The organism is Streptococcus sp. FSL R7-0212, assembly GCF_038007985.1.
In the GTDB taxonomy this organism is placed as follows: domain Bacteria; phylum Bacillota; class Bacilli; order Lactobacillales; family Streptococcaceae; genus Streptococcus; species Streptococcus parauberis.
On record NZ_JBBOYF010000001.1, the window covers coordinates 378,357 to 436,027 of the forward strand.

62 protein-coding genes and 1 riboswitch (1 of these 63 only partly in view) are annotated in these 57,671 nt (G+C 35.4%); of the genes, 52 read left to right on the forward strand and 10 right to left on the reverse strand.

The genetic code is table 11. The features are described 5' to 3' along the window. The 8 genes from MKY69_RS02055 to MKY69_RS02090 all read left to right on the forward strand — a co-directional run. A protein-coding gene (locus tag MKY69_RS02055) for a MerR family transcriptional regulator (RefSeq protein ID WP_003106193.1) crosses the window boundary here: on the forward strand, positions 1–461 show its 3' portion. Its footprint begins 232 nt before the window's first position; the window shows 461 of its 693 coding nt (coding positions 233–693); its start codon lies off the left edge, out of view; it ends in the stop codon at positions 459–461. Positions 462–542: 81 nt separating this feature from the next. Beyond that, on the forward strand, positions 543–1,379 hold the full coding sequence (locus MKY69_RS02060) for an SDR family oxidoreductase (protein ID WP_003106194.1): 837 nt from the start codon (positions 543–545) through the stop codon (positions 1,377–1,379). A 173-nt stretch (positions 1,380–1,552) separates the two neighbouring features. Next, a complete protein-coding gene (locus tag MKY69_RS02065; protein ID WP_003106197.1) occupies positions 1,553–2,269 on the forward strand; it encodes a YebC/PmpR family DNA-binding transcriptional regulator in 717 nt (238 codons plus the stop codon). Between the two features lie 150 nt (positions 2,270–2,419). Further along, positions 2,420–3,247, forward strand: coding sequence for an amino acid ABC transporter substrate-binding protein (locus MKY69_RS02070; RefSeq protein ID WP_003105553.1), 828 nt, complete (start codon positions 2,420–2,422; stop codon positions 3,245–3,247). Between the two features lie 158 nt (positions 3,248–3,405). After that, on the forward strand, positions 3,406–4,251 hold the full coding sequence (locus MKY69_RS02075; protein ID WP_003103284.1) for a MetQ/NlpA family ABC transporter substrate-binding protein: 846 nt from the start codon (positions 3,406–3,408) through the stop codon (positions 4,249–4,251). Between the two features lie 70 nt (positions 4,252–4,321). Beyond that, entirely contained in the window at positions 4,322–5,695 is a 1,374-nt protein-coding gene (locus MKY69_RS02080) for a M20/M25/M40 family metallo-hydrolase (protein WP_003104141.1), read from the forward strand. Then, the gene (locus MKY69_RS02085) at positions 5,688–6,752 is read left to right on the forward strand and encodes a methionine ABC transporter ATP-binding protein (protein WP_041828587.1); all 1,065 of its coding nucleotides are present in this window, start codon (positions 5,688–5,690) and stop codon (positions 6,750–6,752) included. The genes MKY69_RS02080 and MKY69_RS02085 overlap by 8 nt, the downstream gene beginning before the upstream one ends. Further along, positions 6,753–7,445, forward strand: coding sequence for a methionine ABC transporter permease (locus MKY69_RS02090; protein WP_003105022.1), 693 nt, complete (start codon positions 6,753–6,755; stop codon positions 7,443–7,445). A 98-nt stretch (positions 7,446–7,543) separates the two neighbouring features. Here the strand turns inward: MKY69_RS02090 and ktrA are convergent, their stop codons facing one another. The 3 genes from ktrA to rsmG all read right to left on the reverse strand — a co-directional run bounded on the left by ktrA (position 7,544) and on the right by rsmG (position 10,403). Then, complete coding sequence (gene ktrA / locus MKY69_RS02095) at positions 7,544–8,218, reverse strand: potassium uptake transporter gating subunit KtrA (RefSeq protein WP_003106201.1); 675 nt, start codon at positions 8,216–8,218, stop codon at positions 7,544–7,546. A gap of 10 nt (positions 8,219–8,228) precedes the next feature. Beyond that, positions 8,229–9,605: a TrkH family potassium uptake protein gene (locus tag MKY69_RS02100; RefSeq protein WP_311981491.1), complete on the reverse strand. Its 1,377-nt coding sequence runs from the start codon at positions 9,603–9,605 to the stop codon at positions 8,229–8,231. Positions 9,606–9,689: 84 nt separating this feature from the next. Continuing rightward, on the reverse strand, positions 9,690–10,403 hold the full coding sequence (gene rsmG / locus MKY69_RS02105; protein WP_340790906.1) for a 16S rRNA (guanine(527)-N(7))-methyltransferase RsmG: 714 nt from the start codon (positions 10,401–10,403) through the stop codon (positions 9,690–9,692). Positions 10,404–10,546: 143 nt separating this feature from the next. Here rsmG and MKY69_RS02110 point away from each other — a divergent pair, with 143 nt between their 5' ends. The 15 genes from MKY69_RS02110 (at position 10,547) to greA (ending at position 27,677) form a co-directional block, all read left to right on the forward strand. Then, positions 10,547–11,104 carry a LemA family protein gene (locus MKY69_RS02110; RefSeq protein ID WP_003103300.1) on the forward strand — a complete coding sequence of 186 codons (558 nt, stop codon included), beginning with the start codon at positions 10,547–10,549 and terminating at the stop codon, positions 11,102–11,104. Positions 11,105–11,135: 31 nt separating this feature from the next. Next, positions 11,136–12,032 (forward strand): zinc metalloprotease HtpX, encoded by an 897-nt coding sequence (gene htpX / locus MKY69_RS02115; protein ID WP_103347178.1) that lies wholly within the window; start codon positions 11,136–11,138, stop codon positions 12,030–12,032. Between the two features lie 125 nt (positions 12,033–12,157). Beyond that, positions 12,158–12,691 carry a YceD family protein gene (locus MKY69_RS02120; RefSeq protein ID WP_003102943.1) on the forward strand — a complete coding sequence of 178 codons (534 nt, stop codon included), beginning with the start codon at positions 12,158–12,160 and terminating at the stop codon, positions 12,689–12,691. Between the two features lie 255 nt (positions 12,692–12,946). Beyond that, a complete protein-coding gene (covR, locus tag MKY69_RS02125; RefSeq protein WP_003104116.1) occupies positions 12,947–13,633 on the forward strand; it encodes a two-component system response regulator CovR/CsrR in 687 nt (228 codons plus the stop codon). A 1-nt stretch (position 13,634) separates the two neighbouring features. Further along, the gene (locus MKY69_RS02130; RefSeq protein ID WP_340790908.1) at positions 13,635–15,143 is read left to right on the forward strand and encodes a HAMP domain-containing sensor histidine kinase; all 1,509 of its coding nucleotides are present in this window, start codon (positions 13,635–13,637) and stop codon (positions 15,141–15,143) included. A 138-nt stretch (positions 15,144–15,281) separates the two neighbouring features. Further along, complete coding sequence (gene nrdR / locus MKY69_RS02135) at positions 15,282–15,776, forward strand: transcriptional regulator NrdR (RefSeq protein WP_003105627.1); 495 nt, start codon at positions 15,282–15,284, stop codon at positions 15,774–15,776. Further along, positions 15,760–16,944 carry a DnaD domain protein gene (locus MKY69_RS02140; RefSeq protein WP_311981494.1) on the forward strand — a complete coding sequence of 395 codons (1,185 nt, stop codon included), beginning with the start codon at positions 15,760–15,762 and terminating at the stop codon, positions 16,942–16,944. The genes nrdR and MKY69_RS02140 overlap by 17 nt, the downstream gene beginning before the upstream one ends. After that, positions 16,945–17,847: a primosomal protein DnaI gene (gene dnaI, locus MKY69_RS02145; RefSeq protein ID WP_003103419.1), complete on the forward strand. Its 903-nt coding sequence runs from the start codon at positions 16,945–16,947 to the stop codon at positions 17,845–17,847. Between the two features lie 38 nt (positions 17,848–17,885). Next, positions 17,886–19,196: a ribosome biogenesis GTPase Der gene (gene der / locus MKY69_RS02150; protein WP_003103613.1), complete on the forward strand. Its 1,311-nt coding sequence runs from the start codon at positions 17,886–17,888 to the stop codon at positions 19,194–19,196. Positions 19,197–19,436: 240 nt separating this feature from the next. After that, complete coding sequence (locus MKY69_RS02155) at positions 19,437–22,532, forward strand: DEAD/DEAH box helicase (RefSeq protein ID WP_311981495.1); 3,096 nt, start codon at positions 19,437–19,439, stop codon at positions 22,530–22,532. A gap of 105 nt (positions 22,533–22,637) precedes the next feature. Continuing rightward, positions 22,638–23,249 carry a hypothetical protein gene (locus MKY69_RS02160; protein ID WP_003106089.1) on the forward strand — a complete coding sequence of 204 codons (612 nt, stop codon included), beginning with the start codon at positions 22,638–22,640 and terminating at the stop codon, positions 23,247–23,249. A gap of 26 nt (positions 23,250–23,275) precedes the next feature. Further along, on the forward strand, positions 23,276–24,607 hold the full coding sequence (murC, locus tag MKY69_RS02165) for a UDP-N-acetylmuramate--L-alanine ligase (RefSeq protein ID WP_003106215.1): 1,332 nt from the start codon (positions 23,276–23,278) through the stop codon (positions 24,605–24,607). A gap of 44 nt (positions 24,608–24,651) precedes the next feature. Next, entirely contained in the window at positions 24,652–25,134 is a 483-nt protein-coding gene (locus MKY69_RS02170) for a GNAT family N-acetyltransferase (protein ID WP_003106217.1), read from the forward strand. Between the two features lie 114 nt (positions 25,135–25,248). Further along, positions 25,249–27,126 (forward strand): endolytic transglycosylase MltG, encoded by a 1,878-nt coding sequence (gene mltG, locus MKY69_RS02175; protein WP_003106218.1) that lies wholly within the window; start codon positions 25,249–25,251, stop codon positions 27,124–27,126. Positions 27,127–27,194: 68 nt separating this feature from the next. Beyond that, positions 27,195–27,677: a transcription elongation factor GreA gene (gene greA, locus MKY69_RS02180; RefSeq protein WP_003105138.1), complete on the forward strand. Its 483-nt coding sequence runs from the start codon at positions 27,195–27,197 to the stop codon at positions 27,675–27,677. A 77-nt stretch (positions 27,678–27,754) separates the two neighbouring features. Here the strand turns inward: greA and yidC are convergent, their stop codons facing one another. Together yidC and MKY69_RS02190 are read right to left on the reverse strand one after the other, a co-directional pair. Next, the gene (gene yidC / locus MKY69_RS02185) at positions 27,755–28,687 is read right to left on the reverse strand and encodes a membrane protein insertase YidC (RefSeq protein ID WP_071519624.1); all 933 of its coding nucleotides are present in this window, start codon (positions 28,685–28,687) and stop codon (positions 27,755–27,757) included. Positions 28,688–28,769: 82 nt separating this feature from the next. Continuing rightward, on the reverse strand, positions 28,770–29,048 hold the full coding sequence (locus MKY69_RS02190; protein ID WP_003102554.1) for an acylphosphatase: 279 nt from the start codon (positions 29,046–29,048) through the stop codon (positions 28,770–28,772). A 118-nt stretch (positions 29,049–29,166) separates the two neighbouring features. Here MKY69_RS02190 and MKY69_RS02195 point away from each other — a divergent pair, with 118 nt between their 5' ends. From MKY69_RS02195 to MKY69_RS02320, 26 genes are all read left to right on the forward strand, one after another. Next, on the forward strand, positions 29,167–29,904 hold the full coding sequence (locus MKY69_RS02195) for a TrmH family RNA methyltransferase (RefSeq protein WP_037619739.1): 738 nt from the start codon (positions 29,167–29,169) through the stop codon (positions 29,902–29,904). 39 nt (positions 29,905–29,943) lie between these two features. Continuing rightward, entirely contained in the window at positions 29,944–30,459 is a 516-nt protein-coding gene (locus MKY69_RS02200) for an HD domain-containing protein (RefSeq protein WP_003106219.1), read from the forward strand. Between the two features lie 8 nt (positions 30,460–30,467). Continuing rightward, positions 30,468–31,157 carry a Bax inhibitor-1/YccA family protein gene (locus MKY69_RS02205; protein WP_003105583.1) on the forward strand — a complete coding sequence of 230 codons (690 nt, stop codon included), beginning with the start codon at positions 30,468–30,470 and terminating at the stop codon, positions 31,155–31,157. Positions 31,158–31,260: 103 nt separating this feature from the next. Then, entirely contained in the window at positions 31,261–32,499 is a 1,239-nt protein-coding gene (locus tag MKY69_RS02210) for a diaminopimelate decarboxylase (protein ID WP_340790910.1), read from the forward strand. Between the two features lie 104 nt (positions 32,500–32,603). Continuing rightward, entirely contained in the window at positions 32,604–32,846 is a 243-nt protein-coding gene (locus tag MKY69_RS02215) for a YneF family protein (RefSeq protein ID WP_003105388.1), read from the forward strand. Positions 32,847–33,027: 181 nt separating this feature from the next. Further along, on the forward strand, positions 33,028–33,822 hold the full coding sequence (gene racE, locus MKY69_RS02220; RefSeq protein WP_003106222.1) for a glutamate racemase: 795 nt from the start codon (positions 33,028–33,030) through the stop codon (positions 33,820–33,822). Then, positions 33,819–34,817, forward strand: a complete 999-nt coding sequence (locus tag MKY69_RS02225; RefSeq protein ID WP_003105157.1) for a nucleoside-triphosphate diphosphatase — start codon at positions 33,819–33,821, stop codon at positions 34,815–34,817. The genes racE and MKY69_RS02225 overlap by 4 nt, the downstream gene beginning before the upstream one ends. Next, positions 34,796–35,317 carry a metallophosphoesterase gene (locus MKY69_RS02230; protein WP_003106223.1) on the forward strand — a complete coding sequence of 174 codons (522 nt, stop codon included), beginning with the start codon at positions 34,796–34,798 and terminating at the stop codon, positions 35,315–35,317. Before MKY69_RS02225 ends, MKY69_RS02230 begins: the two co-directional genes overlap by 22 nt. Next, the gene (gene cbpB, locus MKY69_RS02235) at positions 35,314–35,781 is read left to right on the forward strand and encodes a cyclic-di-AMP-binding protein CbpB (protein WP_003105902.1); all 468 of its coding nucleotides are present in this window, start codon (positions 35,314–35,316) and stop codon (positions 35,779–35,781) included. The genes MKY69_RS02230 and cbpB overlap by 4 nt, the downstream gene beginning before the upstream one ends. Beyond that, complete coding sequence (gene xerD / locus MKY69_RS02240; protein ID WP_003106224.1) at positions 35,762–36,520, forward strand: site-specific tyrosine recombinase XerD; 759 nt, start codon at positions 35,762–35,764, stop codon at positions 36,518–36,520. Before cbpB ends, xerD begins: the two co-directional genes overlap by 20 nt. Further along, positions 36,520–37,224, forward strand: a complete 705-nt coding sequence (locus tag MKY69_RS02245; RefSeq protein WP_003103887.1) for a segregation/condensation protein A — start codon at positions 36,520–36,522, stop codon at positions 37,222–37,224. Before xerD ends, MKY69_RS02245 begins: the two co-directional genes overlap by 1 nt. Further along, entirely contained in the window at positions 37,224–37,775 is a 552-nt protein-coding gene (gene scpB / locus MKY69_RS02250) for an SMC-Scp complex subunit ScpB (RefSeq protein ID WP_003103138.1), read from the forward strand. The genes MKY69_RS02245 and scpB overlap by 1 nt, the downstream gene beginning before the upstream one ends. A gap of 34 nt (positions 37,776–37,809) precedes the next feature. Continuing rightward, positions 37,810–38,535 carry a pseudouridine synthase gene (locus MKY69_RS02255; protein WP_003102482.1) on the forward strand — a complete coding sequence of 242 codons (726 nt, stop codon included), beginning with the start codon at positions 37,810–37,812 and terminating at the stop codon, positions 38,533–38,535. Continuing rightward, positions 38,532–38,771 (forward strand): membrane protein insertion efficiency factor YidD, encoded by a 240-nt coding sequence (gene yidD / locus MKY69_RS02260; protein WP_037621206.1) that lies wholly within the window; start codon positions 38,532–38,534, stop codon positions 38,769–38,771. Before MKY69_RS02255 ends, yidD begins: the two co-directional genes overlap by 4 nt. Positions 38,772–38,959: 188 nt before the next feature. After that, a complete protein-coding gene (locus MKY69_RS02265; protein WP_004234788.1) occupies positions 38,960–39,505 on the forward strand; it encodes a tRNA (cytidine(34)-2'-O)-methyltransferase in 546 nt (181 codons plus the stop codon). 135 nt (positions 39,506–39,640) lie between these two features. Continuing rightward, a riboswitch (FMN riboswitch) is annotated at positions 39,641–39,765 on the forward strand. 77 nt (positions 39,766–39,842) lie between these two features. Beyond that, on the forward strand, positions 39,843–40,406 hold the full coding sequence (locus tag MKY69_RS02270; RefSeq protein ID WP_003106230.1) for an ECF transporter S component: 564 nt from the start codon (positions 39,843–39,845) through the stop codon (positions 40,404–40,406). Further along, positions 40,407–41,057, forward strand: a complete 651-nt coding sequence (locus MKY69_RS02275; RefSeq protein ID WP_003106231.1) for a phosphatase PAP2 family protein — start codon at positions 40,407–40,409, stop codon at positions 41,055–41,057. Between the two features lie 58 nt (positions 41,058–41,115). Further along, complete coding sequence (locus MKY69_RS02280) at positions 41,116–42,069, forward strand: TIGR01212 family radical SAM protein (RefSeq protein ID WP_037619743.1); 954 nt, start codon at positions 41,116–41,118, stop codon at positions 42,067–42,069. Beyond that, on the forward strand, positions 42,062–42,895 hold the full coding sequence (locus MKY69_RS02285) for an ABC transporter ATP-binding protein (RefSeq protein ID WP_003104290.1): 834 nt from the start codon (positions 42,062–42,064) through the stop codon (positions 42,893–42,895). Before MKY69_RS02280 ends, MKY69_RS02285 begins: the two co-directional genes overlap by 8 nt. Next, positions 42,892–43,677, forward strand: coding sequence for an ABC transporter permease subunit (locus MKY69_RS02290; protein ID WP_003105061.1), 786 nt, complete (start codon positions 42,892–42,894; stop codon positions 43,675–43,677). The genes MKY69_RS02285 and MKY69_RS02290 overlap by 4 nt, the downstream gene beginning before the upstream one ends. Positions 43,678–43,683: 6 nt before the next feature. Continuing rightward, positions 43,684–44,229, forward strand: coding sequence for a tRNA (mnm(5)s(2)U34)-methyltransferase (locus MKY69_RS02295; RefSeq protein ID WP_175282154.1), 546 nt, complete (start codon positions 43,684–43,686; stop codon positions 44,227–44,229). Positions 44,230–44,391: 162 nt separating this feature from the next. Beyond that, positions 44,392–45,726 carry a hemolysin family protein gene (locus MKY69_RS02300; protein ID WP_003106235.1) on the forward strand — a complete coding sequence of 445 codons (1,335 nt, stop codon included), beginning with the start codon at positions 44,392–44,394 and terminating at the stop codon, positions 45,724–45,726. Between the two features lie 72 nt (positions 45,727–45,798). Then, on the forward strand, positions 45,799–46,590 hold the full coding sequence (gene pflA, locus MKY69_RS02305; protein WP_003103661.1) for a pyruvate formate-lyase-activating protein: 792 nt from the start codon (positions 45,799–45,801) through the stop codon (positions 46,588–46,590). Positions 46,591–46,707: 117 nt separating this feature from the next. Further along, positions 46,708–47,643, forward strand: coding sequence for a manganese-dependent inorganic pyrophosphatase (locus MKY69_RS02310; RefSeq protein WP_003106236.1), 936 nt, complete (start codon positions 46,708–46,710; stop codon positions 47,641–47,643). Further along, positions 47,643–48,107, forward strand: coding sequence for a hypothetical protein (locus MKY69_RS02315; protein ID WP_003104139.1), 465 nt, complete (start codon positions 47,643–47,645; stop codon positions 48,105–48,107). Before MKY69_RS02310 ends, MKY69_RS02315 begins: the two co-directional genes overlap by 1 nt. Positions 48,108–48,147: 40 nt before the next feature. Beyond that, positions 48,148–48,807: a DUF1803 domain-containing protein gene (locus MKY69_RS02320; RefSeq protein WP_003106237.1), complete on the forward strand. Its 660-nt coding sequence runs from the start codon at positions 48,148–48,150 to the stop codon at positions 48,805–48,807. Between the two features lie 18 nt (positions 48,808–48,825). Here MKY69_RS02320 and MKY69_RS02325 read toward each other — a convergent pair whose 3' ends face one another. From MKY69_RS02325 to MKY69_RS02345, 5 genes are all read right to left on the reverse strand, one after another. Beyond that, on the reverse strand, positions 48,826–49,821 hold the full coding sequence (locus MKY69_RS02325) for a FecCD family ABC transporter permease (RefSeq protein WP_003106238.1): 996 nt from the start codon (positions 49,819–49,821) through the stop codon (positions 48,826–48,828). After that, positions 49,821–50,840, reverse strand: a complete 1,020-nt coding sequence (locus MKY69_RS02330) for a FecCD family ABC transporter permease (RefSeq protein WP_003104560.1) — start codon at positions 50,838–50,840, stop codon at positions 49,821–49,823. Before MKY69_RS02330 ends, MKY69_RS02325 begins: the two co-directional genes overlap by 1 nt. Before the next feature lie 16 nt (positions 50,841–50,856). Then, positions 50,857–51,777, reverse strand: a complete 921-nt coding sequence (locus tag MKY69_RS02335; RefSeq protein ID WP_003106240.1) for an iron-hydroxamate ABC transporter substrate-binding protein — start codon at positions 51,775–51,777, stop codon at positions 50,857–50,859. A gap of 24 nt (positions 51,778–51,801) precedes the next feature. After that, a complete protein-coding gene (locus MKY69_RS02340; RefSeq protein WP_003105857.1) occupies positions 51,802–52,584 on the reverse strand; it encodes an ABC transporter ATP-binding protein in 783 nt (260 codons plus the stop codon). Between the two features lie 220 nt (positions 52,585–52,804). Then, a complete protein-coding gene (locus MKY69_RS02345; RefSeq protein WP_003104981.1) occupies positions 52,805–54,256 on the reverse strand; it encodes a UDP-N-acetylmuramoyl-L-alanyl-D-glutamate--L-lysine ligase in 1,452 nt (483 codons plus the stop codon). An 87-nt stretch (positions 54,257–54,343) separates the two neighbouring features. On the opposite strand from MKY69_RS02345, the gene MKY69_RS02350 reads away from it, so the two are divergent. From MKY69_RS02350 to MKY69_RS02360, 3 genes are all read left to right on the forward strand, one after another. Then, positions 54,344–55,981, forward strand: a complete 1,638-nt coding sequence (locus MKY69_RS02350) for a putative polysaccharide biosynthesis protein (RefSeq protein ID WP_003106241.1) — start codon at positions 54,344–54,346, stop codon at positions 55,979–55,981. Between the two features lie 167 nt (positions 55,982–56,148). Further along, a complete protein-coding gene (gene upp / locus MKY69_RS02355; protein ID WP_003106242.1) occupies positions 56,149–56,778 on the forward strand; it encodes a uracil phosphoribosyltransferase in 630 nt (209 codons plus the stop codon). A gap of 286 nt (positions 56,779–57,064) precedes the next feature. Next, positions 57,065–57,655 carry an ATP-dependent Clp protease proteolytic subunit gene (locus MKY69_RS02360; protein ID WP_003104338.1) on the forward strand — a complete coding sequence of 197 codons (591 nt, stop codon included), beginning with the start codon at positions 57,065–57,067 and terminating at the stop codon, positions 57,653–57,655. Positions 57,656–57,671: the final 16 nt, after the last annotated feature.

The window sequence follows — 57,671 nt, forward strand, 5'->3', positions numbered from 1 at the left end:
CGCTGCTAGAACAAATTAAGCTTCTAGAAAACAAACGACTACATTTGAAAAAATTAATTTTACATGCAACAGCTATCCATGGGGGAAAAAATATGTCAGAATTTGATGTATATGACCAAGAAGTAAAAGAACGTTGGGGTGATTCAGAAGCTTTTCAAGAGTATCAAAGCAAGGCAGGAAAAATTAATCATGAACAAGTTGCTGAGCAGATGCAAGTTATTTTTGCAGAGTTTGGGAACTTGCAAAACGAAGCATTTGATAGTCCACTTGTTCAAGGGCAAGTTAAAAAATTGAAAGACTACATTACTGCTAACTTTTATACTTGTACAAATGAGATTTTAGCTGGTCTTGGGCAGATGTATACTGTAGATGACCTTTTTAAAACCAATATTGATCAAATGGGTGGTCAAGGCACAGCAGCATTTGCTAGTCAGGCCATTATCTATTATACAAATCAATAAAGCCTCCATGAGGCTTTTTTGCTAGCCGATTTCTGACAGATTAATTATGATCGTGCTATAATGTGGCAAAGGAGTTATTACATGAAAAAATTAGCAATTACAGGTGTAACTGGTAAATTAGGAGGCTTTTTAGCCAAGGGCTTGTCTGATCAAGGCTTAGAAGTTCGTCATTTGGCTAGACGACCTGAGGTGGCACCACAATTGATGGGAGCGAGCATCATGAAAACTACTTATGATAAGAGTCCAGAAACACTTGAAGCACTTGAAGGGATTGATGTTCTATTTATGGTTTCTGGTCATGAAAGTCTAACTCGCCTACAAGAGCACAAAGACTTTATTAAAACGGCCCAAAAGGCTGGTGTCCGTCATATTATTTACACCTCTTTTATGAACCCGACTCCCCAAGCGACCTTCACCTTGGCTCATGACCACGGGCATACGGAAAGCTTTATCAAGGAACTTGGCATGACCTACACTTTCCTCCGTGATAATTTTTATAGTGATTTGTTTTTGGAAATTGCTGAGCAGTCAGGTCAATTACGAGGCCCAGCTGGCAACGGCCGTGTATCATCAGTCACGCGCACTGACGTTGCTGAGGTAGCCCTCACTATCCTAGAGAATCCCCAAGCATGGGAAAACCAGGTCTTAGAATTAACGGGCCCAGAAGCCCTGTCGATGGAACAAATGGCTAAAATCTTATCTAAACATTTTGAAAAAGAGATTAGTTATTATCCAGAGGAACTAAGTGAAGCTTATGAATGGCGTAAACAATGGCCAGCAGAAGATTGGCAATATGATGCCTGGGTCACAACCTATACAGCTATAGCTAAGGATGAACTGAGTAAAGTTTCTGGTGATGTTGAACGTGTCTTAGGAAGGCCTGCTAAATCCTTTGAGGATTTACTCAAATCTAGATAAGGTCTTCAGTCTTCTGTGCGTACTTGTCGTCATTAGTTGTCCACAAGCGAAAGACTTAATTTTCATTTTACCAAATGCTCGCAAAGTGCTATAATAATAGAGTTAAATGATAAGATAGCTCTGCAATTCAACAGAGACTACATAAAAAAATTGTTAATTTAGAGGAGATTCCAATGGGACGTAAATGGGCCAATATTGTTGCCAAGAAAACTGCTAAAGACGGTGCTACTTCAAAAGTTTATGCTAAATTCGGTGTAGAAATCTATGTAGCTGCAAAACAAGGGGATCCAGACCCAGAAACTAACGCAGCCCTTCGATTCGTTGTTGATCGTGCTAAACAAGCGCAAGTTCCAAAACACGTTATTGATAAAGCAATTGATAAGGCTAAAGGGAATACTGATGAAACTTTCGTTGAAGGCCGTTACGAAGGATTTGGTCCTAATGGTTCAATGATTATTGTTGATACTTTGACGTCAAATGTTAACCGTACTGCAGCCAACGTTCGTACTGCTTATGGTAAAAATGGCGGAAACATGGGAGCTTCTGGTTCAGTGTCTTACATGTTTGATAAAAAAGGTGTTATTGTTTTTGCAGGTGATGATTCAGATACTGTTTTTGAACAATTATTAGAAGCTGATGTAGATGTAGATGATGTAGAAGCAGAAGAAGGAACAATTACCGTTTACACTGCCCCAACAGGTCTTCACAAAGGGATTCAAGTGCTTCGTGATAATGGCATTGAAGAGTTCCAAGTGACTGAACTTGAAATGATTCCACAGTCAGAAGTGACACTTGAAGGCGAAGATCTTGAAAAATTCGAAAAATTAGTTGAGGCACTTGAAGCAGATGACGATGTGCAAAAGGTTTACCATAACGTTTCAGATTTTTAATGAAACCTTCTCTATTAGAGGATGAGCCAAATGGCTTGTCCACTTTTTTGTTGTGATAAGGAAAGCATATCACAGTGATACCTTATTGGTATTAGTGCTAGTTAGTGAATCATGCTAAAATACTACTATTATAACTAAGGAGATTATTTAATGGCTTTAAAAAAAATAGTAGCAGTCAGTGCTTTAGGTTTGGCAACAGTCAGTCTATTAGCAGCATGTGCTAATGATAAAAATGCTAATTCAGATAAAAAAGAAAAAGTGAACTTTGCGACAGTTGGAACAACAGCTCCCTTTTCTTATCAAAAAGATGGGAAATTGACAGGCTATGATATTGAGGTTGCTAAAGCTGTTTTTAAAGATTCTGAAGACTATAAAGTTAACTTTAAGAAAACAGAATGGTCATCTATTTTTACTGGTTTAGATGCTAGCAAATTCCAAATGGGTGCCAACAATATTTCTTATACCAAAGAACGTGCCAATAAGTATCTTTTCTCTTATCCAACAGGAACTACACCTTCAGTTTTAGTCGTTCCTAAAGATAGTAATATTAAATCATATGCTGATATTAAGGGACATTCAACTCAAGTCGTCCAAGGGACTACAACAGCTGCTCAGTTAGAAGACTACAAGAAAAAAGAAGGCGATAAAAGCTTAAACTTGAAATACACTAACGAAAATATTACACAAATTTTAAGTAACTTAAGTCAAGGAAAAGCTGACTTCAAAATTTTTGATGCCCCAACTGTAAATTCAATTATCAAAGAGCAAGGCTTGGATAATTTAAAAACAATTCCCTTGGAAAGTAAGGACCAACCATATATTTACTTCATTTTTGGTCAAGACCAAGAAGAATTGCAAAGCTTTGTTAATAAACGTCTAAAAACTTTAGAAAAAGACGGAACCTTGACTAAGTTAGCAAAAGAATATCTCGGTGGATCATATGCACCTCAGCAAGATCAAATGAAATTACCAAAATAATAATAAATTTCAATTGTGAAGACGATATCAATGTCTTCACATTTTTTTAAAATTTAATATAGTTTTAAACTATATTAAATACTATGTTTTATCTATTTGAAAACTATAACAAAAAAAGGTAGAATAATAACATGCTTAAGAAATGAGGAATAATATAGATGAAATTACATAAAATTATAGGAATTACTGGTATTGCATTACTTTCAACAGTTTTAGTTGCATGTGGCAGTCCCAAAAACGACAAAAATACTATTACAGTTGGCGTAATGACAAAGACTGAATCTGATCAGGCTCGTTGGGATAAGATTGAAGAGCTCTTGAAAAAAGAAAATGTTACGCTCAAGTATAAAGAGTTTACTGATTACAATCAACCTAATAAAGCTGTTGATAATGGTGAGGTAGATATTAATGCTTTCCAACATTATAATTTCTTGTCTAACTGGAATAAAGAAAACAAAGGTGATTTAGTTGCTATTGCCGATACTTATATTAGTCCAATTCATTTATTCTCAGGAACCAATCAAAAAGGTAAAGCTAAGTATTCAAGTATCAAAGATTTACCAAATGGGGCACAAATTGCCATTCCAAATGATGCGACAAATGAATCACGTGCTCTTTATCTCTTAGAATCTGCTGGTTTGATTAAATTAGATGTTTCAGGTGAAAAATTAGCAACAATTGCTAATGTCACAAGTAACAGCAAAAAATTAGATATTAAAGAACTAGATGCTAGTCAAACAGCTCGTTCATTAACATCCGCAGATGCAGCAATTGTTAATAATAGTTTCGCCGTACCTGCTAAAATTGACTTCAAGACATCTCTTTACAAAGAGAAAGTTGATAAAAATACTAAACAGTGGGTTAATATCTTAACTGCTAAAAAAGATTGGAAGAAATCTGATAAAGCAGTAGCTATTAAAAAATTAATCAAAGCTTATCATACAGATGAGGTTAAAAAAGTTGTTGATAAAACATCTGATGGTGTTGATATTACAGTTTGGTAATGGTCAGAAATAAGTGATATTGAAAGGTTGATGACAAAAGTCCCAACCTTTTCTTGATAGGAGGATAGTGATGACAAGTTTAAATAACAATGATATTATTGATCGCTTTTGGCAAGACCAATTAACCCAGTCATATTTTGAAGATTTAAAGAGCCTAATAGCTAGAAAGTCGATATTCGCTCAAGATATAGGTCTTATGGAAGTCGCAACCTTTCTAGAATTACTATTTCAAAAGGCTGGTGCTCAGGTTATTTTAGACACAACCTACAAAGCTCCCTTTGTACTAGCAACTTTTACTAGTCCTAAGAAGGATGCCAAAACACTTATTTTTTATAATCACTATGATACTGTCCCAGCTGATGCTGATCAAGAATGGCAAAGTGACCCTTTTGAATTGACTATTCGAGATAATTTTATTTATGGAAGAGGTGTTGATGATGACAAAGGTCACATTATCGCCCGTTTGACGGCTGTTCAAAAGTATTTAGCAGAATATGGGTCGCTGCCAATTAACATAATTTTTATGATGGAAGGTGCTGAGGAATCAGCATCAGTCGACTTAGAGCATTATCTAAAAAAATACCAGTCACAATTGCAAGATTCAGAGCTTTTGATATGGGAGCAGGGAATTCGTAATGAACTCAATCAGCTGGAGGTAACTGGTGGTAATAAAGGAATTGTTACCTTTAATGCAGAGATTAAAAGTGCTAAGTTGGATAGCCACTCCAAATTAGGTGGCAGTATTGAATCTGCTACTTGGTATTTGATTAATGCCTTGACTAGTTTAAGAGGAAATAATGGTCAGATATTAATTGATGGTTTGACTGATACCATTCAAGCACCAAGTCAAAAAGAATTAGAACTTGTTGCACAATATGCATTAGAAGATGAAGATAAGATCAAAGACCTTTACGGCCTACAATTACCTATGTTACAATCAGATAGATTAGAATTTCTGAAGACCTATTATTTTCAGCCTGCCTTAACGATTCAAGGCATTTGGTCTGGCTATTTAGGCCAAGGTGTCAAAACGATTATTCCATCCCAGGCACAAGCTAAATTAGAAATAAGATTGGTGCCTGGCATGGACCCCAAAGTTGTCTTTAAACAAGTTCAGCATCAACTACAAAAAAATGGTTTCGGTCATGTTGAATTAACTTATACGCTTGGGGAAAAAGGCTACCGCAGTGATTTAAGTCATCCAGCTATTCAACACTTGATTTCTGTTTTAGATAAGCACTATCCAGGAGGGCTAAGCCTTTTGCCAACATCGGCCGGAACTGGACCAATGCATACAGTCTTCGAAGAATTAGCTGTACCTATGGCTTCCTTTGGATTAGGAAGCAAAGATAGTCGAGATCATGCTGGAGATGAAAATATTAGTATTGCAGATTATTATACCCATATAATATTGGTAGAGGAGTTAATTAAAAGTTATGAGTGAAACAATGATTCAACTAGATCATATTGATATTACTTTTGAACAAAAGAATCGAAGAATTGAAGCTGTTAAAGATGTTTCAATTGATATCCAAAAAGGTGATATCTATGGGATTGTTGGTTATTCTGGTGCTGGGAAATCAACACTGGTCCGTGTGATCAACCTCTTACAAAAGCCTACTGCAGGAAGAATTACTATTGATCAGGACCTGACTTTCGATCAGGGCAAAATCCAATTATCATCTCAAGCCTTGCGTGAAAAACGTCGTGAGATTGGAATGATCTTCCAACACTTTAATTTGATGGCTCAAAAAACGGCTAAGGAGAATGTGGCATTTGCACTACGTCATTCAGGCTTAGCCAAAACGGACATTGACAAAAAAGTTGAGGACTTACTGGAATTAGTTGGGTTGGCTGATCGTGCCAACAATTACCCATCACAATTATCAGGTGGGCAAAAACAAAGGGTGGCAATTGCACGTGCTTTGGCTAATGATCCGAAAATTTTAATTTCCGATGAAGCAACTTCAGCACTGGATCCGAAGACGACGAAACAGATTTTGAGTCTCTTACAGGATTTAAATAAGAAGCTGGGCTTAACGATTGTCATGATTACCCACGAGATGCAAATTGTCAAAGATATCTGTAATCGAGTGGCGGTTATGCAAAATGGGCATTTGATTGAAGAAGGAACTGTTCTGGAGATTTTTTCTAATCCCAAAGAGGCCTTAACTCAGGAATTTATCTTAACAGCAACTGGTATTGACGAAGCCTTATTGAAAATAAATCAGCAAGACATCGTCCAAAATCTGCCCCAAAATGCACTCTTGGTCCAGTTAAATTATGTCGGTAGTTCGACTGATGAACCAATTCTCAATCAAATTTACCGTGACTTTGAAGTAACGGCCAACATTTTATATGGGAATATTGAAATTCTTGACCAAACGCCAGTTGGTGAAATGATTCTCGTCTTGGAAGGCAATCAAGACAATATCTTAGCTGCTGAGAAAGCACTCAATGCAGCAGACGTTCAAGTTCAAATTTTAAAAAGGGGAGAATAAATGACTGATCTTTTACAAAATTATTTACCTAATGTTGTTCAATTGGGTTGGTCAGGTGATGCCGGCTGGGGCATGGGTATTTGGAATACCTTATTTATGACCATTATTCCTTTTATTATAGGTGGGACAATTGGACTTTTCCTTGGCCTAATGCTTGTTCTAATGGGGCCTGGTGGGGTTATTGAGAATAAACAAGTGTCTTGGTTTTTGGACAAAGTAACTTCAATTTTCAGAGCAATTCCCTTCATCATTTTAATTGCTATTCTTGCAAGTCTGACTTATTTATTAATGGGGACTATCTTGGGTGCTAAGGCTGCTTTGGTTCCTCTAACCTTTGCGACTTTTCCTTTTTTTGCTCGCCAAGTTCAAGTTGTCTTTTCTGAACTGGACAAAGGGGTTATAGAAGCCGCCCAAGCATCAGGAGCGACTTTCTGGGACATTATTATGGTTTACCTAACTGAAGGCCTACCAGACTTAATCAGAGTCTCTACGGTGACCCTTATCTCACTTGTTGGTGAAACGGCGATGGCCGGGGCAATTGGTGCTGGTGGTCTTGGGAATATAGCTATTTCTTATGGTTATAACCGTTTTAACAATGATGTTACCTGGGTAGCCACTTTGTTAATTTTATTACTGATCTTTTTGATTCAATTCTTAGGCGACAGCTTAACACGTCGTGTCAGCCACAAGTAAAAAAAGTTGACCTTAGTCAACTTTTTTTTACTTGTCTTAAATTTTCTGTTTGTAAGAATTAACTGACAGCAGAGCTATTCATCAAAAATCTAAGAGATTTAGTTAAAATAGCCTAGGTAGTCAAACTTTTCAATGGAATTATCATTTGCGATGGCGACAATGATTGTATCTTTTGATAATGATTTGTTTGGATCAACATTGGGAATTAATTTTTTATCTGGTAAGTGACGGACCCCAATAACATTTAGGTCATAATTTTGACGGACATCGAGTTCTGTAAGGCTTTTCCCAACCCATTTTTTAGGTATATGGAAATTGATCATTGATACCCCCTGTTCTAGATAAATGATATTCTCAATATGATTTTTCATTATATTGGAAGCTAATTGCTTACCAGAGTCGCGTTCTGGTGTAATAACTTTGGTAGCCCCAATGCCTAATAGAACCTCTTCAAAGACTCTATTTTTTGCTTTAGCAATAATCACAGGAACACCTAATTTTTTACAGTTCATAATGGCCAGAACGGATGATTCTAAGTTCTTTCCTGAGGCGATAACTACTGTATCACAGTTATCTATACCCACGCCTAATAAGAATTCTTGGTCTGTCATATCGCCAACGGCAGCTTTTGTCACCAAATCAGCAACCTGATTAACCAGTAATTCATTGCTATCTATGGCAATGACATCTTGATCAAATTCACTTAAGCGTCTAGCCACAGTTCGACCAAATATTCCGAGTCCTAGTACTCCAACGGTTTTTCGTTTATACATAATAATCTCCTTATCCAATTAGAATTTTTGCTTCTGCAAAGTTTACTTTCTTTTCATGACCTTTAATCAAGCTGAGAAGGAAGGTTATTGGGCCAACTCGTCCCATAAACATTAATATCATAATAATGATTTTACCCATTGATGATAATTTTGGTGTGACGTCCATTGATACACCGACTGTACCTATTGCAGAAACTGACTCAAACATTAATGCGATTGGCTCTATTTCTGGTTCAACCCAAATTAATAATAAGAAGCCAATAAATAATACAGTGAAGAAGAAAATAGCAACAGTTGTTGTTTGTTTAATCGTTTTAGTTGAAATAGTCCTAAAATGGTAGGTGACTTTTGAGAGCCCTGAAAATTCAGCTTTGAAAAGTAAAAAAATGATTGCTGCTGTTGTTACCTTGATACCACCAGCAGTACCGCCTGGTGCCCCGCCAATGATCATTTGAAACATGTATAAGAAGTTGGTTGGGGCAAGTGTATCTGTATAGGAAATGGTAGCAAAACCGGCAGTACGCATGGTTACAGTTTGGAAAAATGAAATCATAATTTGCTGCAGAAAGTGATAGTTTCCGATTGTTTTAGGATTATCTTTTTCTAAAAACCAAGTAATCAGTGTACCTGCAACAAGGATAATTGTAGTTGTTTGTAATACAAGACGGGTGTGATGTGAGATCTTTCTAAAAAAAGATTTAAAATGGCGTGGACGGTCAGTAAGTGTATTACGAATGATGGTATAGATATCATTCCATACAGTAAAGCCAATCCCACCAGAAATAATTAAGGTGCAGATAACTAAATTTATGGTGGGATTAACAATAAATGCCTTCAAACTACTTGATGAAAAATTATCAAATCCCGCATTACAAAACGCAGAAACGGCTAAAAAAATGCTATTAAAAATGCCGTTCTTCCAACCAAAACGAGGCACAAAGTCGCTAGCTATAATGCAAGCAGCTGTAGTTTCAATAAAAAATGTAAGCTTATAAGCAAAGAAAAGATAGCTTTTCAAACCTATGTTATCTTCTCGGTTTAAGGCGGATTGTAACAGACTACTATTGGCAACATCTAACTTTTTATTGATAAAAAAAGTACTAATTGCAATTAAGGTAACAAGTCCCAAACCACCAATTTGCATTAAAAAGATGGAGATTGTTTGTCCAATCCCATTATAGGCGTCAGCTACAGGGACAACAGAAAGACCTGTCACACAGACCATTGACACTGCTGTAAATAGATGATTAATATATGCAACATCAGGACTGTTAGCATAATGTGAAAAAGGCATTGCTAAAAGAATACTACCAACTAAAATAACAATAGCAAAACTTAATGTTAATCGTTGTGTAATAGACCATGATCTTGGCTTCGTAATTTTCATCATTTCTCCTTTACCAATCAAAACTATCATATCAAAAAAAAGACAAAACTGCATGGAAACTGTCAAGTTTTTGTCTTTCAATTGTTATAATGGTTTTTTGTTTGGTAAACCTGCTTTTCGGGGGTATTTATTTGGAGTTTCTTTTTTCTTCTCTACAATTGTTATATATCTAGAGTCACCATTTGGCAATTGGTAATGTAGGTTTAAGTCGACTTGTGAAAAAAGAGTAGCTAATGCTTTTTTTGCATCACTTAATTCTTGATCAGCTGCTTGTGCTTTCAAAGCAATCAGTTGACCTTTAATTCTTAAGAAGGGAATAGTCAATTCTGATAAGACTTGCATGCGAGCAACTGCTCTGGCCGTTACAATGTCAAACTGTCCTCGAAAATTTTTATCTTGTCCAAAATCTTCTGCTCTGCCATGATAAAAATGAACATTGGTCAAGTTAAGTTTGTCAGCTAACAAATTCAAGAAATTAATTCGTTTATTTAAGGAGTCAATAATCGTCACATCAAGTTCTGGGCAGATGATTTTCATTGGAATACTGGGGAACCCGGCTCCAGCCCCAATATCTAAGAGTTTAATCGGCTGATTAGTGATATGGCCTTGTAAGATTGGAGCAATTGAATCATAAAAGTGTTTTAAATAGACTTCATCAAGATCTGTAATTGCAGTTAAGTTAATTTTTTGATTCCACTCGATAAGTGTTTCAAGATAGGTTTTAAATTGGTCTTTTTGATAATCAGTCAAAAATATTTGATGGCTTTCTAGAGCCAGGTAAAATTCTTCAGGGGTCATGGTAATCCTCAATATCTCATTTTTACCATTTTACCACAAATTGATTAATAAAAAAATCAAGTAGAATAGCATATCTTGCCTAATTAGTATCAAAATGATATAAAAGTTGTTATAATAAAATTAAACAATAAAGGAGAATTCAGATGCCAACATTTTTAATAATACTTATCATCGTGGGACTTGTAGCCCTATGGTTAATGACAACATATAATAGTTTAGTGAAAGCTAGAATGCATACAAAAGAAGCTTGGAGTCAAATTGATGTTCAACTAAAGCGTCGTAATGATTTAATTCCAAACTTAATCGAGACAGTAAAAGGTTATGCAAACTATGAAGAAAAAACCTTTGAAAAAATTACTAATCTTCGTGCTAAAGTAAATCAAGCCTCAACACCAGCTGAAACAATGGAGGCATCAAATGAATTAACTAAACAAGTTACACAGTTGATTGCCGTTGCTGAAAACTATCCAGATTTAAAAGCAAATCAAAATTTCCTAAAATTACAGGATGAATTGACAAATACTGAAAATAAAATTTCTTATTCACGTCAATTATTCAACAGTACAACAGCAAACTATAATACAAAATTAGAAACATTCCCAAGCAGTTTTGTTGGAAAAATGTTTGGTTTTAAACCAAGTGAATTTTTACAAGTTCCAGAAGCTGAAAAGGAAGTTCCAAAAGTTAATTTTGAATTTTAATATTCGTTACGAATTCAAGAAGGGAGGCTAAATGTTATATCAACAAATTTCACAAAATAAACGACGGACTGTCATTTTAGTTATTGCATTTTTTATCCTCCTGACAGTAATTGGTGCCGCGGCCGGTTATATGTTGTTTGAAAACTATCAGCTAGGAATAGCAATTGCTGTGATTATTGGTTCAATTTATGCTTTTAGTATGATTTTTCAATCAACTGCCGTCGTTATGAGTATGAATAATGCGCGTGAAATAACAGTTGACCAAGCTCCTGAATTTTTTCATATCGTCGAGGATATGGCAATGGTTGCACAGATACCAATGCCAAAGGTTTATATTATTGATGACCCTTCCTTAAATGCATTTGCAACTGGCTCCAGCCCTAAAAACGCTGCAGTAGCAGCGACAAGTGGTTTATTGCAAATTATGAATCGGGAAGAATTAGAAGGGGTTATTGGTCACGAAGTAAGTCATATCCGTAACTATGACATACGAATCTCAACTATAGCAGTTGCATTAGCTTCTGCTATTACCTTAATCTCGTCAATTGGTGGGAGAATGATGTGGTATGGTGGTGGTCGTCGAAGTAGTAATGACCGCGACAGTAACAGCGGATTAGGAATAGTGATGCTTGTTGTTTCGATTTTGTCACTCATACTAGCACCGCTTTTAGCGACCTTAGTCCAACTAGCTATTTCTCGGCAACGAGAATTCTTAGCAGATGCTAGTTCAGTTGAACTAACTCGTAATCCGGAAGGTATGATTAAAGCTCTAGAAAAATTGGATAATTCACAAGCCATGGATAATCCTGTTGATGATGCCAGTGCTGCTTTATATATTAATGAGCCTAGAGATAGAGAAAAAATCTCGTCATTATTTAGTACTCATCCACCAATTGAGGAAAGAATCAATCGATTAAGACACATGTAAAAAAATTGAAATATTTTATTTTTTTAACAAGTGTTTAATTATTGATTATTCTATTTTTTAGTATTCTATTGACAAGGACTAAAATTAATAGTAAAAAAATAATTAGATATTTATTAGGAGAAACAATGTTACAAGTTTCAGAACTCAAAAAAAGACAAGAACCGAAACACTTTGCTGTCAATTTAGAAATTGGTTCAATTTTAAAAGATCGCAACCCAGAAATTATTGATATCAAGGATGTCCTTGCTGAAGGCACAGTTGTTTATGAACAGGGATTGTTTATCTTAGACTATAGTTTAGATTATACAATTATCTTACCTTCTAGCCGTTCAATGAAAGAAGTTAGCTTGACTGAACATCAATTAATTCAGGAGTTGTTCATTGAGGAATCTGAAGTATCAAATAAGAAGGATTTGGTTGAAGAAAATCTTGTTCTTGTACTAAATGAACCGGTTATTAATCTGGAAGAAAGTGTAATTGATAACATATTATTAAACATTCCTTTACAGGTTTTAACAGAAGATGAAAAGTCGTCTGAAGATTTCCCAACTGGACAAAATTGGGAAGTTTTAACAGAAGAACAATATTTGCAACTTAAAGCAGATCAGAAAAAAGAAACTAACCCATTTGCAAGTTTACAAGGGTTGTTTGATGAATAAACCTGTGAATTATGAATAAAACTGAATCTTTAAGATTTTTGTAATTTTCTGTTGAAAAAATGACTTGACTTTGGTATACTCTATACAGTATCTAATCACTTTCTTTAAATTTCTCTTAACACCTTACGTAGAAAGAAGTTAGCGGTGTTTTTTATCAGAAATTTAATGGCAATGTCGTAGAGACGAAAAAAATATAAAAGATGTCCTTTTAAGTTCAAAATCTAATAGAACTTAAAAGATTAAGGATTGGTGTAAATGACTAAGAAAATTTTAATTGTTGAAGACGAAAAGAATCTAGCAAGATTTGTTTCTCTTGAATTACAACATGAAGGCTATGAAGTTAGTGTTGAAGTAAACGGTAGAGAAGGACTTGAAACTGCATTAGAAAAAGATTTTGATTTAATTCTGCTTGACTTAATGCTTCCTGAGATGGATGGTTTTGAAGTTACTCGCCGCTTACAAACAGAAAAAACAACTTATATCATGATGATGACTGCGCGTGATTCAATCATGGATGTTGTTGCAGGTCTTGACCGTGGTGCGGATGACTATATCGTAAAACCTTTTGCGATTGAAGAATTGTTGGCACGTATTCGTGCAATCTTCCGTCGACAAGATATCGAAACTGAGAAGAAAGCGCCAAATCAAGGCGTTTACCGCGATTTAGTGTTAAATCCTCAAAATCGTTCAGTTAATCGTGGAGATGAAGAAATTTCATTAACAAAACGTGAATATGATTTATTAAATATTTTGATGACTAATATGAACCGTGTTATGACTCGTGAAGAGTTATTATCAAGTGTATGGAAGTATGATGAAGCTGTTGAAACAAACGTAGTTGATGTTTATATTCGTTATCTTCGTGGCAAAATTGATATGCCAGGAAGAGAATCTTACATCCAAACAGTTCGTGGAATGGGATATGTAATTCGCGAGAAATAAGATGCAAATAAAAATTCGGAAAACAGGTCAGTATAAGAAATCTTTACCAAAAAGTTTATCTAATTTATTCTTTGTACTATTTTTCTGTATTTTTTCTGCATTTACTTTGATTGCATACTATTCAACAAATTATTTTTTATTGAAAAAAGAAAAACAGGCTGTTAATCAGACTGTTGATATGGTTAGAGTTCGTCTGTCACAGGTGAACTCTAATTTTTCGATTAATAATTTATCAGATGTTTTATATCAAAATAGCAAAGAAAATCTAAAGATTGACAGTTATAGTGGTCAAGAATTAATACGGAGTCGTAGAGATTTAACAAATATTTTAGATTCAAAACAAGATATTTATATCTATAACATTGATAAACGAATGATTTTTACGACTGATGAGGAAGAAAATTCGTTTAATTTAGAAGGTCCCATTAATAAAGTTTTTGAAGATCAGTTACCTGATGAATATCGAGGGCTTTCAATAATTCAAAAAGTTTATTCAAAAGAAACTGGCCATTTGTTAGGATATGTTCAAATCTTTCAAGACTTAGAAAACTATTATATTATTCGAGCACGGCTGTTAATCTGGTTGCTTTTTGTTGAATTATTTGGGACAAGTTTGGCTTATTTCATCATATATTTCTCAACAAGACACTTCTTAGAACCCCTGCAAAATTTACATGATGTGATGCGGATGATCTCTGAAAATCCAAATAATTTAGCTCTGCGATCAAACATAAAATCAGGTGATGAAATTGAAGAGCTGTCATCGATTTTTGATACCATGCTAGACAAGGTTGAAAACTATACTAATTTACAGTCTCGCTTTATAAGTGATGTTAGTCATGAGTTACGAACACCAGTGGCAATCATTAAAGGCCATATCGGTCTTTTACAACGGTGGGGTAAAGATGATAGTGAGATTTTAGAAGAAAGTCTGAATGCGACGGCTCATGAAGCTGATCGGATGGCTATTATAATCAATGATATGCTTGATATGATTAGGGTACAAGGTAGTTTTGATGGGCATCAAAATGATATAACTAATCTAGAAAGTTCAATTGAAACAGTCATTGGCAATTTCAAGGTTTTACGTGAAGATTTTATTTTCAATTGGACCAATCCTAAACTTGATTTAGAGGGCAAAATATACAAGAATCATTTTGAACAAGCATTAATGATATTAATTGATAATGCTATTAAGTACTCGCAAAAAGAAAAAGAAATAACAATTGATTTGCGACTTCAAAGTACCAACCAGGCCATTGTCACAGTTACTGATAAAGGTGAAGGAATTTCGCAAGAGGATATTGAACATATTTTTGAGCGTTTCTACCGATCTGATAAATCACGCAACAGGACAAGCACGCAAGCCGGACTAGGTATCGGATTATCTATTTTACATCAAATTGTCGAGGGATATAATCTCAGTATGGAGGTTAAGAGTCAGTTACATGGAGGATCGACTTTTATATTATATATTCCACTAGTGGACCCCTTACAATTAATCAATTAGCTAATCTGTAGATTAGCTAATTTTTTCTTTGAGTTGGGTTTCGAGAGTCGTTTATACAAAGGGGAATATTCTTTTTTTTAAGTGAAAAATATGATAGAATAGAGTACTAAATTAATTTGATAGAATTGGGGTGTTTGCGTGCGTTGTCCAAAATGTAATTATAATAAATCTAGTGTCGTTGATAGTAGACAGGCTGAAGATGGCAATACCATCAGACGTCGAAGAGAGTGTGAGAAGTGTCATACACGATTTACTACATTTGAACGACTCGAAGAGCTCCCATTGTTAGTCATCAAAAAAGATGGTACCAGAGAACAATTTTCTAGAGATAAAATTCTGAATGGTGTTGTTCAAAGCGCCCAAAAGCGTCCAGTTTCTAGTACTGATATTGAAAATCTTATTTCAAGAATAGAGCAAAAAGTAAGAGCTGACTATGAGAATGAAGTTTCTAGTACGGCTATTGGTAATTTAGTGATGGAAGAATTGGCAGAATTAGACGAAATTACTTATGTCCGTTTTGCAAGTGTTTATAAAAGCTTTAAAGATGTTGATGAAATTGAAGAATTGCTTCAGCAAATCACTAATCGTGTTCGTGGAAAAAAGAAAAGTAGTGTAAATGATGAAACCCATTGATGAATTTTATTATGTAAAAAATAATAAAATTTTATACAATTCAAATAGTTTAATCCAAGTTTATGCCCCAATTATTGGGAATGATGCTGTTCTCCTATATCAATATTTTATTGAATTTTTTGATGATGCAAGAAGAAGTCATAAATTTTCAGAAATTTTAAATCAACTTCAGTTTGGGATGAGTCGATTTGAAGATGCCATGGTTCTATTGACAGCAATGAATTTGGTCACTTTTTATCAACTCCCAGACGGATATGCGGTTAAATTGCAAACGGCTTTAGATGTGGAAGAGTTTTTATCAAGTCCAGTCTACAAACGCCTCTTAGAACAAAAAATTGGTGATTTAGCAGTCTCAGAAATGCAACCAAGTGTACCTAAGTATGCACAAGATATCTCTAAAAAATTCTCAGATGTTTTTTCTACAGATGTCAAAGGTCAAGTTGCAGCCCCTTCTACCAAAAAACGTCAAGTACAATTTGATTTAGAAAGCTTTAAACGATTGATGACCAGAGATGGTTTGCAGTTTAAAAATGAAAATGAAGCAGTAGTTGGACTCTATAGTTTTTCTGAACAATATGGATTAACTTGGTTTGATACTTATCAAGTTGCCAAGGCGACAGCAATCAACGGGAAAATTTCACCCAGTCGAATGCACTTGAAGCAGTCCCAATCTGCTGTGGCAGACACTGATGCTACATTTTCGGAACCAGAAAAAGTAATCATTACTGCTGCTAAAAATGATACAGCTCTGCAATTCCTGGAAAAAATCAAGAAAGCTCGTCGGGCTACCGTAACCCAAGGTGAGCGTGATTTACTTTTGCAACTAGCTGAAATGAATTTCTTGGATGAGGTAATCAATGTCATGGTCCTTTATACTTTTAACAAGACTAATTCTGCTAACTTGCAAAAAAATTATCTCTTGAAAATCGCAAATGATTTTTCTTATCAGAATATCGCTAGCGCGAATCAGGCCGTTTTGAAAATGCGTAGTTTTGAAGAACGCAAGCAACAAGCGACAAGTAAGGCTAAACCTAAGAAATCAAACGTTCCTGAATGGAGCAATCCAGACTATCAAGAATCAACCAGTCAGGCAGAGCAAGAAGAACTAAATCATTTTAAAGAAGAAGCGTTATTTCGTTTAAAAAATCTCAGAAAAGGTGGTGACTAGATGGAAAAAATTGGTCAAACAATCAATAAAAAAGGTCAACTTGTACGCAACAATGCAAACGAGCTAATTCAAGTGATTTTGGCTGATCCTGAAGTTGCTGAATTTATTTCTAGCCATCAGTTAAGTCAAGATGAAATTAATTTAAGTTTGTCAAAGTTCAATCAATTTTTGGTTGAACGTGCTAAATTCAAAACTGGTGATCCGTCTTATATAGCAAAAGGCTATTCACCGATTTTAGTGATGAATGAAGGTTATGCTGATGTTTCTTATCAAGAGACTAGAGAATTAATTGATGCTAAAACGAAGGCTGCCATCTCTGACAGAATAAATTTAGTCAATCTACCAAAGTCATATCGCAATATTCGCATGTCTGATTTTGATATCAATAATGCTAGTCGAATGAAAGCTTTATCAGAGTTATTGGATTTTGTTGAACAATATCCTTCACCTGACCAAAAGGGACTGTACTTATTTGGTGACATGGGAATTGGGAAATCATATTTGATGGCTGCTATGGCTAGAGAATTATCTGAGCAAAAAGGAATTTCAACTACCTTGCTCCATTTTCCTAGTTTTACAATTGATGTCAAAAATGCTATCTCAACAGGTTCAGTTAAAGAAGAAATTGATGCTGTTAAATCTGTACCCGTTCTAATTTTAGATGATGTTGGTGCAGAACAAGCAACCTCTTGGGTACGTGATGAAATTTTACAAGTTATTTTACAATACCGAATGTTAGAAGATTTACCAACTTTCTTCACATCCAATTATAGTTTCAACGATTTGGAGAAGAAGTGGGCAAATATTAAAGGAAATGATGAAACTTGGCAAGCTAAAAGAGTGATGGAACGCGTACGCTATTTAGCTAAAGAATTCCACCTCGAAGGTGCCAATCGTCGTTAATGAATCTTGTCATAGAAGATGACAAAAGAAGGAGAATCATGGTTTTACCTACAGTTGCCATAGTTGGGCGCCCTAATGTCGGCAAGTCCACATTATTTAATCGAATTGCAGGAGAACGTATTTCTATCGTCGAAGACGTTGAAGGCGTGACACGTGACCGGATTTATACCACTGGTGAGTGGTTAAATAGAAAATTTTCACTAATTGATACAGGTGGGATTGACGATGTCGATGCCCCATTTATGGAACAAATTAAACACCAAGCACAAATTGCTATGGATGAAGCAGACGTTATTGTCTTTGTTGTATCAGGTAAAGAAGGGGTAACTGATGCGGATGAGTATGTATCAAAAATTCTATACCGCACAAATAAACCGGTTATTCTTGCCGTAAATAAAGTCGATAACCCAGAAATGCGTAATGATATTTATGATTTCTACGCTCTTGGCTTAGGCGATCCATACCCAGTTTCATCAGTCCATGGTATTGGTACAGGTGATGTGCTCGATGCCATTGTTGAAAATCTACCAATTGAAGTTACAGAAGAAAATGATGATGTTATTCGTTTTAGTTTAATTGGGCGTCCAAATGTTGGAAAATCAAGTCTAATCAATGCTATACTTGGTGAAGACCGAGTAATTGCCAGCCCAGTTGCGGGGACTACCCGTGATGCTATCGATACATCATTTAAAGATGAAGATGGTCAAGAATTTACAATGATTGATACAGCTGGTATGCGTAAATCAGGTAAAGTCTATGAAAATACTGAAAAGTATTCTGTTATGCGCGCTATGCGCGCCATTGATCGCTCTGATGTCGTATTAATGGTAATCAATGCAGAAGAAGGTATCCGCGAGTATGACAAACGGATAGCTGGTTTTGCTCATGAAGCCGGAAAAGGGATGATCATTGTCGTCAACAAGTGGGATACCCTTGAAAAAGACAATCATACCGTTTCGAAATGGGAAGCTGATATTAGAGACCAATTCCAGTTCCTATCTTACGCACCAATTATCTTTGTTTCAGCAGAAACAGGGCAAAGACTGAATAAATTGCCAGAAATGATCAAACGAATCAGTGATAGTCAAAGTCGCCGTATTCCATCAGCTGTCCTAAATGATGTCATTATGGATGCGATTGCTATTAACCCTACCCCAACAGATAAAGGAAAACGTCTTAAAATTTTCTATGCGACACAAGTTTCCGTTAAACCTCCAACTTTTGTCGTCTTTGTTAATGAAGAAGAGTTAATGCATTTCTCTTATCTACGCTTCTTAGAAAATCAAATTCGTGCCGCCTTTACATTTGAAGGAACACCAATTCACTTAATTGCTCGTAAACGTAAATAAGAGTGGGACAGAAATCGATAAATTCGTAGAAATATGACTTTGTTATATCACCACTTACTCAACTGAACATAAACTCTATAAAAAGAAGCTGAAACTTTTTGTCCCAGTTTCTTTTTTGTTGGAAAAAATATTCTAATTCTCTATTTTATTAGAGAAATTTTTTCTGTTAATGGGTTATTAAGAGGCATTCTCAATAGAATTTTGATATAATTAAGGGATAATGACAGAGGTGGGGTAAAGATGGCGAGATTAATTCCAGGAAGAATTAGAAATCAAGGAATAGCCTTGTATGATCAAGGATTAGTTAAAATTGTTAAAGAAGAAAAAAGCCAAATTGAGGCACAAGTTGATTGTCAAAAAGTTACCTATGGAGTAGATGATGATGCCATAACCTGTCAATGTGATTTTTTTGCGCGGAAAAAATATTGCCAGCATATTGCTGCTCTGGAATATTTTTTGAAAAATGATCCAAACGGGAAAGTTATTTCTGAGCAATTTACCAACCAGTCTGAATCAAAAGAAGAAACCAAAAAAATGACATCCTTTGGTAGTCTATTTTTAGATAATTTAAAAATGAATGAGGATGATACCACAGTCTACCGACTATCGGCAACCGGTAGTCGTAGTCCTTATTCTTCAGAATTTTGGTGGAGTTTAAAGATTAATCGACTTCCTGATGATCGGACTTATGTCATCAGAGATATCCGAGGATTTATTAACTTAATCAAAAAAGAAGGTTTTTATCAGATTGGAAAAAACTATTATGAACAATTATCACTCTTGAAATTCGATCAAGCTAGCCAAGATTTAATCTCATTTTTATGGCGACAAGCTCCTGACTCTGATAAAAGTGATCATAGTTTTGTTTTTCCAAATCACGCCAGACATTTACATCTACCAAGTGGCTTTTTTGAAGAGGGCATATTTTTACTGAGAGATTTATATGAATTCACTTTTGAAGGGGCATATCAGAACTATTCAACTGTTTTTGTTAAACCACTAGACGCAGAGGCTGAATTGTTTAAATTTACAATTGAAGTTCATCGTAAATCAATTGAATTAAAAATCAGTGAAAAGTCAGTTAGTTATTTATTTGATAATGTCTACCTATTACATAATGACACCTTCTATTACAATACTTTAAGACAACAGAAAATGATTTCTGCTCTACGCAGTCTACCAATTGAATCAGATTTGCAAAAGCATATTTACTTTGATTTAGATGACCAAGCTAAATTGGCTGCAAGTCTTTTAGATTTCAAAGAGATTGGTCTAGTAAAGGCACCTAAAAGTTTTGACATTAGAGATTTTGATGTTACTTTTAACTTTGATACCAACAAAAATCAAATTTTGCTTGAACTAGTCTTTGATTATGGTGATTTGCTGGTCTCTGATAAGATGACATTAGATCAATTGCCTTTTGCAAGTAACTATAAAAAAGAAGAAAAAATATACAGAGCAATGAGCTTCTATGATTTTTCTCCTCAGTTTCAGTCTATAAAAGAAATTGAATCACCACATGACTTATATCGATTTTTCACTCAAGCTCTTCCTTATTTTAATAAATTAGGTAAAGTTAATTTATCTGAATCTGTTAGTCAATTGAGATTCTCAGAAGCACCACAAATTGTTATTGAAAGACAACAAGGCGGTTTATTAGATGTCTCATTTGATTTTTCTCAAATTCTTGAAAATGATATTGATGATGCTTTGACGGCATTATTTACCAATAGTCCATATTTTGTAACTGAAAGTGGTAAATTAGTTGTTTTTGATGATCAGACTCAAAAAATCAGTCAATCATTGCTTAAACTACGGGCACAACAAAAAGAAAATGGCCACCTACAATTAGACGGAATTGCGGCAGTTCAATTATCACAACTTTTTGAAGGGCAAGAAAACGTCCATTTTTCTCAAGAATTGGAAGAGTTAATTTCTGACTTGAGACATCCAGAGCGTTTAGTTTTACCTGACTTAGCTGTGAATGCTTCAATTAGGGATTACCAATTTCAAGGAATAAAATGGATGACGATGCTTGATAAGTATGGTTTTGGTGGCATTCTAGCAGATGATATGGGATTGGGTAAAACCCTTCAAACAATTGCTTTTTTAAATAGTAAGTTATCTACTGGCAAAAAGGTTCTGATTCTATCACCTTCAAGTTTACTCTATAATTGGTTAGATGAATTTGAAAAATTTGTGCCTGATTTAGATGTTGTTGTCTCTTATGGGCATAAACAAGTCAGAGACCAACTTATTTCAGAAGAACACCAAGTTACTATTACCTCATACTCATCTTTCAGACAGGACTTTACAAGCTACAAAAATTATAACTATGATTACTTGATTCTTGATGAAGCACAAGTTATAAAGAACTCCCAGACTAAGATTGCTAAAAGTTTACGGGAATTTAATGTTAGTAATTGCTTTGCCTTATCTGGGACACCAATTGAAAATAAACTTCTTGAAATTTGGTCTATCTTTCAAATTGTCCTACCGGGATTGCTTCCCAATAAAAAAGACTTTTTAAAAATGGATGCTAAGCAGGTGTCACGTTATATTAAGCCATTTGTTATGCGTCGTCGTAAGGATGATGTATTACCTGAATTACCAGAACTAATCGAAATGAACTACCAAAACGAAATGTCAGATCAGCAAAAGGCAATTTACTTAGCTCAGTTACGTCAAATGCAAGACAGGATTCGAAATTCTAGTGATGCTGATATTAATCGTCGTAAAATCGAAATTTTGTCAGGTATTACGAGATTGAGACAAATTTGTGATACACCAAGTTTATTTATGGATTATGATGGAGATAGTGGTAAATTAGATAGTTTAAAAACCCTACTTGTTCAAATCAAAGAAAATGGACATCGTGCACTGATTTTTTCACAATTCCGTGGAATGTTAGATATTGCTGAAAAAGAAATGGAAGCTTTAGGTTTGACCCATTATAAAATCACCGGTTCAACTCCGGCTAATGATCGCCAGGAGATGACCAGAGCATTTAATAATGGCTCAAAAGATGCCTTCCTAATTTCCCTTAAAGCAGGTGGTGTCGGATTGAATTTGACTGGGGCTGATACTGTTGTTCTAATTGATTTATGGTGGAATCCTGCTGTCGAAATGCAAGCTATTAGCCGAGCTCATCGTCTTGGCCAAAAAGAAAATGTGGAAGTCTTTCGTTTAATCACCAGAGGAACCATTGAAGAAAAAATTCTGGAAATGCAAGAAGGAAAACGGAATTTAGTAACAACAGTTCTTGACGGTAATGAAAGTAGAGCTAGCATGACCATTGAGGAAATTAAAGAAATTTTAGGTCTCGATAGTTATTGAAGTCAGCTTTTCTAATAAAACTGACTTTCGCTAGGGGAATACTTTGAAAAATAGCCCTAATTAGTTTATAATAGTGAATGCTACAGGAAGAAAGAGGACTATAGTATGACTAAGCATCAATTTCCATTGGTTGCCGATGGTCAGCCGATAATCGAAGCAGGTCGTCAAATGTATTTGTATGAAAATACGGACTTGATAACAAACATTCATGGCTACTATCAGGATAAAAATTACGAAGATATCAGACACGAAAATGAACTTGCTTTTGAAAATCAATCAGAGTCGTATCAGGAATCAAACCGTAAGAAAATCATTGACGAAGGTCGTAATTATGCAGAAATGGCACGAAAAAGAGCTAAGCGCGATATTAAAGCAAAACGCCAAGACTATATTGCTAAAGAAATGATCTATTCTCCAAAACCAAAATATAAATCAGAGAAGTCAGCAGTCAGTGGAAAAAATAGTCAAATGACTAGTCATCCTGCGACAGCATTAAGTCATTTGAGTGAAAAGTTAAGCCAGGAATCCTATATCTTAGCTGAAATTTCCACTCATTATAATGAACCAAAAGAAACTAACCAGCCAGTGGCTAAAAAAAATAATTATGATTTTCTGAAGAGAAGCCAGATTTATAATAATGAAGAGGCTCGTATTCATAGAGAGAAAACAATCGCACAAGAACTGAATCTAACACGTTTAGAAGATGTCAAAAATTAATGGGTTATCTATTAGAAGGAGTTAACATGTCAACAACCTATCATTTTATTGGAATTAAAGGATCTGGAATGAGTGCTTTAGCACTAATGCTACATCAAATGGGCCACAAGGTTCAAGGGAGCGATGTGGAGAAATATTACTTTACACAACGTGGCTTAGAAAAAGCGGGTATTGAAATCCGATCTTTTAGTAAAGATAATTTGAATGGAGATATGGAAGTTATTGCTGGTAATGCCTTCAGAGAAGATAATAACGAAGAAATAGCCTACGCAATTCAAGAAAATATTCCTTTTAAACGATACCATGAGTTTCTTGGCGATTTCATGAAACAATTTACAAGTTTTGGTGTTGCAGGTGCCCATGGCAAAACATCAACAACAGGACTTTTATCACATGTATTGAAAAATATTACTGATACCTCTTATTTGATTGGTGATGGAACTGGTCGTGGATCAGCTAATGCTCAGTACTTTGTTTTTGAATCAGATGAATATGAACGTCATTTCATGCCTTATCATCCTGAATACTCAATCATTACCAATATTGACTTTGACCATCCAGATTACTTTACAGGGATCGAAGATGTTTTTGCTGCCTTCAATGACTATGCTAAACAAGTTAAAAAAGCTTTATTTGTATACGGTGAAGACCCTGAGTTGAAAAAGATTTCTGCTAATGCACCAATTTATTATTATGGTTTTAGTGATGAGGATAACTTTACTGCTTATGATATTCGTCGTACGACAAATGGTTCAGACTTTAAAGTCAAACATGATGGCCAAGAAATTGGTGATTTCCATGTTCCTGCCTATGGTAAACACAATATCTTAAATGCAACAGCTGTTATTGCCAACTTATTTATTGCCGGTTTTGACATGGACTTGGTTGCTAAACACATGGTAAGTTTCAATGGAGTTAAACGTCGTTTTACCGAAAAAATTATCAATGATACAATCATTATTGATGACTTTGCTCACCATCCAACAGAAATTGTGGCAACCATCGATGCAGCTAGACAGAAATACCCAAGTAAAGAAATTGTTGCGATTTTCCAACCTCATACTTTCACAAGGACAATTGCTTTGCTTGATGAGTTTGCACTTGCATTAAATGAAGCAGACAGTGTCTACTTAGCAAAAATCTATGGCTCAGCGCGTGAAGTCGACCACGGTGATGTAAAAGTTGAAGATTTAGAAGTGAAAATAAACAAGCCATCAAAAATTATCACAGTTGAGAATGTTTCACCATTACTTGATCATAACAATGCAGTGTATGTTTTTATGGGAGCTGGTGATATTCAGCTATATGAACGTTCATTCGAAGAACTATTGGCTAACTTAACACACAATAATCAATAAAACTAACCTGCCTAGTGCAGGTTTTCTGTTAGAAGAGGTAGCATATGATTATTAGAAATGTCCGACCTGAAGATTGGGTGAAAATATCAGAAATCGAAGCAAACAATTTTTCCGAACAAGAAGCGTCTACTAAAGAAGTTATCAAAGAACGCTGTCACCTCATTCAAGACACTTTTTTGGTAGCAGAGATAGATGATCAAATTGTAGGATACATCGAAGGACCAGTCGTATCACAACCTATCTTAGAAGATTATCTTTTCCAAGGTGTCAGTAAAAATCCAGTAATTGGTGGCTATATTGCAGTGACCAGCCTATCGATTGATAGTCATCATCAGCAAGAAGGCATAGGGATTGCATTATTAGCAGCTTTAAAAGATTTAGCTATTGCCCAGGAAAGATTAGGTATCATTTTAACTTGTCACGAAGAATTAATTTCTTATTATGAGATGAATGGCTTTACTAGTTTAGGCTTGTCCGACTCAAAACATGGCGGTTCTATATGGTATTTGATGGAGTGGAAAGCTTGAAACTAGCTTAAAATACCTATTTTTATTAAGAATGAGTAACATTGTTAGGAATTAATTGCATTTATAGCTATATTGGGTTATAATTGCGGTTGATTACATTTAGGAGGATCCGCATTGACAGATCACAAAGATGATAAGCAAAAGACTCCATCTAAGATGAGCTTTAAGGAGCAAATTCTTGCAGAGTTGGAAAAAGCTAATCAAATCAGAAAAGAAAAAGAAGAAGAACTGCATCAGCAGGGCTTAAGAGAAGATGAACTTCGACAGAAGGAAATTGAAGTTCAAAAAGCTACTCAAAGAACAGCCGAGCTATATCATGAGTATCAAAAAGAAGCAGAATCTCAAACAGTTAAAGATAGTGAAAGTTTAACAATTGGGGAAACTCAACCCCAAATAGTGCCACTTTCAGCCAATCATCTAGTAGCTGAAGCAATTGAAGTATCTGAAATTGAAAGTACGGAAAGTTTCTCAGAGAATAATAGTCTTGAGGAAGATTCAGGTTCAGAATCCTATGCTGTTTATTCAGAATCTGAAACAAGTCCTTTAGAAAAACAGACTACAAGTGATCGTTCAAACACAAATCAAACTGATTTTTCTGAGAGTCAAGAGGAAAGTCTTGAAAAATCTGACGAGAATTTCAAAGAAGATGAAAGTGATTTATCTAAAACAATTCCTTTTACACCATTAATGGCCAATGATCTCGATCCTACAGGGTTGACTACTGAAAGTCAGGCAACAATCCTTAGCAACGATGATATTGTTCATTATAATCACTCAGAAAATGATAAAGAGACTTTGACCGAAAAGCAAAATGAGACTTCTACTGATGAAGGAGGCCTTGTGAAGAAAAGGGCAAAACGTCAACATGTCAATCGACTAGCAAATAAAATTTCATTAATGATTATTGCTGGTATCCTAGCTCTAATGTTATTAGTTGCTGTAATTGGTACAACTTATGTTTATAGTGCAGTGAATCCGATTGATAAAACTGATAAAAAATATGTTCAAGTTGAAATTCCAGTTGGATCTGGTAATAAATTAATTGGACAAATTCTTGAAGAAAAAGGATTAATCAAAAATAGTACGGTTTTTAATTTCTATACTAAATTTAAAAACTATGGAAACTTCCAAAGTGGCTATTACAATCTTCAAAAGAGCATGTCGATGGGTGAAATTGCTAAATCCTTGCAAATAGGTGGAACTGCAGAACCAACAAAACCTGTTTTGGGGAAAGTTCTCATTCCAGAAGGTTATTCAATCCGACAAATGGCTAAAGCTATGGAAAATAACGTCAATACTAAGTCGACAAAAGATAAATCACCATTTAGTTCGGAAACCTTCTTAAAAGTAATTTCAGATGATGTTTTTATTAAAGAAATGGTAAAAAAATATCCTCGTCTTTTATCAAGTATTCCTAAAAAATCTGATGCTATTTATCAATTAGAAGGTTATTTATTCCCAGCTACTTACAATTACTATAAAGGTAGTAGTGAGAAGGAAATGATTGACCAAATGTTAGCAACAACTGATGCAACAATGGCTAATTATTATGATCAGATTGAAAATGATGGTAAAACGGTTAATGAAGTGTTAACACTGGCATCTTTAGTGGAAAAAGAAGGTTCTACGGATGAAGATCGTAGAGATATTGCTAGTGTCTTCTATAATCGTCTGAATAATGGTATGGCTTTACAATCTAATATTGCTATTTTATATGCAATGGGTAAATTAGGAGATAAAACTTCACTTGCTGAAGATGCTTCTATTGACACAACCATTAAATCACCTTATAATATTTACACGAACACAGGTCTTATGCCTGGACCGGTAGATAGTCCTGGGGTATCTGCAATTGAAGCAACTGTAAAACCTGCAAATACAGATTACCTATACTTTGTTGCGAATGTTAAGACTGGTGAAGTGTTTTACGCTAAGACTTATGAGCAACATTCCGCGAACGTTGAAAAATACGTCAATAGTCAAATTCAGTAAAATGAGACATGATGCTTAGGCATCATGTTTCTATTTCTGATAACATAACATGAAAAGAGAGAAAAATTATGGCTGAAAAAACTTATCCAATGACACAAGGTGAAAAAGATCAACTTGAACTAGAATTAGAAGAATTAAAATTAGTTCGTCGTCCAGAAGTAGTTGAACGTATTAAAATTGCTCGTTCATATGGTGATTTGTCAGAAAACTCTGAGTATGATGCAGCAAAAGATGAACAAGCTTTCGTTGAAGGTCAGATATCGACTTTGGAAACTAAAATCCGTTTTGCAGAAATCATTAATAGTGATGACGTGGCAAAAGATGAGGTTGCAATTGGAAAAACAGTTGTCGTTAAAGAAGTTGGCACAAATGATAAAGATACATATCATATTGTTGGTGCAGCTGGAGCAGATATCTTCTCAGGTAAAATATCTAATGAGAGCCCAATCGCGCATGCCTTAATTGGGAAAAAGAAAGGTGATATCGTAAAAATCGAAACACCAGCTGCAACTTATGACGTTGAAATTATTAGTGTTGCAAAAACAAAATAAGAGGGTTGCTGAATTTTCAGCGCTTTTTTATTTTACACAAAAAGTTCCACTAATTATTAGTGGAACTTTTTGTGTTGTTATTTACGTTTTTTTTGTTTACCAGCATTACGATTTGTTTTTGTATGGCCAGTATTTGATAAGCTTTTTGAAGTTTGAGGTTTACTTGCAGTCACATCCTTGCGAGGATTGTTTGATTTGTATGCTTTTGGAGGGTTATTTTTGTATTCTTCTTCAATTTTTTGACGAAGTTTAGGTTTAATTATATATGTTGTAATCAATTGTTGAATTATACTGAAGAAACCACCAACTAACCAATAAAGACCAACACCAGCAGGAAGACTCAATGTCATGAATATCATCATGATTGGCATTGTGTACATCATTGTTTTCATTTGAGCACGTTGCTCTTCAGCAACAGCTTGCATTGACAACCATGATTGGAAGAAATAAAGAATAGCAATTATTCCTGTTAAGGCTAAGCTACGGCTTCCTAAGTCAATCCCCATGAAAGTACTTGTTGAAATGCCCTTAGTGTACATAGCTGCAAAGTACATTGCAGAGAAGAAAGGCATTTGGATAAGTAAAGGAAGACATCCCATACCACCAAGCATGTTAATGCCATTTGCTTTTTGAGCTGCCATCAAGTCTGACTGGGCAGCAAATTTCTCTTCTTGTGTACTTGCATTTTTCATGCGTTGATTAATTGGATCAAAAATTGGTTTTAAGTAAGCCATTTTTTCTGATTGATAGCTTGCTTTCCAAGATTGATACAAACCGAGTGGGAGGATTATTGTTCTAACAATAATGGTTACTATAATAATAGATAAACCAAATCCAAGCCCCATATGGTTAGCGAAGTAGTCGATGAAGTATGACATGGGTTTACCAATTGTATCCCAAATCATCCCTTTGGGATTACCATGAGAATCTCTACCAACACAGCCTGATAAGCTTACTAATACTGACAAGGCAAGTCCTGATAAGAGAATACGATTTAATTTAATTTTCAATGTATTTTTCCTTTAAATTTTAATATACCTATCTATTTTACTTTTTTTCTTTAAATAGCACAATACTTCTGTAGCCTGATTTTTAATTTGACATCTTAAAGTCATGATAATCAGGAGAATTATCCAAAGCAACATCTAAATAAGTCACATTTGACCACCGAGAGGGACCTTTTCTAATTTCTTGAATAAATTTAGCTACCTTACTTGGATCTTCAGATTGGGCTATAATTCCAACCGTACCGTCATCGTTGTTCCAAACCCGCCCATAAATATTGCCCATTTCAAGAGCAAGTGAATAGGTCGAATATCGAAAACCAACTCCTTGTACCTTTCCAGATACCGTCAAACGTACTTTTTTCATAGTAGTCCTCCTTATCCACTTATTATAGCATAAGTAAGACTTTTCTTATTTTTTTAGGATTAATTATAGGGTTGATATTCTTATTAGCAATAGTGCCTAGATATGGTATAATATGGGCATGATTATTACTTCAAAAGCAAATCCATTAATTAAACAAACAAAAAAATTATTGACAAAAAAACATCGCAAGGGAAGCTATCTAATTGAAGGCTGGCATTTATTTGATGAAGCCCAAAAAGCACATCAGGAATTTGTCCATATTTTCTTACAAGAAGACATGGCTGATAAGCTGCGCTCTTTAGAAGGTGTCATACTAGTCACTAACGAAGTGCTGAAAGAATTAACGGACTCGCCGAATCCCCAAGGAATTATTGCCGAGATTAAGATGCCATCACCGACAGTCCTTGAAGATATGCAAGGCAAATACCTCTTATTAGAAGATGTTCAAGATCCTGGAAATTTAGGAACATTGATTCGTACAGCAGATGCAGCAGGCTTTACAGGTGTCTTTCTTTCTGACAAATCTGCAGATTTATATAACCCAAAAACACTTCGGTCCATGCAAGGATCTCACTTTCATTTACCAGTTTGGAGAGACAATGTCTTGCAGTTTTGTCAACAAGCAAAAGAAGTTGGCGTTCCAGTTATCGCAAGTACCTTATCTGATCAGTCCGTTGATTACCAGTCGATTGAAACACCTGAATCATTTATTTTGGTAATGGGTAATGAAGGGGCTGGTATTAGCAGTCAGATGACTGAAATAGCCGATACTCTAGTTCATATTACGATGCCTGGGCAAGCTGAGAGTTTAAATGTTGCTGTTGCAGCAGGGATACTTATTTTCAGTCTGATTTAAGCTCATATGTTATAATAGTCCCATGAGAGGTGATAGTATATGGACTATAAAAAAGATATAGAATTTATGGAGCTAGTCGGTGAAATGATTGATCATCCTCGATTCCAAAAACTAGAAAAAATCGTGCAGCACCATCATTCAACCCGACTAGAACACTCAATTAATGTCGCATACAGTAGTTTTAAAATGGCCAAAAGATTTGGCTGGGACGCAGCAAGTACAGCTCGTGGAGGTTTACTTCATGACTTCTTTTATTATGACTGGCGCGTAACTAAATTTAATAAAAGTCATGCATGGGTTCATCCAAGAATTGCCATCCGTAATGCCAGAAAATTGACTACACTTAATAAAAAAGAAGAGGATATCATCCTTAAACATATGTGGGGTGCAACAATTGCATTTCCACGTTACAAAGAATCCTATATTGTAACCATGGTCGACAAATATTGGGCTGTCAAAGAAGCTGCAACACCAATGCGTAATCGTTGGGAAAATCGTCGCTTCTTTAATAAAAAAGCAATAATTAGAAAGACTTTAAATAGTCATAATCGATAGGAGAGAAAATGAACGAAAATATTATTTATACAGAGACTGACTCAGGTCTCAATCAGTTTTTTGCCAAAATTTATAGTTTAGTCGGTATGGGAATTGGCTTATCAGCTTTTGTTTCCTACTTAATGCTTTATCCCTTTAAAGATAACTTACTAAATATTGTTGCCAATCATCCTTTTGTTTATTATGGAGCAATTATTTTTGAATTGTTATTAGTCTTTTTTGCTAGTGGTGCAGCTCGCAAAAATACACCAGCTGCTTTGCCATTATTCTTAATATATTCTGCTTTAAATGGATTTACTTTGAGCTTTATCATTATGGCTTACACTACATCGACAGTAATGCAGGCTTTTGTCTCATCCGCAGGCGTCTTCTTCGTTATGGCTATGATTGGTGCTCGTATCAAGCGTGACCTTTCAGGCATGAGAAAAGCTCTATTTGCTGCTTTGATAGGTATTATCTTAGCCAGTGTGGTAAATATCTTTCTTGGTAGTGGTGCTATGAGTTATATCATTTCTATTATTTCAGTTCTGATTTTCTCTGGCTTAATTGCTGCCGATAATCAAATGATTAAGCAAGTTTATCAATCAACCAATGGTCAAGTCAATGACGGTTGGGCAATTGCTATGGCACTAAGCTTGTACTTAGACTTTATCAACTTATTTATTAGTCTACTTCGTATTTTTGGACGAAATGATTAATTCACATTAATAGTCAGTCGAAATAGACTGGCTATTTTTCTGTCATTCTGTACCAACTTATGTTATACTGTTTCTAATATTTTTGAAGATTCGGAGAATTGTCATGAAAGAACCCTTTGTCAGTAAAGAAACCCTAGAAAAAATTATCACGACCTATCCAACTCCTTTTCATCTTTATGATGAAAAAGGAATCAGAGAAAAAGCGCGAGCTCTTAACAAAGCGTTTTCATGGAACAAAGGTTTTAAAGAGTATTTTGCGGTCAAGGCAACACCCACGCCTGCCATCTTAAAAATATTACAAGAAGAAAAATGTGGCGTTGATTGTGCAACTGATGTTGAACTATTAATGAGTCATGAATTAGGCTTTACAGATGTTATGTTCTCTTCTAACAATACAAAGGCCAGTGAATATCAATATGCTAGACAGATTAATGCGACAATCAATTTAGATTCCTATGATCAAATTGGATTCTTGAAAGCGATAACTAGCCTTCCTGAGACTATTTCACTCCGTTACAATCCAGGTGGTACTTTTACTTTAGGCACAGCGATTATGGACCATCCGCAAGAGTCAAAATTTGGGATGACCAAAGAGCAACTTTTTCAAGGAATTCGTGATCTTAAAGCTGATGGTGTTCAGTCATTTGGAATCCACTCTTTCTTGGCTTCAAATACTGTAACCAATGATTATTATCCAGAATTGGCAAGAGACTTATTTAACTTAGCTGTAGAAATAAAAGACCAGCTAGGTGTGAAACTTGATTTTATTAATTTATCAGGGGGAATTGGGGTCAACTACAGGCCAGAAGAAAAGGCTAATGATATTGCAGTAATTGGTGAGGGAGTCAGAAAGGTTTATCAGGAAGTTTTAGAACCTCATAATTTAGGAGACTTGAAAATTTTCACTGAATTAGGTCGTTTTATGCTTGCACCGCATGGTCATCTCATTACGACTGTTTTACACCGGAAAGAAAGCTATAAAAAATATGTGGGTGTAGATGCTTCAGCGGTTAATTTGCTACGTCCGGCAATGTATGGATCTTATCACCATATCACTAATAGTAGTCATCCGCTAGCAGATTTTGAAACTGTTGATGTCGTCGGCTCTTTGTGTGAAAATAATGATAAATTTGCCAAAGACCGTCAGTTGCCAAAGGCTGAAATTGGGGACATTCTGGTTATCCATGATACTGGTGCTCATGGCTTTTCAATGGGCTATCAATATAATGGAAGACTCAGATCAGCTGAGATTCTATTGAAAGAAAATGGAGATACTCGACTTATTAGAAGAGCAGAAACTCCGGAAGATTATTTTGCAACTATTCGAGGTTTTGATTTTTAATAATCATGGTATTTGAATAAGTTTTGAGAAGAAGACTAATTTGTAAAAAGAAGGTAAATTTGATATAATGAGTGGAATAAAAAACTAGGAGAATTTATATACATATGTCTACAGCTATTTGGATTTTATTAATTATTGTTGCCCTTGCAGGTGGTTTATTTGGTGGCGTTTTTCTTGCCCGTAAACAAATTGAAAAAGAACTTGGTGAGCACCCACGTTTGACACCAGAAGCAATCCGTGAAATGATGAGTCAAACAGGACAAAAACCTAGTGAAGCTAAGGTTCAACAAACTTACCGTAACATTGTCAGACAATCTAAAGCAGCTTCAAACAAAGGTAAAAAATAAGAAATTGTAATTAGAATTACTTTCGATTCTAAGAAGAATTTCTGACAAGGAACAGTCATCGATAGTCAAAGTTTGAAATAGCTTTTGTAATTGATTTCATTGTCAACTGTTCAGGGTTCAAAATCAACTCAGTTGGCAAAACCGACTGAGTTTTTTACCGTATTGATTAGGAAGAGACATAATGGATAATAGACCAATTGGATTTCTAGATTCAGGTGTAGGAGGCTTAACAGTCGTTCGGGAACTTAGAAGACAATTACCACATGAAAACATTGTTTATATAGGAGATTCAGCAAGAGCACCTTATGGCCCAAGACCAGCGGAGCAAATTCGTGAATTCACTTGGGACTTAGTTAATTTTTTATTGACCAAAGATGTGAAGATGATTGTATTTGCCTGTAATACTGCAACTGCAGTCGCTTGGGAAGAAGTCAAAGAGGCCTTATCAATCCCAGTTCTTGGTGTGATATTACCTGGATCAAGCGCAGCAATCAAATCAACGACAAATCGTAAAGTTGGCGTGATTGGGACGCCAATGACAGTTTCGTCCAATATCTATCAAGAGAAAATTCAACTCTTGGCACCAATGTTAAGCGTGATTAGTTTAGCATGTCCTAAATTTGTCCCCATTGTTGAGTCTAATGAGATTAAGTCGAGTGTAGCTAAAAAGGTTGTTTATGATACGTTGAGCCCATTGGTTGGGAAAGTGGATACACTTGTTTTGGGATGCACACATTACCCATTACTGCGTCCGATTATTCAAAATGTTATGGGACCAGGAGTGAAATTGATTGATAGTGGGGCAGAATGTGTCCGTGATATCTCTGTTTTATTAAACTATTTTCAAATAAATGCTAGTCCAAAAGAAATTGAAAAAAATCATCGTTTTTATACAACAGCTGGTGTTGAAAGTTTTCAAGAAATTGCAACGGACTGGTTAGAAGAGAATGTAAATGTGGAGCATGTAACCTTATGACAAACAAAATTTACCAAATGAAAGATGATGATAACTGGTTTATCGGAAAATGGAATGGCTACAATTCAATTGAATTGCTAGGTGGAGTCCTTGATGAAGATCTAAACAGTCTAAATCAAATGTTAGCCCCATTAAATAATCAAGATTATGATGAAGAAAATTGGCAAGAATTTGGCTATGCGATTACCGTTATTGAAAAAAATTCTGATTATAAATTAGTTTCCTTTGTCTTAAATATGATTAATGAAGAGACTGGACGTCATCTTGTTGCAATCGAAGAAGCAGGGGCAATCATTATTTTAGAAGACGAAACTATTTATGCGATTAAAGTTCCAAGACAAGGCGTCAGTAAACAAGCCTTCTTTGGTAAATCAACACAAAGTTTTGGTGATACTATTTTAATTGCGACACATAACCAAGGCAAAACAAAGGAATTTCGTCAGTTATTTGGTAAAATTGGATATAAAGTGGAAGACTTAAGTAACTATCCAGAGTTACCAGAAGTTGAAGAAACAGGTGTTACTTTTGAAGAAAATGCAAGATTAAAAGCTGAAACGATTGCTAACCTAACTGGGAAGATGGTCTTAGCTGATGATTCAGGTTTGAAAGTGGATATTCTTGGTGGATTACCTGGCGTTTGGTCAGCACGATTTTCTGGTCCAGAAGCAACTGATTTAAGTAATAATGCCAAATTATTGCATGAACTAGCAATGGTTTTTGAAAAAAAAGATCGATCAGCACAATTTCACACGACATTAGTTGTGGCTGCACCAGGTAAAGACAGTTTAGTCGTAGAAGCAGATTGGCTAGGCTATATTGCGACAGAACCAAAAGGTCAAGAAGGATTTGGTTATGATCCTCTTTTTATTGTTGGAGAGAGCGACAAACACGCAGCAGAATTATCTGCCGAAGAAAAAAATGAGATTTCACATAGAGGGCAAGCTGTTAAGAAGTTAATGGAGGTATTTCCATCATGGCAGGCAAAACTTTCATAGTTATGAGTGATACTCACGGTGATCGTGGGATTATTGAATCTATAAAAAGCCGTTATTTAGGACAGGTAGACGCCATATTTCATAATGGGGATTCTGAACTTAAAAGTTCGGATAATATATGGCAAGGTATTTACGTTGTAGCCGGAAACTGTGACTATGACCCTGGCTACCCAGAAAAGAATATCATTAAAATTGGTCCATTTACTATTGCACAGACACATGGACATCTATATCAAATTAATTTTACATGGGATAAATTAGATTATTTTGCCCAGGAAGCCCAAGCAGACATCTGTCTATATGGGCATTTGCACCGAGCTGATGCTTGGAAGGCAGGGGGAATTGTATTTATTAATCCAGGAAGTTTATTACAACCGAGGGGTGAAATTAATGAAAAACTATATGCTTATGTGCAACTCACAGATGATTTGATAAAAGTTGAATACTTTAATCGAAATCATCAACTTTATCCCCTATTAACTAAGGAATTTAATCGATGATTGCAAAAGAATTTGAAAGCTTTTTACTTCAACACCTAGATAGTTATTTGATTCCAGCGGATGATTTAGCTATCTTTATTGATACACATAATTCAGATCATGTCATGCTTTTATTAGTAAGTAATGGCTTCTCTAGAGTACCTGTTTTATCTAAGGATAAAATCTATAAAGGGACAATTAGTATTTCGGATATAATGAATTATCAACGTAAGAAACAATTGACTGACTGGGAAATGAATCAAATTGATATTGGCAAAATGGTTAATACAAAAATTGAACCACTCTCAGTTCATGCAAAGCTAGCAACTATTATGCATCAATTGGTAGAATATCCATTTTTACCAGTTGTCGATGATCAGAAAAAATTTGTTGGTATTATTACAAGAAAATCGATTTTAAAAGCTGTAAATTCTCTTTTACATGATTTTACTGAAGGATATGACATTGTCAAAAAGCATAATTGATCAAATTGACCCATTTCTAAATCAAAAACGTATTGCTGAAAATACTAAACTGTCTTACCGTTATGACTTATTACAATTTATTGAGATTATTGGTGAGCGCCTTTCTCAAGATAAGCTGAAATTATATCAAATGTGTTTAGCCTCTTTAAGTTTATCTGCTAAAAAAAGGAAGTATTCGACAGTTAACCAGTTTTTGTTTTATTTATACCAACAAAAATTTGTTCCAGACTATTACTTATTAGATGAAAAAATTAGGTTAGAAATAGATTCTAACAGTCCCAAATCAGTGATTAAGTATGAAGCTTTTTACAAAGCTAGTGCTTTTGAACAAGGTCGACTAATTGCACTTCTCATTTTAGAGATGGGCTTACTGCCTAATGAAATTGCTCGGTTAACTGTAAAAGATATTGATTTGTCATTTGAAGTAATTCGTATCAACCAGAATCATCGGGTGAGAGTGCTAACAATTCCCAAACATATAATGCATTCAGTTAAAGAACAACTAAGATTTGAACAGACTTTTTTGTTTGAGCATGGTGGCAAGGCATTTTCAAGGCAGTGGTATTTTAGTCAATTGAAAGGCTACTTGGAGTCGATTGGCTATGGACAACTTTCAGCTCAAGATCTTCGTCAGGAATTTATTTTGAATCAAAAGGAAAAAGGTAAGTCGATGATGGAATTAAGTAAGGAACTTGGCTTGAAAAGTCCAATTACCCTAGAAAAGTATTATAAAAATTAATGGATATTAAATTAAAAGATTTTGAGGGGCCCCTCGATTTATTACTTCACCTTGTTTCTAAATATCAAGTGGATATCTACGACGTGCCAATTGTTGAAGTTATTGAGCAATATTTAGCCTATCTTAATACCCTACAAGCTATGAAATTGGATGTTGCAGGGGAATATATGGTTATGGCCAGTCAACTGATGCTAATAAAGAGTCGTCGGTTGCTGCCGAAAATTGTTGAAGCTGACCCTGAAGAAGATGATCCTGAAATGGACTTGTTAAGCAAAATTGAAGAGTATAGTCGCTTTAAAGAACTGAGTCAAGAATTAGGTAAGCAACATGACAGGCGGGCAAAACTCTACTCGAAAGCAAAGCAAGAGCTGATTTTTGAAGATGCTGTTCTCAATCAAGACAGGAGCATTACAGACCTCTTTTTGGCCTTCTCGAAGATAATGACAGTTAAACAAGAGGAATTTAAAAATAACCATACCGTTATTGACCGCGATGACTTTAGAATTGAAGACCTGATGAACCACTTGGAAGAAAAATTAAAGCAGAAAAGTACAATTAAGCTAGCTAGTGTCTTTCAGGAATGTTCCGGTTTGAATGAAGTGATCACATTATTTTTAGCTACCTTAGAATTAGTGAAGATTCAACATGCCTTTATCCAACAAGAACACAATTTTGGAGAAATTATTTTAAGAAAGGGAAATTAATGACTTATTTGTCTCAAATAGAAGCACTTCTATTTGTTGCTGGTGAAGAAGGATTGAGTATTAGAAACTTAGCAACAATGGTTAATCTAACACCGACAGCCTTGCAACAACAATTAGAAAAATTGTCAGATAAATATAAGAATGATAAAGATTCAAGTTTGTCATTAATAGAATCTGCTAACACTTATAAATTGGTTACTAAAGATGAGTACTGGGAATTACTTAGAGCTTTTGCGAAAGCGCCGATGAATCAGAGTTTATCAAGAGCTAGCTTGGAAGTCCTATCAATTATTGCATACAAGCAGCCTATTACCAGAATTGAAATTGATGAAATTAGAGGAGTTAATTCTTCTGGGGCTTTAAGTAAGCTATTGGCTTTTGAGTTAATCAAGGAGGCTGGTAAGAAAGAAGTAATTGGTCGTCCCAACCTTTACGTCACATCAGACTATTTCCTTGATTTCATGGGAATTAATGATTTAAATGAATTAATTGATATATCAGAAGTTGATATACAAGAACAAGAAACTGAGCTTTTTCATAATAATGATTAATTGGTTGGTTTGAACGCAATAGAAAAGAGAAAAAATGAGAATTAACAAATTTATCGCCCATGCTGGGGTTGCCAGTAGACGGAAAGCTGAAGAACTAATTAAACAAGGACTAGTTACTATCAATGGTCAAGTCGTTACTGAATTAGCAACGACTGTTAAATCAGGTGATCAAGTAGAGATTGAAGGTAGTCCAATCTACAATGAAGAAAAAGTCTATTATCTTTTAAATAAACCTCGTGGTGTGATTTCTTCCGTTTCAGATGATAAAGGAAGAAAAACCGTAATTGATTTACTACCACAAGTTAAAGAAAGAATTTATCCAGTAGGTCGTCTAGACTGGGATACATCTGGTTTACTTCTTTTAACCAATGATGGTGATTTCACAGACATGATGATTCACCCAAGAAATGAGATTGATAAAGTCTATCTGGCGCGTGTTAAAGGAATTGCTACAAAAGATAACTTGCGTCCATTGACTCGTGGAGTGGTTATTGATGGTAAGAAAACTAAACCAGCTCGTTATAATATCATTCGAGTTGAAGCTGATAAGAATCGTTCGATTGTTGAGTTAACTATTCATGAAGGTCGCAACCACCAAGTTAAGAAAATGTTTGAATCAGTAGGCTTGATTGTTGATAAACTATCTCGGACTCAATTTGGTACGTTAGATTTGACTGGCTTACGTCCAGGCGAAGCTCGTCGATTAAATAAGAAAGAAATCAGTCAGTTGCATAATGCAGCAGTAACAAATAACAAATGAAAAAACTATTAATAGCACCAGTGAAAGTCTACCAAAAGTGGATTTCTCCACTCTTTCCACCTTCTTGTCGATACCGTCCCACCTGTTCCACATATATGATTGTGGCGATTGAAAAACATGGTATATTAGGTGTAGTAATGGGGGTTGGACGCATTTTGCGTTGCCATCCATTTGTTGAAGGTGGGAATGATCCTGTCCCTGACTATTTCACTTTAAGACGTAATAAAAATATTTGAAAAAAACGACTTTATAAAGATAAATTGTTGACAATCTTTGATAGAGTGTTATAATAAGTAATAAGTTTTCGTTGATTTAAATCAAACCTGTTATGATTTAAGTTTGCGAAGCACCACAACCACATTGTTTGCTGAGCATGACTCCGAGCAGTGTGGTTTTTTTATGAGTGAAAAGGTAGAATAATATAATGGGAAACAAACTAGAAGACATAGACTATAGAGAAAACAATAGTAGAAACCATGTGGTTTTATTTCAACCACAAATTCCACAAAATACAGGTAATATAGCAAGAACATGTGCGGCAACCAACGCACCCCTTCATATTATCAAACCAATGGGATTTCCAATTGATGATCGAAAGATGAAACGTGCAGGACTAGATTATTGGGATAAATTAGATGTTCGATTCTATGATTCCTTGGATGATTTTTTGGGAAAAGTGGACGGACAAATTCATTTAATCAGTAAATTTGCAGAAAAGGTCTATTCAGATCACAATTATGATGATGGACAAGCCCATTACTTTATTTTTGGTCGAGAAGATAAAGGACTACCCGAAGAATTCATGCGAGAATATTCTGAGAAGGCTTTACGCATCCCAATGAACGATGAACATGTCAGAAGTCTAAATCTATCTAATACGGTTTGTATGATAGTATATGAAGCCTTAAAGCAACAATCATTCCAGGGTCTGGAATTAAGCCATAGATATGAACATGATAAATTGAAGTAGTAATATATAAAAAAGCATCTTTTTTTGAAAAGGTGCTTTTTTATATAAACAAAATTCTAAAATAGAGTCAGTTTGCATATTATTTATAATTTTAATCAAATGTCTTGCTATATAGTGAGATATTTGCTATTCTATTAGTGTCTTCAGGGCAGGGTGTAATTCCCGACCGGCGGTGACTAGGTAACTAGAAGTCCGCGAGCGAAAGCTGACGTGGTGTGATTCCACGACCGACAGTAAAGTCTGGATGAGAGAAGACCGGGTTTTTTGGCTACTACTTTTTTGGTACCCAAATACGAAGGAACTTCTTTCAATTTGAAAAAATTGGAGGAACTTTTTTATGTCAAAAACACAACGTATGGTAATGATTGCTGCACTTTCAGCGGTATCATTTGTCTTGATGTTTTTTAGCTTTTCAATCATACCAGGAGCTAGTTTCCTAAAGATTGAATTTTCAATTATACCGGTGTTAATTGGTATGGCTTTATTAGATTTAAAGAGTGCTTATGTCATTCTGATTTTGAGATCACTATTGAAGTTATTACTGAATAATAGTGGAGTCAATGATTTTATTGGTTTACCCATGAATATTGTTGCATTAGGATTATTTGTGACTGTGTTTGCCTTGATTTGGAAATCAAAACAAACAGTAAAACAGTACCTTGGAGCTAGTCTTATTGGAACAATTGTTTTAACACTTTCAATGGTCATATTAAATTACTTTTATGCCATTCCACTTTATGCTAAATTTGCTAATTTTGATATTGGATCTTTTATTGGTATTGGTAAATATATGATGGCAATGGTGGTACCTTTTAATATTGTAGAAAGTATAATATTTGCTATTTCATTTTATTTTGTGTATATTGCTTGTAAACCAATTTTAGAAAGATATACACAATAGATGAAAAATAAGCAACAACATTGGTTAATTGCTTCCTTTGCTTTATTGATATTCGTTATGATTGGCTACATTGTTAAATTTTTCCCGGAAAGTTTAGTCCAGTTTGATCAGACGTTTCAATCAGCAGTTAGAGGCAGTTTACCAGAAAATCTAACTGAATTTTTTAGAACCATTACTATCGCCGGTAATGTGATTACACAAATAATGATTGTCATTGTTTCTGTAGTTCTTTTAGCATTAAAAAAATGGAAGTCAGAAGCATACTTTATGTTGATTATTGGTATCATTGCAGCCATTTTAATCACAGTATTAAAACTGATTTACCAGCGTGGACGGCCTTCCCTTATTCATATAGTTGTGGCTGATGGCTATTCATTCCCTTCTGGACATGCAATGGGAAGTATGTTGATTTTTGGAGCTTTATTGATTATTGCCTATCAAAGGATTAGTAATAAGCCTCTTCAAATGCTAACAGTCGGCTTACTTGGGTTATTAATTCTTATCATAGGGACTTCTCGAATCTATCTTGGTGTTCACTATCCAAGTGATGTATTGGGCGGATTTATCCTAGGATTTGGAGTACTCCAGTTTTTATATCCAATATATGATAAAAAACGGTTCGAGTGGCGCTTTCAATCAAAACAAAAATAATGTCTAAACAACTCAATCGAGTTGTTTTTTTCTGTCTATTTAATGCTATAATATGAATATGAAAAAGAGATATCAAACCCTCAATGATTACTATCGACGGATATTTGGAGAAAAGATTTTTAAAGTTCCCATAGATGCTGGTTTTGATTGTCCAAATAGGGATGGAACAGTGGCCCATGGGGGCTGTACATTTTGCACTGTCTCAGGTTCAGGTGATGCTATTGTCGCACCAGATGCACCAATTCGTGAGCAATTTTATAAGGAAATTGATTTTATGCATGCCAAGTGGCCAGAAGTGAAAAAATATCTGGTCTATTTTCAAAATTTCACAAATACTCATGCCCCCTTGGCAACCATTAAAGAACGTTATGAACAAGCTATTTTCGAACCAGGCGTAGTAGGAGTAAATATTGGTACACGACCAGACTGCTTACCAGATGATGTGATTGCTTATCTGGGCGAGCTGGCGGAAACCATGCATGTTACTGTAGAGTTAGGTTTGCAAACAACATATGAAGTAACTTCACAGTTAATAAATCGTGCCCATTCTTACGCTTTATACAAGGAAACAGTTAAGCGCCTTCGCAAATATCCTAAGATTGAGATTGTTTCGCACTTAATTAACGGGCTCCCTGGTGAGACCCATGAGATGATGATTGAAAATGTTCGACGTTGTGTCACTGATAATGATATTCAAGGGATAAAGCTCCATTTACTCCATCTAATGACAAATACCCGGATGCAACGAGATTACCATCAAGGTAGACTTCAATTAATGTCACAAGAGGACTATATATCTGTTATCTGTGATCAATTGGAGATCATACCAGAGGATATTGTTATCCACCGCATTACTGGCGATGCTCCAAGAGAGATGTTAATTGGTCCCATGTGGAGTTTAAATAAGTGGGAAGTTCTTAATGCAATTGATTTTGAAATGGAAAGAAGAGATTCTTACCAAGGATGTCGTAGTTCAAAAGAACTAAATGACAGGAGGAGAGAAGATGTCTGATACAATTTTAAAAATTGACAAATTATCTAAGTCTTATGGAAGATACTTAGCATTGGATAATTTAAATTTATCAGTTGAAAAAGGCGAAATTTTTGGCTTTTTAGGTTCAAATGGTGCTGGAAAGTCAACGACTATTCGTTGTATTTTGGAATTAATTGGGCATAGAAAAGGGACTATTACGCTTTTCAACAACCGTCATAAAACTATGGAAGATTTATTAGAGCATATTGGATACATGCCATCTGAGGCAATGTTTTACCCAACAATGACTGCTAAACAAGTTATCCGTTTTGCAGCTAAAGCACATGATAAAGATTGTACGAAAGAAGCAGACCGCATATGCAAATTGTTAGATGTACCGATGAACAAACGAATTCAAGATTTATCACTCGGAAATCGTAAAAAGGTCAGCATTGTTTGTGCTTTACAGCACCAGCCAGACTTGTTAATTCTTGATGAACCGACATCTGGTTTAGACCCTCTCATGCAGGAACGATTCTTCCAATTACTCCTGGAAGCCAAAGAGGCTGGAAGGACAACCTTCCTTTCCTCACATGTTTTATCAGAAGTAAAAGACTATTGCGACCGGGTCGGTATTCTCAAAAAAGGAAAACTGTTAGCAGTTGATACTGTAGAAAACTTGATGCGCAGTCAGAAGAAAATTGTCACTACTTGGAAAGATGGCGAATCAAATACCTTCACTTTTGAAGGGAAAGTTGATCAGCTTTTGGCCGACTTGAGCCAATTAAATCCTGATGATGTCTTGATTGAGGAACCTAGTTTAGAAGAACTGTTTATGCATTATTATCAGGAGGATGGCAAATGATTATCAGACATGAATTACGTCAAAACACAAAAAGTCTTTTGATATGGGCCATCACAGTTGGCTTAAGTAGTGCCCTTTGTATCCTGCTCTATGAGAGTGTCGCAGATAGTATGAAGAACATTTCAAATATCTATCAAGATATGGGTGGTGTCTCTAAGGCCTTGGGAATGGACAAAGTCTCTATAGCTTCTCTTGGGGGCTATTATGCGGTAGAAATTGCACTAATCTTTTCATTAGGCGCTGCCATGTATGGTGCTTTACTTGGTGTTTCAATTGTTGCCAAGGAAGAAGAAGCTCACACGGCAGAGTTCCTCTATAGTTTACCTTTGAGCAGACAAAAGGTTCTTAATGGTAAATATGTTGGCATGTTAATTTGCTTAGTTATTTTCAATATTATTGGCATCGGGCTAGAATACCTTGCTTTATGGAAAGTTAATATGGATTTTGATTATGCAGCGTTTTGGCAATACCATGGTCTGGTGCTTTTGTTACAAATTGAAATTGCCAGCCTTTGTTTTATGATTTCTGCTTTTACTAGAAAACGACTTATTGGACTTGGGATGGGAATCGTTCTATTGGCATACTTTATGGATATTATTTGTCGCCTAGTAGAAAAAGTTGACTACCTCAAGTTTGTCACACCATTTTATTTTACTAATGCGACAGATCGCTTTGCTGGTCAAAATTTAGACTGGAAAATGTTGGTTGTTGCTGCAGCAGTGATATTAATTTCATTAGCAATGGCAAGCTTAGTGTATAACCATCGTGATTTAGCAAGTTAGGAAGTAATAGTGAAAAAACCAATTCAATTATCACATGAATTTTTAAAAGAAGTTTTAACCCAAGATAGTTTGTTTGTTGATGCGACAATGGGAAATGGTAATGATACGCTTTATTTTGCACCCTTGGTAAAAGAAGTCATTGCCTTTGATATCCAAGAAGAAGCCCTTTTAGCGACTAGAAAAAAATTAGATGCTATTCATGTAAATAATGTTCAACTAATTCTTGATGGTCATCAACATGTGGATAAGTATACGGATAAGATTGATGGAGCGATTTTTAACCTTGGTTATTTACCAAGTGCAAATAAAGATTTAGTGACTAAACCAGATACAACAATACTAGCGCTTGAAAAAATTATAGAACGTTTAGTCGTCGGTGGTCGGATAGCAATTATGGTTTATTATGGCCATGAAGGTGGTCAAGAAGAGCGCAAAGCTTTGATGGCCTACCTGTCCAAATTGAATCAAAAAGAAATAACCGTGATGACTTATCAGGCGATTAATCAAGTCAATAATCCTCCATATCTGGTTATGATTGAAAAAAATAATTAGAAGTTAGCTTTGGCTAGCTTCTTTTTTTGTAGAGACATTTACTGAAAAATATATATATGAGATTTTACGGAAAATTTTAGGATAATAAAAACAAAATAAATGCCAAGTAGTAAATATGTGCTATAATGAATGTACTATATATATTTTTAGGAGTTATTATTAATGGAAGACCCTGTGAGTCAGCCCTTATATTTACAAATTTTATTACTACTTGCCTTGACCTTATTAAATGCCTTTTTCTCAGCAAGTGAGATGGCTTTAGTTTCTCTTAACCGCTCGCGTGTTGAACAAAAAGCAGCAGACGGTGACAAACGATACATTCGCTTATTGACAGTTTTAGACCAACCAAATAATTTCTTATCAACTATTCAGGTTGGTATTACCTTTATTGGTCTCTTATCTGGGGCAAGCTTATCTGCTTCGCTTGGAAAAGTATTTTCACAATGGATGGGTGGTTCTGAAACAGCCCAGACAGCAGGAAGTGTTATTTCACTTGTTTTCTTAACCTATATCTCGATTGTGCTTGGTGAACTTTATCCAAAACGGATTGCCATGAATTTAAAAGATAAATTGGCAGTTATTTCTGCACCCGTGATTATTGTCTTAGGAAAAATGGTTAGTCCTTTCGTTTGGTTTTTATCAGCTTCGACTAATTTACTTAGTCGCATAACACCAATGACCTTTGATGACGCTGATGAACAAATGACGCGTGATGAAATAGAGTACATGCTTTCAAATAGTGAAGCAACTCTAGATGCTGAAGAAATTGAAATGCTACAAGGAATTTTCTCTCTTGATCAATTGATGGCGCGTGAAGTCATGGTCCCACGGACTGACGCATTTATGATTGATGTCAATGACGATGCAATGGAAAATATTAAAGAAATACTGAGTCAAAATTTTTCAAGGATTCCTGTTTATGATGATGACAAGGATAAAGTCATTGGCTTAGTTCATACCAAACGTCTGCTTGAAGCTGGCTTTAAAAACGGATTTGAGAATATACATATGAAACGTATTCTCCAAGAACCACTTTTTGTTCCAGAAACAATTTTTGTTGATGATCTTTTGAGACAATTTCGAAATACGCAAAATCAAATGGCTATTCTTTTAGATGAATATGGTGGAGTTGCTGGTTTAGTAACTTTAGAAGATTTGTTAGAAGAAATTGTTGGTGAAATTGATGATGAGTCAGATAAGGCTGAAAAGTTTGTTCATGATATCGGTGATAGAACTTATATTGTCGTTGGGACAATGACTTTGAATGATTTTAATGAATTCTTTGAAACAGAACTTGAAAGTGATGATGTGGATACCATTGCTGGTTTCTATATAACAGGAATTGGAAATATTCCAAGTCAAGAAGAAAAAGAAACTTATGAGTGTGAAAGTAACGGTAAACACTTAATTCTGATCAATGATAAGGTTAAAGATGGCCGTATTACTAAGCTAAAATTAATTGTTTCTAATATAGAACAGAATATTGAAGAAGACTAGGCCATGGCCTAGTCTTTTTGGCTAAAAATGATATAATGAAATTGTTAACCGTTTTCATGAAAAGGAGTAAAAATGACAATTATAGATTATGGTCAAGTAACTGGTATGATACATTCTACAGAGAGCTTTGGGTCAGTTGATGGACCTGGAATTCGTTTTATTATTTTTATGCAAGGCTGTAAAATGCGTTGTCAGTATTGCCATAATCCTGATACTTGGGAGATGGAAACGAATAAATCACAAGAACGGACTGTTAAAGATGTCTTAAATGAAGCTTTGCAATATAAACATTTTTGGGGTAAAAACGGAGGGATTACCGTCTCTGGTGGTGAAGCCATGCTTCAAATTGATTTTATTACTGCCCTCTTCACGGAAGCAAAAGCTTTAGGTATTCATACGACGCTTGACACCTGTGGATTTGCCTATCGTGCAACACCTGAATACCATGAAAAATTAGATACTTTATTAGCTGTAACTGACTTAATTTTACTGGATCTTAAAGAAATTGATGAAGAACAGCATAAAATTGTTACCAGACAACCAAACAAAAATATTTTATTATTTGCCCAGTATTTGTCAGAAAAAGGGATTCCAGTCTGGATTAGACACGTTTTAGTGCCCGGTCTGACAGATATTGATGACCACTTAGAACGATTGGGTGCATTTGTAGCCACATTGAAAAACGTTGATAAATTCGAAATCCTACCATACCATACAATGGGAGAATTTAAATGGCGTGAACTTGGGATCCCTTATCAATTGGAAGGCGTCAAACCACCAACAAGAGAACGTGTTCAACATGCCAAAGAAGTGATGAAAACTGAGACATATACTGAATATCTCAATCGTGTTCATCAAAGTTAATGAGATTAGCAAATTTGCTAGTCTTTTTCTTGTTTTGTAAGGCTTTAAAGAAGGATACTTTGATTTTGAAAGGTAAATTTGCTAAAATAGAGTGAATAAATAGAATGAGGTATAAACATGTCTAAAATTTTTGTTTTTGGTCACCAAAATCCAGACTCTGATGCCATTGGTTCATCGTATGCATTTGCTTATTTAGCAAAACAAGCTTATGGTTTAGATACTGAAGTAGTCGCTTTAGGTCAACCAAACGAAGAAACTGCTTTTGCTCTTGATTACTTCTCAGTTACAGCACCACGTGTTGTGGAATCAGCTAAAGCTGAAGGAGTGGATACGGTTATCCTAACAGACCATAACGAATTCCAACAATCTATCTCAGATATCCAAGAATTAAACATTTATGGCGTTGTTGACCACCACCGTGTAGCCAACTTTGAAACAGCTAACCCTTTATTTATGCGTGTAGAACCAGTTGGATCAGCATCATCAATTGTTTACCGTATGTTTAAAGAAAACAATCTTGAAGTACCAAAAGAAATTGCTGGGCTTATGCTTTCAGGCTTGATTTCAGATACACTTTTACTTAAATCACCAACAACTCATATGACAGACCCTAAATTGGCTGAAGAATTGGCAGAGCTTGCAGGTGTTAATTTAGAAGAGTACGGAATGGCCCTTCTTAAAGCAGGAACAAACCTCTCAAGTAAAACAGAAGAAGAATTAATTGACATCGACGCAAAAACATTTGAATTGAATGGTAATGCTGTTCGTGTCGCACAAGTTAACACTGTTGATATCAATGAAGTTCTAGAACGTCAAGATGCCATTGAAGCTGCAATCAAAACTGCAATTGCAACTGAAGGTTATTCAGACTTCGTGCTTATGATTACAGATATTGTTAATTCAAATTCAGAAATTTTAGCAATTGGTAGCAATATGGATAAAGTAGAAGCAGCATTTAAATTCACTCTTGAAAATAACCATGCTTTCTTAGCTGGTGCTGTATCACGTAAAAAACAAGTTGTACCTCAATTAACAGAGAGCTTCGGTATTTAATGTCATATATTGTAAATTTTAAAGAAGTTGAAACAACTTTATTAGAGGATTCTCCAGTAAAAGAAGTTTTAGCTGGTCTTCGCGCAAACGAAGCACGTTATTTCTGGAATAAATATAAGATTGACTATGAAGTCTTTACACCAGAAGAAAAACCAGAAATCCTCCCTTTCATTGAAAAAGTACTGGAAGAACGTGACATGGTTTTCCCCTATAAAGCACTTTGTGTCTCACAGATGGAAGTTGATGGTATTTTATGGTCACATGTCTATTATGTCAATGGACTTGCAGTAAATGTCTTATATACACTTGCTGAAGGTGGCAAACGCGCAGTTGGGTTTAAATTATCCAACGGCATTGACATTCCAAAAGAATTTGAAGGCAAATTTAAATTTGCCCGCCAACGTTCAAAATTAGCCGGTGAAATTCGTGGAACATTCTTTGTCGTCAAAAAAGAATACTTGTAAGAAGAAGGAGCAATCCTTCTTTTTTTGCTATAATAAGAACATGATTAAAATAATAAATCCGGATAAATTAACAGGCCAGCCATTTTTTAAAGAACTAATTAATTATTTGGCTGAAAATAACGATGTCATTTTAAGACAAATCAAAAAAGACTTTCCAGACCAAATAAACTTGGATCGACACATAGAAGATTATATACAGGCTGGTTATATCGTAAGAGCTGACAAACGCTATCACTTGGCTTTGCCAATGCTTGAATCACTTGATAAACTACAATTAGATCAAATGGTTTTTATTGATGATTGCTCTGCTATTTACCAAGCCTTACAAGAGCTGCGCTTTGAAACCAAGCTAATAAATGAAACCAATGCTTGTGTTATCATAGAATCAACGGACTTTGAACGCCAGCAGTTGACCTTGTCTAATTATTTCTACAAGTTAAGTCATAAATATTCCTTATCTGACTCACACTTATCCCTTTATGAGCTAATTGGTGATGTAAATCAAAATTATGCCATGAAGTATGTTTCGACATTTCTTCTGAAGTTTACCCGTCGTCCAGTGGTCAAACAAAAAGTTGATGATATTTTTTGTCAAAGTTTGGTATTATTGGGCTATATTCAAATAGTTGGGGAAAATGCCTATGGTCTCCAAATGGCAGTTGATAGTGACCAATTAACTTTTATAGCAAAAAAAGCTTAGACACCATTGTCTAAGCTTTTATTTTGATTTTGACATCAGATAAAGGAAATAGGGTGCTCCAATAATTGAAATAACAATTCCTGTTGGGATATTTGTGCCAACTAAGAAAACGCGCACCAAGGTATCTGACAGGAGGAGAAAAATCATTCCAAGTAAAGCTGCAAAAGGTAATTTTAGGCGATGGTCTGCTCCGACAAATTGACTTGCAATATGTCCACAAATCAGACCAACAAAGGAAATGTTCCCAAGTAATAAGACACTTAAGGCTGCTAAACTTGTTGAAAGGATAAGCGTAATTAACCTTTCTTTTTTTAGTGATAAACCTAGAGATGTCGCCGTTTCTTCATTAAAACTCAAAATATTTAGAGGATAACTGTGCCAGAAAGCTAAGGCTAGTAAAATAATCATGACTGGCAGGACCAAACTTAGACTTTTCCAATCATCACCAATAATTTGTCCACTTAGCCAACTAATAATATAATCAAGTTTAAAGGGGTTAACACGTCCTGTAATGGCAATCATCAGACTAGAAAGCATTAGTGACAAACCTACTCCGGTAATAATCAGTGTTTGACTTTTGAGACGGCCAGTAGGACTTAAGGACATCCAATATACAAGGGCGACAGTTAGTAGGGCACTAGATATTACAATTAAGGGGAGAAAGGTCATGAGACCGGGCACTTCACCTGCATATACCGTTACCAAAGCTATTGCTAAGCCAGCCCCAGCATTGATGCCCAGGATACCAGAATCGGCTAATGGATTCTTACTGAGTGTCTGGAGTAATAGGCCCGAGATGGCTAAACTGGCACCGCCAAAGATGGCAGCTAAAATACGGGGTAGTCGAATGCTTGTAATAATAAAGGTCGTTGAAGCGTCAGCTTTTCCCATTAAAGACTTAAGGACAGCCAGAAGAGACATTTGAGAATCGCCAATGGATAAGCTTAGGAAAAATAAGAAAGCGAGGAAGCTGATCAGAATAGCTAGAGAAAATGCAAATTTTTGTTTAGTCATCAATTTTCCGCCTTTCTAACCAGCCATAATAAAACTGGGAATCCGAGTAGACTCACCACAGCTGTTATAGGTGTTTCATAGGGTGGATTAATGACGCGACAAAGCAAGTCGACCCAGACGATAAAAGCTGCTCCTAGGATACCGATAATTGGTAAGGACTGCTTGTAATTGTGAGGGATGAAAGCTTTAGTGAGATGGGGTACAATCAGTCCGACAAAGGCTATATTACCAGCTAAAGAAACGGAAGTTGATGAGAGTACAAGGACTAAAGCTAAGAATAGTAGGGTTAGAGTAAAAGTTGATTGACCTAATGATTTTGCTTTTTCTTCTGCTAAACTCAAAATACTTAATTGATAAGCAAAGACTTGCAGAATAATGAGGGCTAGGATAATCACTGGTCCGACCATAGTAACCATTTTCCAATTGACGCCAACCAAGCCACCTGCTTGCCAGCCAATAATGGCGGTTGCTAAGTGAAAATAGTTAATCAACGCTTGTCCGATGGCTGAAAGGAGCATGGCTACCATTGCCCCAGATAAGATAAGGCGCATTTGCTGATACCCTCGGCCTTTTTGATAGGAAAGGCCAAAGACTAATAGGCATGCAAGTGTAGAGCCAACCATAGAAATTACAATAATTAAGGAATAGTGAAGCTGGGGCCAAATGGTATAGGCAATAGCCAGAGCTAAGGCAGCACCAGCATTAATTCCTAAAAGTCCAGGATCAGCAATTGGATTTCTGGTCACAGCTTGCATAATAGATCCAGATAACGATAAAGCAGTACCAACTAAGATAGCCGCAACAATTCTTGGTAAGCGAACATCAACCAGTATTGTTCTGATTTTCGATGGCTGACTAGATTTTAAGGCTATAAGTAATTCTTGAAATGAAAATGATTTTGCCCCATAGATTAAACTGAAATAGATTCCAATAAGTAGGATAAGGCAACTTATGAAAAGAATAAGCCAAAAATTTCTTGGCTTATTCTTAACTTTATCTTTTGTTTGTCCAAATAACATGGATTGTATAGTCCTTTTATTTTTGTGCCAAAATTGCCTCTTTGAGTGTTTTTAATTCATACTCTAAGGAAATTGGATCAGTGAAGTAGAAGGTATTTGCATTGACTTTAATGACATGCTTATTCTTTACAGCTGGAATATCTTTCCATAACTGGCTTTCGTATAAAGCAGCGCCAGTTTTGTCATCCTCGGCAGCAACGACAACATAATCTCCAATGTAATCAGGCAAGACTTCTTGTGAGAGTGAAAGATAGCCTTTTGGAAAGACCTCTTTTTCTACCTTTTCTGGTGCATCATAATGGAAGGCCTGATGGATAATTTCACCGCCTCGGCCCCAATCTTTACCAAACAAATAAATATCTTTTTGATAAAGTCCCATAATGGTGAAGGTTGCTTTGTCTCCGGTGACAGCTTTGACTTTCTTCTCAAATTGTGCGGTATCTTTATTCCATTTTTTTAACCAAGCTTCTGTTTTATCTTCTTGATTAAAGACTTTTCCAAAATCTGAAAAAACTTGGAGATAGTCATGTTTACGGTATTGAACGCATAAAGTTGGTGCGATTTTTGCTAATTGAGGCAAATTCTCTTCAGTTGAACCAGCCACAATTAAATCTGGTTTTAAGGCAGCAATACTTTCTAAATCCGCTGCTGAAACAATCTTCGCATCTTTTAAAGCATCTTTTAGGAGTGGATTCTTTTGATCATAAGTTGTTGCTCCTACTAAAGGCAAATCTAATTTTGCAAGATAGCCTGTATAAGTTGAAGTTAAACTAACGACACGCTTTGGATGTTCTGGTATCGTTCCTTTATATGTGAAGCCTGTTATTTTAGGCATTTTAGATGGTTTTATAGTTGTTTTTTTTGGAGAATTGCTTGCGCAAGCAACCAAGATAAAAACAGATAAAGCTAAAGTAAGCAGTGACAGTAATTTTTTCATGAATTCTATTCTCCTAGAATAAATTTATAGTAAATCATAACTCAATAAAGTTGGGCAATGATGTTTAGGGTCTTCAATAATATCCGCTTGAATATTAAAGATATCTTTAATAATTGCAGGTGACATCACTTCAGTGACGGTCCCTTGGTATTGAATTTGACCATTTTTCATAGCAATTAATTGGTCAGAAAAGCGAGATGATAAGTTGAGGTCGTGCAAGACCATAATAATAGTTTTACCTTCATTTTCATTTAGACTTTTTAGTAATTGTAATATTTCTAACTGATGATTCATATCTAGATATGTCGTTGGTTCATCAAGAAAAATCGTATCCGTATCTTGTGCCAAGGCCATTGCAATCCAAACTCTTTGACGTTGACCACCAGACAAAGAATCAATAGCAAGGTCAGCCAGTTCACTGGTATTTGTGGCAGTAAGGGCCCAATTTATGATAGCAATATCTTTGTCTTTTAATCGACCAAGTCTGTCTTGATGTGGGTAGCGACCATAAGAAACTAGGTCATAAACTTTGATGCCTTGACTGGCTTCTTGAACTTGAGGTAATAAAGCAATTTTTTTAGCAATTGTTTTGGTCGGCATAGTTGCAATGGATTGACCATCGATGATGATTTGTCCTTGATTAATAGGGAGGATACGGGTTAATGCTTTCAGCAAAGTCGATTTGCCACAACCATTTGCGCCAATAATAGTAGTCATTTTATTATCCAATAATTCAAGTGACAAGTCATTCAATACAATAGTTTGATCATATGCAACTTCAATTTTTTCTGCTGAAATAATTGACATTATCCCCTCCCTTTTTCTTATAGTATATTTTAAGAGCTTTCTCATTATAGCATAGAAAAAAGACAGGACAAAGCCTTTTATATTGCATTTCTGTAAAAATTGACTTGTTTGTAATGGTTAAAAAGAGTAGTAAGAATGGTTATAAAAATCACTAATAATGATTATAAATAATGCTCTTTTACCAATTGAGCAGTAAAAAAAAAGACACCAGAGAGGCGTCTTAATCATTTATTAATGATTGAGCAACTGCTAAGTCACCAGGATAATCTGTTTTTTGGCCATTAACAATTTGATAGGCGTCGGCTCCTTTACCAGCAATGATTAAGGCGTCGCCTTCTTTTTGGCAATCTTTGATGGCCGTTGAAATGGCTTTTGTACGATCAGCAATGATCGAGACAGATCTATTGACGTGATTTGCAATTTCTTGGCAAATATCTTGTGGGTCTTCGAAGTTTGGATCATCAGCAGTTAAATATACTTTTAAGGTTGGGTGATTATTAATTACCTGACCAAAATCTGCTCGACGGCTTTCACCCTTGTTACCTGTTGCACCAATGATTAAGCTGATATTTCCTTTTTGGTGTTCTTCAACAACTGTAACTAATTTTTCTAGACTATCTCCATTATGAGCATAATCAACGAAAACTTTTGCACCACTTGGATGTGAGATAACTTCCATTCGTCCAGGGACGCTAGTCCTAGCAATTCCTTGCTTAATGTCTGTCAAATCAGCACCTAGACGTAGACAAGCTAGTCCAGCAGCAGTAGCATTTTCTTGATTGAATTTCCCAATTAATTGGATATCATAATCTCCAGCCATTTTACCATTAGCACTAAAAGTAAAGGCTTGACTGTTTAATATCTGATTTTCTGACTGACTACCATAGAAGTCGTGCTCCTGATTGGCAACTTGTTCAGCTAAGATATCAAAATGATCCATATCACTATTAATGATAACTGCTCGGCTATTCTCCATTAAAAGTCTCTTATGATAGAAGTAGTCCTCGAAAGTTGGGTGCTCAATTGGACCAATGTGATCTGGGCTGATATTGAGAAATACACCGACATCAAAGGTTAAACCATAAACACGTTCGACCAAGTAAGCCTGACTTGAGACTTCCATAATCAAATGAGTCATTCCATTATCAACAATAGTTGACATCATTTGGAAAAGGTCCAAAGATTCTGGTGTAGTTAATTGAGATTTGAAGAAAGTTTTGCCATCAAGAGTGGTGTTCATTGTTGATAACATGGCTGGCTTATGGGATTCTTGCAAGATATTGTAAGCGAAGTAAGCAGCAGTCGTTTTGCCCTTAGTTCCGGTAAAGGCTAATAGCTTAAGCTTATCTTGCGGATTACCATAAAAATCTTTAGCAATAATAGCCATTGCCTTTTTGATATCAGTAACGATGATTGCCGGAATACCAACTTGATAGTCAACTTCTGAAACATAGGCAGTTAATCCCAATTTAATTGCAGATTCTAAGTATTCTGCCTTAAATGCTGCGCCTTTAGCAAAAAAAAGCGTACTCATATCAACTTTTCGGCTATCATAAGTAAGGTTAGAGAAGGTTAGGGCAGAATAATTAAAATAATAATTTTCTTTGTCTAACACTTCCCTAAAGTTTTTATCTTCCTTAAGAAGTTCAATAGTTTTTTCAATTGTAATCATATAACTTATTTTATCTCTAAAGTTCTAGATTTACAAGTATCATGCAAAAGTTTATAATATAGCTACTACATCTTAGAAAGAATAGATATGGAAACAAACAACAACGAAATAACCCAAAAGGAACTGATGTTGCGTGGAACAGCATGGTCCACAGCTAGTAATTTTATCAGTCGACTCTTAGGCGTGATCTATGTCATCCCATGGTTTATCTGGATGGGCAAATATGCGACACAGGCCAATGCCTTATTTAACATGGGCTATAATGTATATGCCTATTTTTTATTGATTTCTACTACAGGCCTCAATGTCGCAATTGCAAAACAGATTGCCAAATATAATTCCCTTGGACAAACTGAGCATAGCTACCAGTTGATTCGTTCAACTATGAAATTGATGCTGGGTCTAGGACTCTTCTTTTCATTTGTTATGTATATCACTTCCCCTATTTTTGCATCAATGTCGGGTAGTGATCAACAGTTAATTCCAGTCATGCACAGTTTATCATTAGCTGTCCTTATTTTCCCTATCATGAGTATCATTAGGGGAATTTTTCAGGGACATAACAATATTAAACCATATGCATTGAGTCAGATTGCTGAACAAATTGTTCGGGTCATTTGGATGCTAATCGCAACTTACATGGTTATGAAACTGGGATCTGGTAATTATGTTGAAGCAGTAATCCATTCGACATTTGCAGCATTTATTGGGATGATTGCCAGTATGTTAGTCTTGGTTTTTTATCTCAATAAAGAAGGATTGTTAAAGAAAATTTTTGCAAAACCTGTTATGGATATTAAAATTGATGCCAAAGGTTTATTGTGGGAAACAATAAAAGAATCAATTCCTTTTATTGTTACTGGTAGTGCCATCCAAGCCTTTCAATTAATTGACCAATGGACTTTCATTAATAGTATGTTGCTCTTTACCAAGCTTCCTAAGGCACAACTAATGGAGCTATTTGGATACTTTAATGCCAATCCAGCAAAAATTACGATGATTCTTATTGCTGTTGCAGCTTCAATTGGTGGCGTTGGAATTGCTTTATTGACAGAGAATTATGTCAAGAAAGATATGCATGCAGCAGCTAAATTAATCATCAATAATATTACCATGTTATTCATGTTTTTATTACCAGCATTGACAGGGGCAATTATTTTAGCCAAACCTCTCTATGTGGTCTTTTATGGAGTGACAGTACCAACAGCAATCAGTTTGTTTAGAGTTGTATTATTACAAGTTATTTTACTAGCACTCTATTCCTTACTTGCACCAATGCTCCAAGCCTTATTTGAAAATAAAAGAGCCATGCTCTACTTTGCTTATGGGGTTATTGTAAAACTTGTCTTACAGATTCCATCGATTTATTTATTCCATGCTTATGGACCCTTGCTTGCAACGACTTTTGGTTTACTCTTACCAATCGTGTTAATGATCCGTCGCTTACATCAAGTAACTAAATTTAATAGAAATTTGTTATTCCGTCAAATTCTATTATTAGCAATTCTAACAGCAGTAATGGGAATTGTGGTGGTTCTTGGAAATTGGATATTAGGTTACTTCTTATCGACTGATGGCCGAATCGCCAGTCTCCTTTATTTATTAATTATTGGTGGTCTTGGCTTTAGTATCTATGGCTATTTAACATTAGTGACACATCAATTGGATAAATTGATTGGTGATCGCAGAGCTGAAAATCTTCGTCGAAAATTTAAAATTGCTTAAATTGACAACCTAGTGAAACTAGGTTGTTTTTTTTATTCTAGTGGATCGAGTAGAATCTATTTACTCTGTTAAGGTTAGAATAACTTAGGCTTTAAAAAAATCTGCAAAAGTTGAAGATTTCTGCTATAATGTTACAAGTGAAAAAAATAAGAAGGAAGTAAACGACCATGGGAAAATTTCAAGTTATTTCGCATCCACTAATTCAACACAAATTATCAATTTTGCGTCGTCAAACGACGTCAACTAAAGATTTTCGTGAATTAGTCAACGAAATTGCAATGTTAATGGGATATGAAGTATCTCGAGACCTTCCAGTTGAAGATGTTGAAATCACAACTCCAGTTTCAAAAACTGTTCAAAAACAATTAGCTGGTAAGAAATTAGCAATTGTTCCAATCTTAAGAGCTGGTATTGGTATGGTTGATGGATTTTTAAGTCTCGTTCCAGCTGCAAAAGTTGGACACATCGGTATGTACCGTGATGAAGAAACATTAGAACCAGTTGAGTACTTAGTCAAACTTCCAGAAGATATTGATCAACGCCAAATCTTTGTTGTAGATCCAATGTTAGCGACAGGTGGATCAGCTATTTTAGCAGTTGATTCATTGAAAAAACGTGGTGCTGCAAACATCAAATTTGTATGTTTAGTAGCAGCTCCAGAAGGGGTTAAAAAATTACAAGATGCTCATCCTGACGTTGATATCTTCACAGCCGCTTTAGATGAAAAATTAAACGAACATGGTTATATAGTCCCAGGACTCGGCGATGCAGGTGACCGCTTGTTTGGTACTAAGTAAAAGTCCGGTGGACTTTTACTTAGACGAGCCTTGAAATAAAGACGCGAGTCCTTAGACTCCGGTGGACTTTTACTTAGACGAGCCTTGAGAAACAGATTAGAGTAAACAGCTCTTTTCAAAATATTGTTCTAAATGGACTTTCTAGTTTAAGTGCTAGAAAGTTTTTTTAAAAGTAAGTTTATTATTTGACCTATTTTGACCAATAGATTATAATAAGGTCATCATAAAAGATTACCTGGCGCAAGAGTTGATTTCACTCTACAGGTAAATTAGATTGGAGAATTATATGATTCCTGTTGTTATTGAACAAACAAGTCGTGGTGAACGATCTTATGATATTTACTCACGTTTATTAAAAGATCGTATTATTATGTTAACTGGTCCTGTTGAGGATAACATGGCTAATTCTATCATTGCTCAATTGTTATTCTTAGATGCACAAGATAATACTAAAGATATTTACCTTTATGTTAATACACCTGGTGGTTCTGTATCTGCTGGTTTAGCAATCGTTGATACAATGAACTTCATTAAATCTGATGTCCAAACAATTGTTATGGGGATGGCAGCTTCAATGGGTACAATTATTGCATCATCTGGAACCAAGGGTAAACGGTTCATGTTACCAAATGCTGAGTATCTAATTCACCAACCAATGGGCGGTGCTGGAAATGGTACACAGCAGTCGGATATGGCAATCGTTGCGGAGCAATTATTAAAAACCCGTAAACGCTTAGAAAAAATTCTTGCTGATAACAGTGGAAAAACAATTAAAGTAATCCATAGAGATGCTGAAAGAGATTATTGGATGGATGCTAAAGAAACTTTAGCTTATGGGTTCATCGATGAAATCATGGAAAACAATAGCTTGAAGTAAAAAAGCCTAGACATCT

Excerpts from the sequence above, each read along its gene's own strand:
- MKY69_RS02060 (WP_003106194.1), top strand. The coding sequence starts at position 543 with ATGAAAAAATTAGCAATTACAGGTGTAACTGGTAAATTAGGAGGCTTT.
- MKY69_RS02065 (WP_003106197.1), top strand. The coding sequence starts at position 1,553 with ATGGGACGTAAATGGGCCAATATTGTTGCCAAGAAAACTGCTAAAGAC.
- MKY69_RS02070 (WP_003105553.1), top strand. The coding sequence starts at position 2,420 with ATGGCTTTAAAAAAAATAGTAGCAGTCAGTGCTTTAGGTTTGGCAACA.
- MKY69_RS02075 (WP_003103284.1), top strand. The coding sequence starts at position 3,406 with ATGAAATTACATAAAATTATAGGAATTACTGGTATTGCATTACTTTCA.
- MKY69_RS02080 (WP_003104141.1), top strand. The coding sequence starts at position 4,322 with ATGACAAGTTTAAATAACAATGATATTATTGATCGCTTTTGGCAAGAC.
- MKY69_RS02085 (WP_041828587.1), top strand. The coding sequence starts at position 5,688 with ATGAGTGAAACAATGATTCAACTAGATCATATTGATATTACTTTTGAA.
- MKY69_RS02090 (WP_003105022.1), top strand. The coding sequence starts at position 6,753 with ATGACTGATCTTTTACAAAATTATTTACCTAATGTTGTTCAATTGGGT.
- ktrA (WP_003106201.1), bottom strand. The coding sequence starts at position 8,218 with ATGTATAAACGAAAAACCGTTGGAGTACTAGGACTCGGAATATTTGGT.
- MKY69_RS02100 (WP_311981491.1), bottom strand. The coding sequence starts at position 9,605 with ATGAAAATTACGAAGCCAAGATCATGGTCTATTACACAACGATTAACA.
- rsmG (WP_340790906.1), bottom strand. The coding sequence starts at position 10,403 with ATGACCCCTGAAGAATTTTACCTGGCTCTAGAAAGCCATCAAATATTT.
- MKY69_RS02110 (WP_003103300.1), top strand. The coding sequence starts at position 10,547 with ATGCCAACATTTTTAATAATACTTATCATCGTGGGACTTGTAGCCCTA.
- htpX (WP_103347178.1), top strand. The coding sequence starts at position 11,136 with ATGTTATATCAACAAATTTCACAAAATAAACGACGGACTGTCATTTTA.
- MKY69_RS02120 (WP_003102943.1), top strand. The coding sequence starts at position 12,158 with ATGTTACAAGTTTCAGAACTCAAAAAAAGACAAGAACCGAAACACTTT.
- covR (WP_003104116.1), top strand. The coding sequence starts at position 12,947 with ATGACTAAGAAAATTTTAATTGTTGAAGACGAAAAGAATCTAGCAAGA.
- MKY69_RS02130 (WP_340790908.1), top strand. The coding sequence starts at position 13,635 with ATGCAAATAAAAATTCGGAAAACAGGTCAGTATAAGAAATCTTTACCA.
- MKY69_RS02140 (WP_311981494.1), top strand. The coding sequence starts at position 15,760 with ATGATGAAACCCATTGATGAATTTTATTATGTAAAAAATAATAAAATT.
- dnaI (WP_003103419.1), top strand. The coding sequence starts at position 16,945 with ATGGAAAAAATTGGTCAAACAATCAATAAAAAAGGTCAACTTGTACGC.
- der (WP_003103613.1), top strand. The coding sequence starts at position 17,886 with ATGGTTTTACCTACAGTTGCCATAGTTGGGCGCCCTAATGTCGGCAAG.
- MKY69_RS02155 (WP_311981495.1), top strand. The coding sequence starts at position 19,437 with ATGGCGAGATTAATTCCAGGAAGAATTAGAAATCAAGGAATAGCCTTG.
- MKY69_RS02160 (WP_003106089.1), top strand. The coding sequence starts at position 22,638 with ATGACTAAGCATCAATTTCCATTGGTTGCCGATGGTCAGCCGATAATC.
- murC (WP_003106215.1), top strand. The coding sequence starts at position 23,276 with ATGTCAACAACCTATCATTTTATTGGAATTAAAGGATCTGGAATGAGT.
- MKY69_RS02170 (WP_003106217.1), top strand. The coding sequence starts at position 24,652 with ATGATTATTAGAAATGTCCGACCTGAAGATTGGGTGAAAATATCAGAA.
- greA (WP_003105138.1), top strand. The coding sequence starts at position 27,195 with ATGGCTGAAAAAACTTATCCAATGACACAAGGTGAAAAAGATCAACTT.
- MKY69_RS02190 (WP_003102554.1), bottom strand. The coding sequence starts at position 29,048 with ATGAAAAAAGTACGTTTGACGGTATCTGGAAAGGTACAAGGAGTTGGT.
- MKY69_RS02195 (WP_037619739.1), top strand. The coding sequence starts at position 29,167 with ATGATTATTACTTCAAAAGCAAATCCATTAATTAAACAAACAAAAAAA.
- MKY69_RS02200 (WP_003106219.1), top strand. The coding sequence starts at position 29,944 with ATGGACTATAAAAAAGATATAGAATTTATGGAGCTAGTCGGTGAAATG.
- MKY69_RS02205 (WP_003105583.1), top strand. The coding sequence starts at position 30,468 with ATGAACGAAAATATTATTTATACAGAGACTGACTCAGGTCTCAATCAG.
- MKY69_RS02210 (WP_340790910.1), top strand. The coding sequence starts at position 31,261 with ATGAAAGAACCCTTTGTCAGTAAAGAAACCCTAGAAAAAATTATCACG.
- MKY69_RS02215 (WP_003105388.1), top strand. The coding sequence starts at position 32,604 with ATGTCTACAGCTATTTGGATTTTATTAATTATTGTTGCCCTTGCAGGT.
- racE (WP_003106222.1), top strand. The coding sequence starts at position 33,028 with ATGGATAATAGACCAATTGGATTTCTAGATTCAGGTGTAGGAGGCTTA.
- MKY69_RS02225 (WP_003105157.1), top strand. The coding sequence starts at position 33,819 with ATGACAAACAAAATTTACCAAATGAAAGATGATGATAACTGGTTTATC.
- MKY69_RS02230 (WP_003106223.1), top strand. The coding sequence starts at position 34,796 with ATGGCAGGCAAAACTTTCATAGTTATGAGTGATACTCACGGTGATCGT.
- cbpB (WP_003105902.1), top strand. The coding sequence starts at position 35,314 with ATGATTGCAAAAGAATTTGAAAGCTTTTTACTTCAACACCTAGATAGT.
- MKY69_RS02245 (WP_003103887.1), top strand. The coding sequence starts at position 36,520 with ATGGATATTAAATTAAAAGATTTTGAGGGGCCCCTCGATTTATTACTT.
- scpB (WP_003103138.1), top strand. The coding sequence starts at position 37,224 with ATGACTTATTTGTCTCAAATAGAAGCACTTCTATTTGTTGCTGGTGAA.
- MKY69_RS02255 (WP_003102482.1), top strand. The coding sequence starts at position 37,810 with ATGAGAATTAACAAATTTATCGCCCATGCTGGGGTTGCCAGTAGACGG.
- yidD (WP_037621206.1), top strand. The coding sequence starts at position 38,532 with ATGAAAAAACTATTAATAGCACCAGTGAAAGTCTACCAAAAGTGGATT.
- MKY69_RS02265 (WP_004234788.1), top strand. The coding sequence starts at position 38,960 with ATGGGAAACAAACTAGAAGACATAGACTATAGAGAAAACAATAGTAGA.
- MKY69_RS02270 (WP_003106230.1), top strand. The coding sequence starts at position 39,843 with ATGTCAAAAACACAACGTATGGTAATGATTGCTGCACTTTCAGCGGTA.
- MKY69_RS02275 (WP_003106231.1), top strand. The coding sequence starts at position 40,407 with ATGAAAAATAAGCAACAACATTGGTTAATTGCTTCCTTTGCTTTATTG.
- MKY69_RS02280 (WP_037619743.1), top strand. The coding sequence starts at position 41,116 with ATGAAAAAGAGATATCAAACCCTCAATGATTACTATCGACGGATATTT.
- MKY69_RS02285 (WP_003104290.1), top strand. The coding sequence starts at position 42,062 with ATGTCTGATACAATTTTAAAAATTGACAAATTATCTAAGTCTTATGGA.
- MKY69_RS02290 (WP_003105061.1), top strand. The coding sequence starts at position 42,892 with ATGATTATCAGACATGAATTACGTCAAAACACAAAAAGTCTTTTGATA.
- MKY69_RS02300 (WP_003106235.1), top strand. The coding sequence starts at position 44,392 with ATGGAAGACCCTGTGAGTCAGCCCTTATATTTACAAATTTTATTACTA.
- pflA (WP_003103661.1), top strand. The coding sequence starts at position 45,799 with ATGACAATTATAGATTATGGTCAAGTAACTGGTATGATACATTCTACA.
- MKY69_RS02310 (WP_003106236.1), top strand. The coding sequence starts at position 46,708 with ATGTCTAAAATTTTTGTTTTTGGTCACCAAAATCCAGACTCTGATGCC.
- MKY69_RS02315 (WP_003104139.1), top strand. The coding sequence starts at position 47,643 with ATGTCATATATTGTAAATTTTAAAGAAGTTGAAACAACTTTATTAGAG.
- MKY69_RS02320 (WP_003106237.1), top strand. The coding sequence starts at position 48,148 with ATGATTAAAATAATAAATCCGGATAAATTAACAGGCCAGCCATTTTTT.
- MKY69_RS02325 (WP_003106238.1), bottom strand. The coding sequence starts at position 49,821 with ATGACTAAACAAAAATTTGCATTTTCTCTAGCTATTCTGATCAGCTTC.
- MKY69_RS02330 (WP_003104560.1), bottom strand. The coding sequence starts at position 50,840 with ATGTTATTTGGACAAACAAAAGATAAAGTTAAGAATAAGCCAAGAAAT.
- MKY69_RS02335 (WP_003106240.1), bottom strand. The coding sequence starts at position 51,777 with ATGAAAAAATTACTGTCACTGCTTACTTTAGCTTTATCTGTTTTTATC.
- MKY69_RS02340 (WP_003105857.1), bottom strand. The coding sequence starts at position 52,584 with ATGTCAATTATTTCAGCAGAAAAAATTGAAGTTGCATATGATCAAACT.
- MKY69_RS02345 (WP_003104981.1), bottom strand. The coding sequence starts at position 54,256 with ATGATTACAATTGAAAAAACTATTGAACTTCTTAAGGAAGATAAAAAC.
- MKY69_RS02350 (WP_003106241.1), top strand. The coding sequence starts at position 54,344 with ATGGAAACAAACAACAACGAAATAACCCAAAAGGAACTGATGTTGCGT.
- upp (WP_003106242.1), top strand. The coding sequence starts at position 56,149 with ATGGGAAAATTTCAAGTTATTTCGCATCCACTAATTCAACACAAATTA.
- MKY69_RS02360 (WP_003104338.1), top strand. The coding sequence starts at position 57,065 with ATGATTCCTGTTGTTATTGAACAAACAAGTCGTGGTGAACGATCTTAT.